The following is a 56,027-nucleotide window of genomic DNA, read 5'->3' as shown; positions in this document are numbered from 1 at the left end:
GTAGCGGGCCTGTTCGGCGCGGCGGCGCTGCCAGTGGCCATTGGCGCGACGCCAGTCGGCCAGCGCCTGCATGTCGTCCCATGCGGTCTCCAGCCCGTCCTTTGTCGCGGCAGAGACCATCAGCGCCTTGGGGAAGCCATCGGGATCCTGCGGACGTTTGCGCAGCAGGCGCAGCGCCCCGGCATAATCGGCGCAGGTGCGGGTGGCGGCCGGTTTCAGATCGCCGTCGGCCTTGTTCACCAGAATGATGTCGGCCATTTCCATGATGCCGCGTTTGACGCCCTGCAATTCGTCGCCCCCCGCCGGCGCCAGCAGCAAGAGAAACAGATCGGACATTTCCGAAACCACGGTTTCTGACTGCCCGACCCCGACGGTTTCGATCAGCACCACGTCAAAGCCCGCCGCCTCGCACAGCGCCACAGCTTCGCGCGAGCGGCGCCCAACGCCGCCCAGATGGGTCTGGCTTGGCGAGGGGCGGATAAAGGCGTTTTTTTCACGGCTGAGATGTTCCATCCGGGTCTTGTCGCCCAGAATCGATCCGCCCGAACGGGTCGAGCTGGGATCAACCGCAAGCACCGCGACCCGCAGGCCTGCCGCGATCAGCATCATGCCGAAGCTTTCGATGAAGGTGGATTTCCCCACCCCCGGCGTGCCGGACAGGCCGATGCGCAGAGCCTGACGGTTTTCGCGGGCCAGACTGTCCAGCAGGCGGGTGGTGGCCTCGCGGTGGTCGGCGCGCCCGCTTTCCACCAGCGTGATCGCTCGGGCCAGGGCGCGGCGTTCGCCATTCAGGATCCGCGCGGCCAGATCGTCGATATCCAGCGGACCCCTGCGGTCTGCCGTTGTGCCGCCTGTTCCACCGGAATTGCCTGCTGCTGCCATGGTGGCCCTCTCCCCGCTCCTAGGTTTGGGCATTGATGGCGCAGCCGGGCGGCGCTTGTCCAGTGAACATCCGTCGCAGGAGGACAAAGCCGGTGCGCTCGGCGCTGGACCACGCCCGCGCCATTGGCGATAAGGCGGCATGACCAGATTGCCCATTGATGACGCCCTGCCCGAACTGATTGCCGCCCTACAGCGCCAGAAACGCGCCGTGTTGCAGGCCCCGCCGGGGGCAGGCAAGACCACGCGGGTCCCGCTGGCGATGCTGGAAGAGCAGCTCTGCGAGGGGCGGATCATCATGCTGGAGCCGCGCAGGCTGGCAGCGCGGGCCGCGGCGGAACGTATGGCCGACACGCTGGGCCAGCCGGTCGGCGCAACCGTCGGCTACCGGATCCGCGGCGAGGCCAAGGTCAGCGCCGAGACCCGGATCGAAGTGGTGACCGAGGGGATCCTGACCCGGATGCTGCAATCGGACCCTGATCTGCCGGGTATCGGCGCGGTGATCTTTGACGAATTCCACGAACGGTCGCTCAATGCCGATTTTGGTCTGGCGCTCTGTCTGGAGGTGGCCGGAGCGCTGCGCGACGATCTGATCCTGCTGGCGATGTCTGCCACATTGGATGCCGCACCCGTCGCCGAACTGATGGCGGCGCCGCTGATCACCTCCGAGGGGCGCAGCTATCCGGTAGAGACCCGCTGGCTGGACACTCCCCTGCCCGCCGACAGCCGCAGCGGACGCGGTCCGAGGCGGCTGGATGCGCTGGTGGATCTGGTGCTGCGCGCAGAGGCGGAGACACGCCCGCCCGGATCCGGCGGCAAAGGCGGGTCCGAGGCCAAGGGTGGCGGCATTCTGGTGTTCCTCCCCGGCGAGGGCGAGATCCGCAAGGCCGCTGCCGCGCTGGCGACCCGGCTGCCGGGAGATTGCGTGGTGCGTCCGCTATATGGCGCGCTCCCCTTTGCCGAGCAGCGCGCGGCGATCCAGCCGGATCCTGTGGCGCGCAAAATCGTGCTCGCGACCTCGATCGCGGAAACCTCGCTCACCATTCAGGACATTCGCGTGGTGGTGGACATGGGGCTGGCGCGGCGCAGCCGGTTCGACCCCGGTTCCGGCATGTCGCGACTGGTGACCGAGCGGGTGACCCGTGCCGAGGCTACCCAGCGGCAGGGCCGTGCGGGCCGTGTTGCAGCTGGTGTTGGGTATCGGTTGTGGACCAAGGGCGAGGATGGCGCGTTGGCCGCGTTTCCGCCGCCGGAGATTCAGGCCGCCGACCTTACCGCGCTGGCGCTGGAACTGGCGCTCTGGGGGGCGGATCCGGGCGATCTCCCGTTTCTGACGCCACCGCCAGATGGCGCCCTGCAGGAGGCGCGCGCCTTGTTGCGGATGCTCGGGGCGCTGGACGACGAGGGGCGGATCACCCCCCATGGCAAGGCGCTGGCCCGGCTGCCGCTGCACCCGCGCCTGGGGCATATGCTGGCGCGCTTTGGCGCTGATGCGGCACCGCTGGCGGCGCTGCTGGCGGAACGCGACCCGTTGCGCGGCGCGCCGGTGGATCTGGCGCTGCGGCTGGAGGCCCTGAGGGATGCCAAGGGGTTTCAGCGTCGCCGGAGCTATCAGCTGAACCTCCCGACGCTGGAACGCATCAAGGGCGAGACCAAGCGGCTGGCCCGGCAGGCGCGCGGTGGGGCGTCCTCTGCGTCGGCAAGCGCTGCGGTGATGGCCGCCACCGCCTATCCCGACCGGATCGGCCAGCGCCGCAAGGGCGATGCGCCGCGCTATGTGCTGTCCGGTGGCAAGGGCGCGGTGCTGCCGCCCGAGGACAGTCTGGCGACGACGCCGTTTCTGGTGGGGCTCGACAGCGATGGCAACCCGCGTGAGGCGCGGCTGCGGCTGGCCGCACCGATCGCCCTGTCGGAGCTGCGCGCCGAATTTGCCGATCAGATCAAACCGCAGCTGACCTGCGCCTGGTCCAAACGCGACCGCCGGGTGGTGGCGCGTCGTCAGCAGTGTCTGGGCGCCATCGTGCTGGAGGATCACATCTGGAAGGATGTTCCGGCGGAGGCTGTGGCCACGGCGATGCTGGACGGCGTGCGCGAACTGGGCCTGCGGCTCAGCGGTGCGACGGCGCGGTTTGTGGCGCGGGTGCGATTGTTGCAGGCCGATGGCGAGGATCTGCCGGATTTCAGCGAAGAGGCTTTGCTGGCGACGCTGGAGGATTGGCTGCTGCCGATGCTGGACGGGGTGCGCAGCGCCGAGGACTGGAAACGCTTTGACCTGCTGCCTGCGCTGCGCGCGGCGCTCAGCTGGGAGCAGACGCAGCGGCTGGACCAGCTGGCGCCGCCGCATTTCACCACGCCGCTGGGGCGTCGGGTGCCGATTGATTATGCCGAGGAGATCCCGGAAATCTCCGTGCGCCTGCAAGAGATGTTCGGGGTCACCCGCCACCCTACTGTGGGTGGCGTGGCGCTGAAGGTCTCGCTGCTGTCACCGGCGCAGCGGCCGATCCAGATCACCCGCGATCTGCCCGGTTTCTGGTCCGGCTCTTATGCCGATGTGCGCAAGGATATGCGCGCCCAATACCCCAAACACCCCTGGCCCGAGGACCCCACGCAGGCGGATCCGACCCTGCGCGCGAAACCCCGGAAATAGCCAAAACTGATGCCGGAACGCGTGATTTCCCCGCGAATTCACGGAATTTTGCGCCTCTTTGGCGCAAAAACCCGCCGTTTCGCAATCTCGGCCTCTTGAATTCCGGCCCCATCATGCCAAGATTGTTCCAAAGCAAAAATGTGCCGGGCATCCAAGCGCCGGCAGCAGAAAGCTGAGCAGCAATGAAGCATATGATGTCCAGTGCCTGGGAGGAGTACCTCCGGCCAATGTTCTTCCGCCCCAAACGGCTGCAAGTCGCCGCCATGTGCTATCGCGATGGTGCCGAGGGCCGAGAAGTGCTGATGATCACCAGCCGGGGCACCGGTCGCTGGATTGTCCCCAAAGGCTGGCCGATCAAGGGCAAGAACGGCCCGCAATCCGCGCTGCAGGAGGCCTGGGAAGAGGCCGGTGTGCGTGAGGCCCGGATCGAGGGTGAGCCGGTCGGCACCTACGAATATGTGAAATTGCAGGACAATGGCACGAAGGAAACCGTGCACACGCTGGTCTATGCGGCAGAGGTCATTGAGCTGGCCAAGGATTACCCCGAACAATCCGAGCGGACCCGCAAATGGATGTCGCCGGCCGCCGCTGCGGATCTGGTGGCCGAGCCTGAATTGAGCGAATTACTGCGTCAATTGTAACAGTTCCGTGATGGAAATATGACAAACCCCTTGCATGACTGCAGAGGGGACGCTAGGCGCGTGCGCAACTTTTGAATCGGGATCGATACAATGAGCGACGCACCGCAGCGACCGCAGTGGAAGACACTGGACCGGGATCTTAACCGGATTTCTCAACTTGAACTGGCGACATCCTATGTGTCGCGCCCGCTGGTGGCCCCCGGCATCGCGCTGGTCTTTATCGCGCTGGCCGGCGTTGGCGCGGCGGTGTTCCTCGGCTCCACGCCCTCCAGCTTTGTGGTGATCGCGGCGGCGGCCTTCGGGGCTTATATGGCGCTGAACATCGGTGCCAATGATGTGGCCAACAACATGGGCCCGGCGGTGGGCGCCAACGCGCTGACCATGGGCGGCGCCATCGTGATTGCCGCCCTCGCCGAAAGCGCCGGTGCGCTGCTGGCAGGCGGCGATGTGGTCTCCACCATCTCCAAGGGCATCATTGATCCGGCAAGTGTTGCCAGCGCCGATGTGTTCATCTGGGCCATGATGGCGGCGCTGATTTCCTCGGCGCTCTGGGTGAACCTTGCGACATGGATCGGCGCGCCTGTCTCGACCACACATTCGGTTGTGGGCGGCGTCATGGGCGCTGGTATCGCAGCAGCCGGGTTCGGCGCCGTGAACTGGCCCACGATGAGCAAAATCGCTGCCAGCTGGGTGATCTCACCGGTGCTGGGCGGGCTGATTGCGGCCGGGTTCCTCGCCTTTATCAAGGCCAAGATCATCTATCAGGACGACAAGATCGCCGCTGCACGGCGCTGGGTTCCGGTACTGGTGGGCATCATGGCGGGGGCCTTTGCCTCTTATCTGGCGCTGAAGGGGCTGAAGAAGATCATCAAGATCGACCTGGAGATTGCGCTGCTGATCGGGGCCGCTGTCGGCGCGATGAGCTATGTGATCACCGCACCGCTGATCAAGCGCCAGTCGGAGGGGATGGAGAACCGCAACAAATCGCTGAAGGTGCTGTTTTCGATCCCGCTGGTGATCTCGGCTGCACTTCTGTCGTTTGCTCATGGTGCCAATGATGTGGCCAATGCGGTGGGGCCGCTGGCGGCGATCGTGCACACAACGGAATTTGGCGATATCGCCTCCAAAGTGGCGATTCCGACCTGGGTCATGGTGATCGGGGCCTTTGGCATCTCCTTTGGCCTGTTCCTCTTTGGTCCCAAGCTGATCCGCATGGTTGGCAGCCAGATCACCAAGCTCAATCCGATGCGCGCCTATTGCGTATCGCTGTCGGCCGCGATCACCGTGATCGTGGCCAGCTGGCTGGGCCTGCCGGTCTCCTCCACCCATATTGCGGTGGGGGCTGTGTTTGGCGTCGGTTTCTTCCGCGAATGGCATATGGAGCGCCGCCTGCGCAACAGCTCCGCCACCCAACCCGAAACCAAGCGGATTGCACCGGAAGAGCGCCGTCGCCGCAAACTTGTGCGCCGCAGCCATTTCATGACCATTGCTGCCGCATGGGTGATCACCGTGCCCGCCGCGGCACTGCTGTCGGGCTGCGTGTTCCTGGCGCTGACCGCGATCACAATGTGATCCCGGCCCTGGGCTAAAGTCCCGGCCCGAAGCCTCGGCCTGAAATGGAAAAACCGCCGCATCCTGGCCGGATGCGGCGGTTTTTTGTTGGCCTATTCGCAGGCTGAGGCGAGTGGTTCAGGCCCCGAGGCAATAGCGCATGATCGCCTTTTGTGCGTGCAGGCGGTTTTCAGCCTCGTCAAAGATCACCGATTGCGGACCATCCATCACGGCGGAGGTGACCTCCTCTTCGCGGTGGGCCGGCAGGCAGTGCATGAACAGCGCATCGGGTTTGGCATGGGCCATCAACGCATCGTTCACCTGATAGCTGCGCAGCATATTGTGGCGGCGCTCCTTGGACGACTGGCTGTCGTGCATCGAGACCCAGGTGTCGGCCACCACCAGATCGGCGCCCTCGACCGCTTTCTGGGCGTCGCGCTCGATGATGACCTGCGAGCCTGCGTTGCGGGCGAGGCCGATGAACTCAGGCTCCGGGTCGAGCTGGGCCGGACCGGTGAAAGTGAAATCAAAGCCGAATTGTGCGGCCGCATGCAGGAAGGAGGCGCAAACATTGTTGCCGTCGCCGCACCAGACGACTTTCTTGCCCTTGATGGGGCCGCGATGCTCCTCATAGGTCAGCACATCGGCCATGATCTGGCAGGGGTGGGTGCGGTCGGTCAGCCCGTTGATCACCGGCACCGAGGCATATTCGGCCATTTCGGTCAGCACGGTTTCATCAAAGGTGCGGATCATGATCATATCGACATAGCGGCTGAGCACGCGGGCGGTGTCGGCGATGGTTTCGCCGTGGCCGAGCTGCATGTCGCTGCCCGACAGCACCATGGTCTGCCCGCCCATCTGCCGCACGCCCACATCAAAGGAGACGCGGGTCCGGGTCGAGGGTTTTTCGAAGATCAGCGCAACCATCCGGTCCTTCAGCGGCAATTCATCGTCAAGGGCGGCCTTCGGGCGGCCCTGGCGGGCATCCTTGGTGATCCGGGCCTGGTCGATGATCCCGCGCAGATCGGCGGCATCGGTTTTGTGAATGTCGAGAAAGTGGTTCATGTCGGATATCGCTTTCGGTTGTCTTTGGAGGCGGCGGCACCGCATCCCTGGGCCGGTCAAGGCGGGGGCCAGCCCCCGCACCCCCGGAGTATTTCGGGAAAGATGACGGCTAGGCCTCGGCGCTGGCGGTCAGCGCGGTGGCGGCCTGATCGAGACGGGCGAAGGCCTCTCCAATGTCCTCATCGGTGAGGGTCAGCGGCGGCAGCAGGCGGATCACATTGTCGGCGGCCGGAACCGTGACCACCTCGGCCGCGTAGCCGGCATTGACCACGTCGATATTGGCCGCCACGCATTTCAGCCCCAGCATCAGGCCGGTGCCGCGCACCTCCTCGAAGACCTCGGGATGGGCGGCCACCAGCCCTTCGAGTTTCTGACGCAGGAGGCCTGCCTTGCGGTTGACCTCGGCCAGAAAGGCAGGGTCGGAGACGTGATCCATCAACGCGCAGCCCACCGCACAGCCCAGCGGGTTGCCGCCATAGGTGGAGCCATGGGTGCCTGCGGTCATGCCGCTCGCAGCCTCCTCCGTTGCGAGCACTGCACCCAGCGGGAAACCGCCGCCGATGCCCTTGGCCACCATCATGATGTCGGGGGTGATGCCTGCCCATTCATGGGCAAACAGCTTGCCGGTACGACCCACACCGCATTGCACCTCGTCGAGGATCAGCAGCAGGCCGTGATCGTCACAGATCTGACGCAGCGCCTTCAGCTCTGCATCCGGCACCGGGCGGATACCGCCCTCGCCCTGCACCGGTTCGATCAGGATCGCGGCGGTCTTGTCGCTGATGGCATCGGTGACCGCATCGAGATCGCCGAAGGTGAGATGGACAAAGCCGGGCAGCATCGGGCCGAAGCCCTTGGTCATTTTTTCAGAGCCCGCGGCTGAGATGCCTGCGGCGGAGCGGCCATGGAAGGCACCGGAGAAGGTGATGATCTCCACCCGCTCGGGCTGATCGTTTTCATAGAAATACTTGCGCGCCATTTTCACGGCGAGTTCGCAGGCCTCGGTGCCGGAGTTGGTGAAGAACACGGTGTCGGCAAAGCTGTGCTCCACCAGCCGGTCGGCCAGCGCCTGCTGCTGCGGGATGTGGTAGAGGTTGGAGACATGCCAGAGGTGTTCGGCCTGTTCCGTCAGCGCCTTGACCAGAGCCGGATGGGCGTGACCCAGCGCATTGACCGCAATGCCGGCGGCGAGGTCCAGAAAACGTCGCCCGTCAGCCTCGATCAGCCAGGCGCCCTCGCCCTTCACAAAGCTGAGCGGCGCGCGATTATAGGTTGGCAGAACGGAGGGGATCATCTGGATCTTCCTTTTGGGCATGATGGGCCAAGCAGTGACGCAGCCGGGCCGCAGGGTCAACGATTTTGGGCGTGATTCTTGAGGTCTTGAGGCATGCCGATGAGCTTTGATCAGGCACGCGGGATCGGGGCCGGTTACGCGCTTTGGCGTCGGCGTCGCAGCAGGGAGATATGTGCAGCGGTGATCATGACCGCGTCCATAACGGAGGTTTTGACAAAAGAAAAGACCATTTGTGAAGCCATATGCGACAAAGCGGCACCCCGGGGTGCCACAGTCGGCGCTCTTGCTCGGGGCCGGCCGCTTTGCCGGTGTTATGCGCGCCGCCAGCGGTCCAGCCGACCCATGCCGCGGGTGAAGGCCCAGGCCAGAATGCGCGGCATCCCCTTGGCTTCAAGCGCATCGACGCAGTGGGCCTGAAACTCGGCAAGGCTGGCACCGGGGTGCTGGAAGCTGCCGTTTTCATAACAGAGTGAACAATATGTCCCGCTGCGGCTGCCGTCCGCCTCGCTGCCGCCGCCCTCGGGATCCTTGCTGAGCGGCATTCCGCAGCTTTGACACTTGGGACCCATGTCACACCTCTTGATCCGGTTTCACTTCCGGATTATGCTCAAAACCATGGAGTTCAGTCAATTGTTTTCAGGGAAGCCACAGAGTGCGGATCGGTGAACTGGCGCGGCTGAGCGGTGTCAGCCGTGACACGCTGCGATTTTACGAGCGTCAAGGGCTGATCCATTCGGCGCCGGGAGCGGAACCGACCAACAGCTACCGGGATTATCCTGAGGAGGCGCTGATCACGCTGGAACAGATCGCCGATGCGCAGGCCGCGGGCATCAGCATTGCGGATCTTGCCATCCTGCTGAGCCAGCTGGAAGCGGCGGAGCCGGAGAGTTTCGATGGGGTTGCCTTTCTTGACAGCCGGATTGCCGAGGTCGAGGCCCGTATCCAGCGGGCGGAGCGGTTCCTGACCATCCTGCGCCAGGCCCGCGATGCGCTGGAGGCGGCACCGCTTCGACGCTGAGCAAACCGTTTTGGCTTGCCAAGGCGGCACCGCTGGCGCATCGCTGGCCCATGCACCGGACCATATCGCCCAATCCCGCTCTTGCCGCCGTCTTCATCCTGGTGGCCACAGTTTTCATCGCAGGCACCACCCTGATCGCAAAGGCTTTGGGGACCGAGGCATCGGGTGTGCCGCTGCATCCGCTTCAGATCAGTTTCGGGCGCTTTGCCTTTGCGTTTCTGGCGATCACGACCGTGGTCGCGCTGCGGCGACCCCGGTTCACCCGCCCGCATTGGGGGCTGCATCTCGGGCGCACCAGCTTTGGCTGGATGGGGGTGACGCTGATGTTTGCCTCGGTGGCCTATATCCCGCTGGCGGATGCCACCGCGATCACCTTTTTGAACCCGGTCTTTGCGATGCTGCTGGCGATTCCGCTGCTGGGAGAGCGGGTTGGTCCCTGGCGATGGGCGGCGGCGGCGATTGCGCTGCTGGGCGCGATGATCCTGCTACGCCCGACCCCGGCGAGTTTTCAGCCCGCCAGCCTGCTGGCGCTGGCGGCGGCTGCGGTGATGGGGCTGGAGCTGATCTTTATCAAGCGGCTGGCCGGGCGCGAGCGGCCGTTGCAGATCCTGTGGGTCAACAATCTTCTGGGCACGGTGATTGCCTGTAGCGCGGTGGTCGCGGTCTGGCAGCCTCCCTCGGCAGAGCAATGGGCGCTGATGGCGGCGCTCGGCTGTATGATGGCCTGCGCTCAGGGCTGTTTCATCAACGGGATCGCGCGGGCGGATGCGTCATTTGTGGCGCCTTTCAGCTATGCGACGCTGATCTTTGCCACGCTCTATGATCTTGCGGTGTTCGCGGTGGTCCCGGATGCGGTCACCGTGCTGGGGGCGGTGATCATTCTGGCGGGCGCGGCGCTACTGGCCTGGCGCGAGGGACGACAGCGCCCCCCGACCCTGCACGTGGATCCGGGCGTGCAGGCGGATCAGGATTTCAGCCGGTAACCGCTGCGCAGCATCAGCCAGGCCAATGTGCCGATGGCGAGGCTTGCGAGGCTGCAGACCACAAGCCCGAGCACCGGCGAACTGTCGGAGGTGCCGATCACGCCGAATCGCACGCCGTCGATCAGGTAGAACACCGGATTGAGATGCGACAGCAGCCGCAGCACTGGTGGCAGCGACTGCACCGAGTAGAACGTGCCAGAGAGAAAGGCGAGCGGCGTCACGATGAAATTGGTGATCGCTGCCATCTGGTCGAACTTCTCGGCGAAGACCCCGGCAACAATGCCAAGCCCACCGAGGAATACCGCGCCCAGCACCACAAAGAGCAGCGCCACCAAAGGGTGTTCCGGCACCACGCCAAGGACCAGCATGAGGCCGGTGCCGATGCCGAGGGCCACCAGAACGCCACGCGCGACCGCGCCGGCCAGATAGCCCAGCAGGATTTCAACCCCGGACAGCGGCGGCATCAGCGTGTCGACGATATTGCCCTGCACCTTGGTGATCACGATGGAGGAGGAGGTATTGGCAAAGGCGTTTTGGATCACCGTCATCATCATGATGCCGGGGGCCAGAAATACGATGAAGGGCACGCCCATCACATCGCCCCGCCCCGGCCCGATGGCAATGTTGAAGATCATCAGGAACAGCGCGGCAGTGACCATTGGCGCCAGCAGGGTCTGGGTCCAGACCACCAGAAACCGGGTGATCTCGCGCCGTGCCAGGGTGCGCAGGCCAAGCCAGTTCACCCGCCCGAACCGGCGTTCTCCGAGGGCGATACCCGGTGAGACAGGTGACTCTGCCTGTGCTGCGGCTCCTGCCGGGGTCTGCGGTGTATCCTGTGCCATGTCCGACCTCTTTCACTCTGTGCGGGCCAATCCCCCACCGGTCCGGCGACCTCGGGGGTGGTCACGGCCTTCGTAACCGGTCGCAGGCGCGCGTCAACCCGTGCTGCGCCCTTTGCCGGGGCTGATCGTCGAGCCTGATGGATAGGCCTGTCGCCGCAGATGGCCCGGCAGACCCCTGACAAGCGCAAGACGCTCTTGTAACTCGGGGCGCAGTGATTAGAATAGGGGCTTGTTACGGAATTCGATGGCGGCCGCAGGTTCCTGGGGCCGCTTTTAGCTTGGAAAGGCAACAGATGTCCTGGACAGACGAGCGCGTCGAACTGCTCAAGAAAATGTGGGGCGAAGGGCAATCTGCAAGCCAGATCGCCAAGGAACTCGGCGGCGTGACACGCAACGCCGTGATTGGCAAGGTGCATCGCCTGGGACTGTCCAACCGCAACAGCGGTACGGCCAAACCGGCAGCCGAGCCCAAGGAAAAGCCCGCCGCCGCGCCAAAGCCAGCGCCAGCCGCCGCTGCTGCGGCTCCGGCCAAGCCCAAGCCGCAGCCCAAGACCGAACCGGCCCGCCCGGTAACGCCAGAGCCTGCGGCCACCGGCGACGCCCGGAGCGCGACGCCTGCGCGCCGTCAGATCATCCCGGCCGGACAGCCGCTGCCGCCGCAGCCCTCGGCCAATGAGATCAGCCCAGAAGCGCTGGCCAAGGTCAATGAGATCGAGAAGAAGGCCAAGAAGCTGTCGCTGATGGAGCTGACCGAGCGGACCTGCAAATGGCCCGTAGGTGACCCCGCGACCGAAGATTTCTGGTTCTGTGGCCTGCCGGTCCAGCAGGGCAAACCCTATTGCGAAGCGCATGTTGGCGTGGCCTTCCAGCCGATGAGCGCGCGCCGCGACCGCAAACGCTGAACCGCCTGAAACCACCTGCCAGCTGGCCTTGGGTCTGAGCGGCAGGTCGTGTGATGTAAAACAGCGCCCCGGATGTCTCCGGGGCGCTGTTTTCATGCTGGGGGGAAGCGGTTCGAGGCCCGTCCCCCCGCGCCCGCAGGCGGGCGATCAGATCGGATCAGCCTTTCTCCGGCGCCGAGGATGTGAAGTTGGGGATCACGCTCTTGGAGGCATCGGCGGGTTCGATTTCGGGCCAGTTGCCCTCAGCGAGGTTGATGTTGCCGGGAATATCCGCTTCCCAGAAGCCGACGACGTTCTTGGTGATGTTGAGATAGAGTTTGTCATCCACGATGCGCCAGAGGTTCGGGTTGCCCGGAACCTTGCCGCCCTTGGAAACGCCATAGGCACAGTGGCCATCATATTGCGGCGCGTAATACTCGGGGTTGGCAGCAAATTTATCGCGGTTCTCGGCGCTGGCGAAGGCGAAGGTGGCGCCGTTATGCTCAGCCGTGAAGGCGGCATTGCCGGGCACCGCTGCGGGCTGGGCGTTGCCGACAGGGTTCTGCGCCAGATCACGATAGGCCACCACATCGTAGCCCGAAACGGCAAAGCCGGTGTTGTCGACATATTGATCCCCGGCAAAGGCTGGCAGACCAAAGGAGGCAGCGGCCAGGGCGGCAAAGAGAATGCGTTTCATAGACTATCCTTTTCAAAGGCGCGGGCCATCTGACCCGACAGAAGCGGAACGCCGACCATCCGGGCCGGGCTGTTCAGACACTAGCCAGAGATCGCAGGCGATGCGAAGGGGGGCTCACGTCCCTGTGTCCAGTGCGGAGCCGCCGTGATCTGACGCGGGGATTTGTTACAACCGGCAGGCCGCAGCCCTCCCCGGTCAAGAAAAAGTGTATGCCGCAGACCTTCCAGTCATTGGAATTTTGCGCGACCTGATTATCTGTTGCAGGATACGGCGCGGCCCCCCTCCTGGAGGACGCTGCGCCACCATCACCTGATCCATTCAAAAACCCTTTCATAACAAGGCCAACAGATGAGTGACACAACCTATACCCCACCGAAAGTCTGGACCTGGGACCAGGAGAGCGGTGGCCGCTTTGCCTCGATCAACCGCCCGATCGCCGGTGCCACCCACGACAAGGAGCTGCCGGTCGGGAAACACCCCTATCAGCTTTATTCGCTGGCCACGCCCAATGGGGTGAAGGTCACGGTGATGCTGGAGGAGCTGCTGGCCGCAGGTCACAAGGGGGCTGAATATGACGCCTGGCTGATCAATATCGGCGAAGGCGACCAGTTCGGGTCCGGCTTTGTCGAGGTGAACCCCAATTCGAAGATCCCGGCGCTGATGGATCGTAGCGGCGACACGCCGGTGCGGGTGTTTGAATCCGGCTCGATCCTGGTGCATCTGGCGGAAAAATTCGACGCCTTCCTGCCAAAGTCCGGGGCCGCGCGCGCCGAGGTGATGAACTGGCTGTTCTGGCAGATGGGCAGCGCGCCGTATCTCGGCGGCGGCTTTGGCCATTTCTACGCCTATGCACCGGAAAAATACGAATACCCGATCAATCGCTTCTCGATGGAGGCCAAGCGTCAGCTGGATGTGCTGGACCGCCAGCTGGCCGAGACCCGTTTCATCGCCGGTGAGGATTACACCATCGCCGATATGGCGATCTGGGCCTGGTATGGTCAGCTGGTGCTCGGGCGGCTTTATGAGGCAGCGGAATTCCTGGATGTGGAAAGCTATACCCATGTGCTCCGCTGGGCCAAGGAGATCGATGCGCGTCCGGCCGTGTCCCGTGGCCGCATGGTGAACCGTGCCTTTGGCGAGCTGCACACCCAGCTGCGCGAACGCCATGATGCGTCGGATTTCGACACCAAGACGCAGGACAAACTGGAACCGGCAGAAGCCGACAGCTGACCGCGGGCGGGGTCGGCCCCGCCTGCCACCACGGCTAAAGACACTGGGCATCGCGATACCTAACGGCGTCGCGATGTTTCTGTCTGAGACCTGCCGCCCTAGCTGAGCCGGGGCGGATTTTCAGGATCCCGTCCGGGGGCGGAGGGCAGTTTCGGTTCTGCCGGTTGCGGCAGATCGAACCGCAGTCCCACCTGCGCCAGCCGCGCCGCCATCGCATCGCTGCTGGCAAAGAAACCCACATCCAGCGCACCCGCCTCAACCCCGGAGAAGGTCAGCGCCTCTCCGACCGCCTTGGCCAGCGCGGGCTGCGCGGCGTCCCTGGCATCGACAAAGCCCAGCAGATGCCCCTGCCCGCCGCCGCGATAGTTCAGCCCGACCAGATAGGCGGCCTGAGCCAGCCCAACGGCGGTGGCCAGTTTGGTGTCCAGCGCGGTGACCAGCACTTCCGGCAGGCCTCTGGGGGCGGTGATCGCCTCGATTTCGGCGTCAACCTCGGCAGGCATCTGGCCGAGCGTCTCATGCAGCCAGGCCACCGCCTCGGCCGGGATCAGGATTGCCGAAGGTGCCACATCCAGGTTAACGCCAAGGCCGATGTTTGCGCCTGCGCCCTGCCCTGCCAGCATCTGCACCACAACCCGCCCCGACAGCGCGGCATAGGGCACGATGCGACCGGCGAATTCCGCGAGCCGGTCCTCACGGTCAAAAACCAGCGCAAAGGTGCCCTCCTCCGTCTCGAATAGCTCGGGCGCGATACTGTCGCCCTCTGCCTCGCGGGCCAGCATCAGGAACAGCTCGCTATCAGCCAGCCGTTCGTAGAACCGCAGGCGGGCCGCGTCATCCTGCGGCGCGGCCAGCATCGCGGCATGGCTGGTGTCCAGAGGGGTGGCTTCGGTCATGTTATCAGCTCCTGAACCCGGGCGCGCAGGACCGGCAGCAGATCGGTCTCGAACCAGGGATTGCGTTTCAGCCATGCGGTATTGCGCCAGGACGGATGTGGCAAGGGGAAGTCCTGCGGCGCGTGGTCCCGCCAGCTCTCCACCCGCGCCTGAACCGGCTGTTTGCCACCCAGGTGATAGCTGTGGGCATAGGCCCCGACCAGCACACGCAGGCCGATATTGGGCAGGTTGGTCATCACCCGGTCGTGCCAGGTATTGCGACAGATGGCAGGCGGCGGCAGGTCGGCTTTCTTCGGCGAATAACCCGGAAAACAAAAGGCCATGGGCACAATGGCCACCAGCGCCTGGTCGTAGAACTGGGCGGAGCTGAGGCCCAGCCACTCACGCAGGCGATCCCCGGAAGGATCGGTGAAGGGGCGGCCGCTGTCATGGACCCGCGCGCCGGGCGCCTGACCTGCGATCAGGATGCGGGCGGCGCTGTCGAACCAGGCGACCGGACGCGGGCTGTGTCTGGTGCTGGTGGCGGCAAAACGCGCAGCACAAAGGCGGCAGGCGCGAATCTCCTGTCGCAGCTGATCAATTGTCGTCATATCCGACCCTGCCATCCACGCCTCAGGCCCCGTTTTTCGCCCCGCGTAACCGGCGTCCAGGGCCTCTGTCATCCGGCATCGACCGCCATCTTCCGATCAAAGCCCCGTCACTTGGTTAAGGGAGCGTTGCCAAAACCCGTAACAATTGGACATAATATGGTCCAAATAGCAGCCTATGTCGTTAACACAAATCTGTTAGTGCAGTCATAAGGCCGCCGGGATCCGCCTGGCGCATGATGAGGATCAGAGACCCCGAACGGGGCCGAGAGCAGCACCGGAACCCGCGATGCTTGAGTTTGAAAACGTGAGCAAGTCCTTCTGGACCGGCACCCAGCGCAAGGTGATCCTTGACCGGGTGTCCTTTCGCGTTGAACTTGGTAAATCCATGGGGGTGCTGGCGCCGAATGGCACCGGCAAGACCACATTGATCAATATGATGGCGGGGCTGGAAAAACCCGACGAGGGCGATATCCGCCGGGGCTGCCGGATTTCCTTCCCCCTCGGCTTCATGGGTGGCGTTATCAACCGCCTCTCGGCGATGGCCAATGCCCGCTATATCGCCAATCTCTATGGGCTGGATCCCGATTATGTTGAGGCCTACTGCCGCTGGCTCTGCGGTCTGGGGGAATATTTCGACCAACCGGTCGGCACCTATTCCTCCGGGATGCGGGCGCGGTTCAGTTTTGCGCTGATGCTGGCGCTGGATTTTGATATCTTCCTCATCGACGAGGGGATGCCCAGCACCACGGATGTGGAGTTCAACAAGAAGGCCGGCGCCATCCTGCAGGAGCGGCTGGAAACCACCACCATCATCATGGTGTCGCACCAGCCCAAGACGCTGGAGAAATTCGTCCGCTCTGCGGCTGTTCTGGTTGATGGCCAATTGCATATGTTTGAAACCTTGGAAGAAGCGAAACAGCTCTATGACTACCAAACCCAAGGCGAGTAAATTCCGCGTCCGCCGGAGCGGCACCACGGCAGCGCAGCCTGCCGCCGCGCGCCCCGTGCCGCCACCGGGCGCCGCTCAGGCTGGCGCTGGCGCCCTGTCTGCGAGTGTAGCAAGCGCGGCGAGTGCGGCGAGTGCAGCAGCGGATAGCGCTACGGTAAAACCGACAGCCGCAGATGAGCCTGTCATCATCAAGGAACCCGCCGCCGCGCAATCCGGCAACGCGAAGCCCGGCAAGCCGTCCACCAATCTGGATGACATCCGCAAGGAAGGGCTGACCGGCCGTCAATTGCGACTGGCGCGCCGCATCGCCCAGAAGAACAACCTGGCCGCCACCTCTGATTTCGACGCGGTCCGCCAGCTGCGACTAAAGGGCATCGATCCGTTCCAGCGCGCCAATATGCTGGAGCTTGTGGTCCAGCCCAACAAGGCCCAGCCGACGGGCAGCCCGCCTGCCCCGGGCGGCGTGCAACTGCCGCAGACAGTCCCCGTCGACAAGATATCCCTGCCCGCCCAAGAGCTGAGCCCTGCGGAGCGGCGCAACCGGGAAATCAAGCAAATTCAGCGCGATATTGCGCGCCGCCGTCGCCGCCGGTTGCTTCTGCTGGGCGCGCGTCTGGCGTTTTTCGTCATGCTGCCCACGCTTCTTGCGGGATATTATTTCTACAGCGTCGCAACGCCGATGTATGCCGCGAAATCCGAGTTCCTCGTGCTCAAGGCTGACAGCGCAGGCAGTGGTGGCGGTCTTGGCGGGTTGCTCAGCGGCACCCAGTTTGCCACCAGCCAGGATTCGATCGCGGTCCAGAGCTATCTGCAATCGAAGGAGGCGATGCTGCGGCTGGACCGCGAGATCGGATTCAAGTCGCATTTCACCCAAGAGTGGATTGATCCGATCCAACGGCTGAACGACAACCCCACCAATGAGGAAGCCTATAAGACCTATTCGCGCCACGTGAAGATCGGTTACGACCCGACCGAAGGTGTGGTCCGCATGGAAGTCACTGCAGCGGATCCGCAGATCTCGGCGGAGTTTTCGCGCAAGCTGATCAGCTATGCGCAGGAAAAGGTGAACCAGCTGTCGGTGCAAAAACGCTCCGATCAGGTGGGGGATGCCGAAACCGCGCTGGAGATGGCCGAAGAAAAACGCCGCAATGCCCAGGAAACACTGGTGCGGCTGCAACAGCGCGGCACCGTGCTGGACCCCGAAGGCGTGATCATGTCGCTGCGTTCGCAGATCAGCACCTTTGAACTTCAGCGCCAGGAAAAGGAGCTGGAGCTGGCGGCCCTGCTGGACAATACCCGCCCAAATCAGGCCAAGGTGGATGGCGCGCGCGCCGATATCGCGCGGCTGAACAGCCTGATCCAGCGGCTAAACGATCGCATGATTGACGCCTCGGCCGGCGAAAACTCGCTTGCCAGCCTGACGGTGCAGATCCAGATGGCGCAGGCTGATCTGGCGACCCGCGATCTGATGCTGCAATCGGCGCTGCAACAGGTTGAACAGACCCGCATGGAGGCAAACCGCCAGGTGCGCTATCTCACCACGGCGGTAGAACCCGTTCCCAGCGAGGAAGCGACCTATCCCCGCCGATTTGAAAATACGATTTTGGCATTCCTGATCTTTTCCGGTATCTACCTGATGTGCTCGCTTACTGCGTCCATCCTCCGAGAACAGGTTTCGTCATAACGCCATGAAAAATATTTCCGTCGCCGATCTCAGCATCGGCAATGACCGCCCGCTGACCCTGATTGCAGGACCCTGCCAGCTGGAAAGCCTCGATCATGCCCGCATGATCGCGGGCCAGATGAAAGAGGCCTGCGCCAGATACGGCGCGCAATATGTGTTCAAGGCGTCCTACGACAAGGCCAACCGGACCTCGCTCTCCGGCAAACGCGGGCTGGGCGTCGATGAGGGGCTGAAGGTGCTTCAGACCATCGCCCGCGAATTTGATGTGCCGGTGCTGACCGATGTCCACACCGAGGCGCAATGCGCGGTGGCGGCTGAGGCCGTGGATATCCTGCAAATCCCGGCGTTTCTGTGCCGCCAGACCGACATGCTGCTGGCCGCAGGCAGGACCGGCAAGGCCGTGAACATCAAGAAGGGCCAGTTTCTGGCGCCCTGGGATATGGCCAATGTGGTCGCCAAGGTGGAAAGCACCGGCAATGAGAACATCCTTCTGACCGAGCGCGGCACCTCCTTTGGCTATAACACGCTGGTGGCTGACATGCGCTCGCTGCCGCAGATGGCGCAGGGCGGCTACCCGGTGGTGATGGACGCCACCCATTCGGTGCAACAGCCCGGTGGCAAGGGCGGCTCCACCGGTGGGCAGCGCGAATTTGCGCCGCTGATGGCGCGGGCAGCGGTATCGCTTGGCATTGCGGCGGTGTTCATCGAAACCCACGAAGACCCGGATAACGCGCCCAGCGATGGGCCCAACATGATCTACCTCGACCAGATGCCGAAGCTGATCGAGACGCTGATGCGTTTTGATGCCCTGGCCAAGGCCGATCCCATCCGCATCTGATTGACAAGAGAGCCGAGTGACATGACCAAACCCATCCCCGAGGTGCGCCCGAACACCTGGAGCTTTCTGCGCGATCCGATGATCACGCCCACCGGTTTTCGCGAATATGACGCGCGCTGGAAATACCCCGAGGAAATCAACCTGCCCGGCATGACTGCGCTGGGGCTGGGACTGGGCACGCAGATGCACAAGCGCGGCATCCCGCCGGTGATCGCCGTAGCCAATGACTATCGCGACTATTCCGTCGCCATCAAACAGGCGCTGATCATCGGCCTGATGCAGGCTGGCATCGAGGTGCGCGATATCGGCCCGGCGCTGTCGCCGATGGCGTATTTCGCGCAGTTCCATCTGGATGTGCCTGCCGTGGCCATGGTCACCGCCAGCCACAACCCCAACGGCTGGACCGGGGTCAAGATGGGCTTTGAACGCCCGCTGACCCACGGCCCGGACGAAATGGGTGAGCTGCGCGATATCGTCCTGAATGGTGAGGGCGTGGCCCGTCCCGGCGGCTCCTATCAGTTTGTGGATGGCGTAAAAGAGGCCTATCTGGACGATCTGGTCGGGGATTTCAAAATGTCTCGCCCGCTGAAGGTGGTCTGCGCCACCGGCAACGGCACCGCCTCGGCCTTTGCGCCGGAGCTGTTTGAGCGCATGGGCGTTGAGGTGGTCGATAGCCATAACAGGCTGGATTACAGCTTTCCGAACTACAATCCCAATCCTGAAGCGATGGAAATGCTGCACGATATGTCCGCCAGCGTAAAAGCCTCGGGCGCTGACATGGCGCTTGGCTTTGATGGCGACGGCGATCGCTGCGGCGTGGTGGATGATGAGGGCGAGGAGATCTTTGCCGATAAGGTCGGCGTCATCATGGCGCGTGATCTGAGCAAGATTTACCCGAATGCGACCTTTGTGGCGGATGTGAAATCCACCGGGCTGTTTGCCTCCGACCCCGAGCTGAAGGCCAATGGCGTGACCGCGGACTACTGGAAAACCGGTCACAGCCACATGAAACGCCGGGTGAAGGAGATCGGCGCGCTGGCAGGGTTCGAAAAATCCGGCCACTACTTCCTCGCCGAACCTGTGGGCCGGGGCTATGACTGCGGCATGCGGGTCGCGGTCGAGATCTGCAAGCTGATGGATCGCAACCCGGACAAGAGCATGTCGGACCTGAGGAAAGCACTGCCCAAGACCTGGGCGACGCCGACCATGTCGCCCTATTGTGCCGATACCGAGAAATATACCGTGCTGGAGCGGCTGGTGGAGAAACTGGTCGCCAAGGCCGAGGCGGGCGAGACGCTGGCAGACCGCCCCATCAAGGAAGTCGTCACCGTGAACGGTGCGCGTATGATCCTGGATAACGGCTCCTGGGGGCTGGTGCGGGCATCCTCCAATACGCCGAACCTCGTTGTGGTCTGCGAAAGCAGCGAGAGCGAGGCCGAGTTGCGCCAGATCTTTGCCGAGATTGACGCGGTCATCCGCACCGAACCGCTGGTCGGGGACTACGATCAGACCTTTTGATCATTCCGGCAACTGAGATAAAAACGCCCGCCATTGGCGGGCGTTTTTATGTTGTCGGCACTGTGGGATCTGGCCACTCGAATCTGGCGGCTGGATCAATCGCCGCCCAGAAGCCGCAACAGCTGATCCTTGGCCTCTTTCTCGATCCGGTCGCGGATGGCCTCATTGATGTCCTGCTCCGGCGCGATCTCTGTATCCAGCTCTTCGGCCAGCTTTTGGCGCAGGCGATCCTTGGCCTGTTGTTCCACCGCGTCGATTTCCGGCTCCAGCGCGCGTTTCAGATCCGGCCGAATCTTGGGATCGCTCCAGGGACCGGTGATCGCAACGGGGATCGACAGACGGGTGCTGCCGTCGCCGCGTTGCAGGCTCGGGGTGAACAGGTAGTCCAGATCCTGAGCCCCCAGCCCGATGCGGCCTTCTCCTTCGGCGCGCCACCCGCGCAGGCTCAACAGCAGATCCTGATTGAGCAGATTGCCGCCCTCGATCGTATAGCTGGCGGTCAGCCGGTCAAAGAGGGTGCTGCCGCCATTGCCGCTGCCGCTGCGCATCAGCTCTTCCAGATCGAAGCCGGTAAAGAACCCCTTGCCGACCTCCAGCCAACCTTTGCCGCTGAGCGAGGACATGATCTCTGCCACCGAATTGCCGACACCCAGATACTCAAGCTCGCCCAGCGCCTCACCATTGAGGCGGTCATAGCCCATGGTCTGCCCCAGCGCCTGTTCCAGCCGGATATCCTGAAAGCCCAGCTTACCGCCGACCGACAGCCCGTTGCGGTTGTTGACCACCAGCTGCCCCTGCAACTGACCGTCAAAGACCGTGGCGGGCTGGAATTTCAGAACCGCACGCGACCGGTCAAGGGTCAGGTCCAGCGAGCTGGGCCCAAGGCGGACAGATCCGGTCTCCACCCCCTGCACCTCCAGCGAAATCGCGGCATTGAGCGCGGCGAGCCAGCTGAAGTCCATCGGCGTGCGCGACCAGCCATCGCTGACCGGATCGTCACCATTGCCCGCAGCGGCGGCGGCCGGCAGATCGGCCTCTCCCGAGGGCAGCAGCGCCGACAGATCCAGCTGATCCCCGCTGAGCCGCGCCGTCACCATCGGCACATCGCCCAGCACCACGTCGGCAGCTCCGCGCAGCCTGTTGGCATCCGCCTCCAGCGTCAGATCCCGCAGCGCCAGCCGCCCGTCGGGGGTATAGGTGAGATCAGACCCGATGAGCCAGCTGTCCACCACCGGGGTCTCGATCCCGTCTGCCGCACCAAGCACCGCAAGGCTGCGCGCCAGATCGGTGCTCTTGCCGGTCACCCGCCCGGTGGCGGCGCCATTGATATCCGCCCGCCCGTCAAAGCGCAGCTCCGTATCGTCAGCGCTAAGCGACGCCCCGACCGAGGCCACCTGACCCGCGAGGAAGGCCTCGAACGTGCCGATTTCGGCGGCGATCTGCACCGGCGCCCCAGCCGGGCGCAGCGTCACATCGGCAATCACGGTGCCCGTGGGATCAGGCCATTGCAGCGCCAGGTCGACCTGTTTCATCTCAATCGGGGTTTCGCCATGGGGGGCGTATCGCAGGCTGGCGCCGGTGAGGGTCAGCGCCTCGATGCTGATCGGCAGGCTCTCCATCGTGCCGGAGGGGGCCGCCGGGGTCTCCACCGCGCCGGATGCGAGTGGCTCAAGCACCCAGTTGCCGGTGCCATCCGCGCGGGTGCTGAGGTTCAGCTGCGGCAGGACAGCCGACAATTCGGTGATCCTGACCTGACCGCGCAGGAGATCCGCCGCCGCAACCCCAATGGTCAGCCGTTCCGCCGTCAGCATCGGCTCAGGCCCAGCCCAGGGCGCGTTTGACAGCGCCACACGGTCTGCCTTCACTCCCAGCGTCGGCCAGAGCGTATATCCCACGCGCCCGCCAAAGGTGACCGTGCGACCGGTCTGCTTTTCGATCTGGGTTGCCGCCAGCTGGGCCAGCTTCTCCCCTGGCAGCAGTAACAACCCAGCCAGCAGCAGCACCAGCGCCACCACCAGCGCCGCAATGACCCGGATTATCAGCCTCATCACCCCACTCCTCTTGCCTTGCCCCCGTATTCCCCACGGGGTTTTGCGCAGCTTACCGCCTGCGCGCAGGGGTGCAATGCAGGAAGCCCCCGCGCAGCATCAAAGGTTTGCATGTTTGCATCAGAGGTTTATCGCAACCGGAACCGCTGGCGCAGGCCCAGACGCCCGAGGGCGACAGCACAGGTCACAGCATAAAATCGCCCGCTCTTCGCGTCTCACTTGCGCTCGGGATCACTATGGCTGTTCCGCAGGCTACGGGCCCTGGCCTGCCACCTTCAACACAGGAAGCGCGATATTGCACCGCCCCGCTGCACAGGTGGTGACGCTGAATACCCCTGTTTTCCTTGCCTCCTGCCGCAGTCCTGATATACGCGCGCGCATGACACAGACACCCGGTTCAGCCAACCCGCCCAGCCTCCGTCCCGACCTTGCCCCGGAACCGCAGTTCCGCGACAAACCCCGTGACGGCCAGCCGACCCTCGGCATGGTGTCGCTTGGCTGCCCAAAGGCGCTGGTCGACAGCGAGCGGATCCTGACCCGGCTGCGCGCCGAAGGCTACGGCATCTCGCCCGATTACGCGGGCGCGGACGCGGTGATCGTCAACACCTGCGGCTTCCTCGACAGCGCCAAGGCCGAAAGCCTGGAGGCGATCGGCGAGGCGCTGAAGGAAAACGGCAAGGTGATCGTCACCGGCTGCCTCGGCGCCGAGCCGGACTACATCCGCGAGCATCACCCGCGCATCCACGCGGTCACTGGCCCGCATCAGTATGAACAGGTGCTGGACGCGGTGCATTCCGCGGTGCCGCCCGCCCCGAACCCTTATGTAGACCTCTTGCCCGCAACCGGCGTCCGGCTCACCCCGCGCCACTTCAGCTATCTGAAGATCTCCGAGGGCTGCAACCACAAGTGCAAGTTCTGCATCATCCCGGACATGCGCGGCAAACTGGCGTCGCGCCCGGTGCACGCGGTGCTGCGCGAGGCGGAGAAGCTGGTGGAGGCCGGGGTGCGCGAACTCTTGGTGATCAGCCAGGACACTTCCGCCTATGGCCTTGACCGCAAGTATTCCGCGCATCCGTGGAAGGGCGCCGACGTGCGCAGCCATATCCTCGACCTCAGCCGCGAGCTGGGCAGGCTGGCCCCGGCAGAGGACCTCTGGGTGCGGCTGCACTATGTCTACCCCTACCCGCATGTGCGCGAGCTGATCCCGCTGATGGCGGACCCTGAGAATGCGCTCTTGCCCTATCTGGACATCCCCTTCCAGCATGCCCACCCGGATGTGCTGCGCCGCATGGCCCGGCCCGCAGCGGCGGCCAAGACGCTGGACGAGATCAACGCCTGGCGCGCCACCTGCCCGGACATCACCCTGCGCTCCACCTTCATCGTCGGCTTCCCCGGCGAGACCGAGGCGGAGTTCCAGCACCTTCTGGACTGGATGGACGAGGCGCAGCTGGACCGGGTCGGCTGCTTCAAATACGAAAACGTCGACGGCGCGCGCTCCAACGATCTGCCGGACCATGTGCCGGAAGAAGTAAAGCAGGAGCGCTGGGAGCGGTTCATGGAGAAGGCCCAGGCGATTTCCGAGGCCAAGCTCGCGGCCAAGGTCGGCCAGACGATGCAGGTCATCGTGGACGACATCGACGAAGACGGCATCGCCACCTGCCGCACCAAGGCCGACGCGCCGGAGATCGACGGCAACCTGTTCATTGATGAGGGAACGGAGCGGTTGCAGGCTGGCGATCTGGTGACGGTCGAGGTGGATGAGGCCGGGGAGTATGACCTGTGGGGAAGGACTCTATAGTTTGTAAGAACACAGTTCAGCGAGGTTCTGCTCGTCGGCGATATAGTCGCTCACAAACTGAACCCACTTGTCTGAATAGGTGTAGTCCTTGTGAGCAGAGTGATAGACACAGTAATCAGCGTTTGTATTTTCAGGCTGCGCCACCCCTGCTTTCGGCCGCACATCGAATTTCCGCCATGCTTGAGTATGATTGTGTGGAGTGAACTGTCGGCCAGATTTTTCTGAAATTTTCTTTGCGGCCACACTTGGCTTGTGTGGATAAAGCTTGTCGGAAATTTCTTTCTTTATTAGGACGTTTTTCACATCTTCCGCGACCTCGTCCGTAGGGTGAACAAACTTAATGTGTGATTTTGATTTTGTTGAATTTTCGAACGTGTAGACTACGCGAAACCTGTACTCCAAGTCGGACAGTCTATCATCCCCAAGTTCTTCCTCAAGCTTCTTATCAATAGCTTCGATTCCAGGAGGCACATCAAATTCCTGCAACTGCGTAACTTGATCAAATCCCACCTTTGCAAACTGTAGAGAAAACGTCAGCTCATTCTTCAGCGTTTTTTCCTCTCCAAATAAGTCACAGAGCACTTTATCAAAGTTCAAGCAACAAGCTTGAAATATTGACAGGAACTTCAAATCTGCCCGCCTCAAAAGCAAATGCTCTACTTGATCTCTTATCTCTTTGATCGCTTGCAGATTATCTTTCATACCTTGAGACAACGGCGCATCTTCACGCGCGATCATCTGGCTAAGAAGTAGAGACCTACCATCGACAACAATATCTTCGCCCTTTCGCTTATAGTGCTCGTGCAGGAGGTAGGTCCAAGCAATGTTGGCCAGGACAGAGAATACTTCACTCTTGAACATTAGGGCCGGACTATTGAACACTTGCACTGCGAGGATCATAGCTTCACGTGCTCGTATTAGTCTCTCGTCAGAATAAAGATTTAGACCAGTGATCGGATCGTGGTGCTTTTGCCTCTCCCGGAAAAACTGGACTTCTTCCTCGCTACTAGGTGATACAGTATCGTCCTGCTTTACCTCCGTTATTCTCGCACTATTGATGGTAGCTGATCGTCCGATATTAATCAGCGCTTGAATATCTTGGTTGCGCTCTCCTTCAGCCAATAGTGCTTTAACAAGCCTTTTCTCTTCGTTGGTCAGAGCCCCCTCAGGTTTCCTAGCAACCATCCCCACCTCAGCTTTTATTTGAATCACCCAAGAACAATACAATCCTAAGACCTTACAAGGTCAAGCACTCCCAGCGCCTGACCCTGGGTGGGTGCGAAGCGCCCTCCCGTGGGGAGGGTCGGGCGCTGAGCCCGCGCTGTGCGCGGGCCTTGGGTCCCCCCTCGCGCCAAATCCGTGCTACGTTCTCCACCAACCGCAATCAGCCCGGGAGAGCGCCCAGCCATGAACGGCACACCGCAACATCACCCCTTGCCGCGTTGTTGGTTGGACGGGGTGGACCGGGATGGATTGTGGCGCGTGGAGTTTTTGGGCTGCCTGTGACCATCTGCCCTTCGTCCGGCGGCGCGGCGCCGCTATATCGTCAGGTATCAGTGTTCAGCAAAGAGGCACCCACCATGCCGACCCCTCAGGATGACAGCACGGAGGTTCTCTACAACGGGGAATGTCCGGTGTGCAGTATCGAGATCCGCCATTATGCCAATCTGGCGGAGCGGCGGGATTTGCCGCTTAGGTTTGATGATCTGAACTCGCAGGATCTGGCGCTGTGGGGCGTGGATGCCGATAGCGCGGCGCGACGGCTGCATGTGCGCCATCGGGGCGAGGTGCTGAGTGGCATCCCGGCGTTTCTGGTGCTTTGGGCGCAGATGCCGGGATATCGCTGGGTCGCGCGGATCGTCGGGTTGCCCGGTCTGCGCCAGCTTGCATCGGCGGCATATGATCACCTGCTGGCGCCGACGCTCTATCGCTGGCACCGCCTGCGGCAGCGTCGCGGGTCGTAGCTGCGATACGTCAGTCGCGCAGCAGCATCAGCTGATCGGCATTGCGGCAGCCGGGCATCGGCGCCTGTGATCGCTCGCGGGTGGCAAGGAAGGCCTCGCAGTGCAGGGTCGCGTCGCAGCTGCGGCAGCGGGTGATCATCGCGGCCCAGTCCTCGGGAGGGATCCGGCCTGCGGCCAGCGCAGCGCTCAGCTCAACCCCCGCAGCCTGCCCCATCCGGGCCATCAGGCGCAGGTGATGGAGCGGATCGCCCAGCGGCCGCATCCTAGCGCTCCTGCTCTGTCTCCGCATCGTTCAGAAAGGCCAGCAGATCGCGGTTGCGGCAGAAATCCGGCGCGTCGGCGCCTGGGCGGCCCCCCTTCGCCAGCCAATTTCGGCAGGCACCGACGCCGCCGCAGCGGGTGCAGCGCAGCACCGCCTCGGCGATCTCGTCAAATCTCAACCGGCCCGAGATGGCTTCTTCCTGTAGGTCCAGCCCCACGGTTGTGGCCATGCTGTCGAAAAGATCGGCATGGGTCTTCAGGTTGTCCCTGCGGCTCTGATCGGTGTAGGTGGTCATCTCGGCGCCCTCGGAAATCATTCATTCTGAGGGCAGCTTAGCCATCTCCGGCGCATTGCGATTTGATGCAGGTCAAAAGGGCGCGTACCCGGCGGTCAGCTGCTCCTGGCCGGGTCGAGATAGGCGCGCACCGCGTCCTGAACCCGGCGAAACCGGTCGCCGCCCAGTTTCTTGCCGCCATACCAGCGGGTGACGATGATCAGGTGATCGCAGAGCCCCTCGCGCTCCATCATGCGCAGGATGACCAAACCGGCGCCGCTTTCGCCGTCATCGGCCTTCAGCGCGCCGGTGGGCAGCTGCGCGGCCCAGGTGTTATGGGTCGCCTTGGCATAGGAGCGGTCGGATTTCAGCGCCGCCAGCACAGCGTCGATCTGCTCGCGGCTGGTGACCCGCGCACCGCTGACCGCATAGCGCGAGCCGCGATCGGTCAGCACGACGCCCAGCTGCCTCAGCGAGGCGACGGCTTGGTCCAGATCGCTCAATTCAGGTTATATTTCTGGATCGTCTGATTGACCACGCGCACCCGGTCCGGGTTGGCCGGATGTGTGCCCAGAAAGCGATCTCCCGGATCCGGCAGCCGGTTGAAGAAGCGCACCCCGATGCTGGGACGATACCCGGCCTTATGGGTGATGATGGTACCCAGCTCATCCGCTTCCAGCTCGAAATTCTTCGAATAGGTGCGCGCGCCGACCACCGCGCCAAGATCCTGGGCGCGGGCCACATCCGCCGCGCTGGCTCCAGAGACGCTGGCACATCCCATCAACAGCAACACCCGACGCATGACATCTCCTTTGCTTTGTCTGTGCCATCTTATCGCGACAGCGGACCGAGGATCAATTGCATGAAGCTCCGGCGGCTGCAATCTGCTGCAAGATCACGTGATGCGACAAAGCCTTGTCAGCGGGGGCGGCCCGGTGGCAAGCTGGGGACATGTTTACCATTGAGCATGAATTCGACGCCACCGTCGTTACGCTCGTCGATGACGAGGCCACCCCGCTGATGGAAGATGTCTCCATCAATATTTTCACAGAATGCGTCACGGTCGAACAGCTGGACCCGCGCACCGACCGGGTTCAGACAATCACCCTGTCGCACAATCAGGTCCGCGATCTTGCAGCGGCGCTGGATCTGCCTGAGGGGGTCTATCGCTTTGCCCGCGATGATGAACCCGAGGCAAAGGGCTGAGATCCATCAGGAGCTGGTGAGGGCGGGCCCCATGGTTGGCGGCGCAGGCCCGGACCCGGAGACCTCAGCGGCGGTAGGCAAAGACCTTCTCCCGAGAGGTCGCGCCGCGCAGCAGTGTCAGCTGCGAGGGGGCAATACCCATCGCGCGGGCCAGCAGCAGCTGCACCGCAGCCGTGGCCTTGCCGTTCTCGGGCGCTGCCGTCACCGTGATCTTGAGCACACCTGCCTGCCCGCAGCTCTCCGCCCCGGCAGGGATAACGGCGTTGCGCGACGCTTTTGGCGTGACGCGGACGGCAATCTCTGCACCGGCGATGGCCAGATGGCTGAGATCGGGGAGGTCTTTCTGCTTTGGCTTGCCCATAGCGGGGTGATCGCGCGGATTGCGGGCAAAATCCATAGACTTTGGCGCTACGACCGGGATATTTCCTGCCTCACACCTCATGTTTGGATCCGGCTGCGGTCCGTGCCTGTCCCCGCTCCGGGCAGGCCAGCTTTGCCAAATTCTCGGATCCCCCTTGAAATCCCGCGCCGCCCTGCCGACATCGGGCGATAGATGTAAAAAGGTTTCACATATGCCCCCTCGCAATGATGCTGCCCTGGCGTTTCTGTTGTCGCGCCGTTCCCGCCCGGCCAAGACGCTGGTGGCCCCGGCCCCAAGCCGCGAGGCGCTGATGCCGCTGTTGACCGCAGCCGCACGCACGCCCGATCACGGCAAGCTGGAGCCCTGGCGTTTCATCGTGATCGAGAAACCCGCGATGGAGCGGCTGGCAGAGCTGACCGGCAAGGCAGGCGAACGACTGGGCAAATCGGCCGAGGATATTGCCAAGGGCCGCAGCCAGTTTGAACTGGGGCAACTGGCGGTCGCCGTGGTGGAGATCCAGAAGGCGAGCCCGAAGATCCCGCCCATCGAGCAGACCTACTCCGCCGGGGCCGTCTGCCTGGCGCTGTTGAACGCGGCTCTTGCGGCCGGCTGGGGCGCCAACTGGCTGTCAGGCTGGGCCAGCCATGATCCCGAGTTCTGCGCCGAAGCCTTTGGCCTGCAGTCGCATGAGCGGATTGCGGGCCTGATCCATATCGCCACCGAAACCAACACACCGCCGGACCGCCCCCGCCCTGATCTGGCGACGCTGACCACCTGGATGGACCAATGATTCTGACAGATTTCTCAAAGGCGCTGAGCCAGATCGGCGATCCCCGCTTTCGCCGGGTCCTGTTTCTGGGCATTGGCCTGACCGTCGCGCTGCTGGTGCTGGCCTATGCGGCGTTTCTGGCATTGATCCAATGGCTGGTCGGTCCGGATGCGACGCTACCGCTGATCGGCCCGGTCACCTGGGTCGATGATCTTCTTTCGATCACCTCGCTGCTGCTGATGCTGGTGCTGTCGGCGTTCCTGATGGTGCCCGTGGCCTCGGCGATTACCTCGATGTTTCTGGATGAGGTCGCACAGGCGGTAGAAGATCGCCACTATCCCGGTCTGCCACCGGCGACCAAGACACCGTTCTGGGATGGCGTGCGCGATACCATCAATTTTCTCGGCGTTCTTGTCGTCGCCAATGTGCTGGCGCTGGTGCTTTACGTGATGCTTGCCCCCTTTGCGCTGTTTATCTTCTGGGGGCTGAACGGGTTCCTTCTGGGGCGGGAGTATTTCACCCTCGCCGCGGCGCGGCGCATTGGCCTGCCGGAAGCCAAACGGCTGCGGCGCAAGCATCTGGGCGCGGTCTGGATCGCCGGTGTGCTGATGGCCATGCCGCTGTCGATTCCGCTGGTGAACCTGCTTATCCCGATCATCGGGGCGGCGACCTTCACCCATCTCTTCCATCGGCTGACCCGGCACGAACTGTCGGCAGGCTGAGCCGCGCGGAGCAAACCGGGGCGGCAAACCGGAGGACAAACATAAAACAGGCGGACCCCTGCCCGCCTGTTGTGATGCCAAAGATATGCTGCGCCGGGTTATTCGGGATCCGGCAGCCGGTCGAACCAGTCAAAATCATTCACCGTGATCCAGCCGCTAAGGATGATCGTTGCAACGATCGCCCAGATGACGGCAGCGGCAATGGTGGTGATCACGGCCTTCTGCTTCAGATAGTGATGCTCGGGCGCACCGGCGTGGGTGCCGGGCACGATCTCGCCTAGGTCGCCCTGCGTCTGAATGCGGATCGGGATCACGATCAGGAACGTCATGAACCAGATCACCGCATAGAGAACCAAACCGGATGTCACACCCATGATAACTGTCCTTCTGAGACCCCCGCCCCACTGCGGAGGGTTAGGGGGCAGATAGCGTCAAACCTGTTCCAATTCCACCAGGCAGCCGTTGAAATCCTTCGGATGCAGGAAAAGAACCGGTTTGCCATGGGCGCCGATCTTGGGTTCGCCCGATCCAAGCACCCGCGCGCCTTCGGCCTTGAGCCGGTCGCGGGCCGCCAGGATATCATCCACCTCGTAGCAGATGTGGTGAATGCCCCCGGCCGGGTTCTTTTCCAGAAACCCCGCAATGGGAGAAGTGTCGCCCAGAGGGTAGAGCAGCTCGATCTTGGTATTGGGCAGTTCGATGAACACGACGGTGACGCCGTGATCGGGCTCATCCTGGGGTGCGCCGACCTTGGCGCCGAGGGTGTTGCGATACTGTGCCGAGGCGGCATCAAGGTCCGGTACGGCAATTGCGACGTGGTTGAGGCGGCCAATCATGGTGCGGTCTCCTGAGTGAACTGATTGCCAAGACTTATCAAAGAGCCATGGCCTGCGGACAAGTGCGCCAATCCGCGCGGCAGAATATTTCCTGCAATAACGCTTCGTTGCGTCGATTTTTGCGCGGTAATTCCATTCAACCTTAGGCTGCGACCTGGATGTTAACCAGCTGTTAGCCCCGTTTCCCTAGCGTTGAGTCGTATCCAGTCAGGAGCCTTAGTCATGGACGATTCGGAACTGTTTGCTGCTGCCCACCGCCTGCCCACCACCAAACGACCTTTGTTGGGGCTGACCATTCTTGTGGTGGAAGACAGTCGATACGCCTGCGAGGCGATGCGTCTGCTGTGCCTGCGCAGCGGTGCGCGGATCCGCCGGGCCGATTGTCTGAAATCCGCCCACCGGCATCTGAAGGTCTACCGCCCCTCGGTCGTTATTGCCGATCTCGGCCTGCCCGATGGGTCGGGCGCCGATCTGATCCGCTCCATGGCGGAGGCCTCGCCGCGTGTCGGCGTGATCCTCGGGATCTCCGGTGATGAAGCAGGTGAGGCGATGGCGATGGACGCCGGGGCCGATGGGTTTCTGGCAAAACCGATCACATCGCTCGCCGCATTCCAATCCGCGATCCTGTCGCGCCTGCCCGCCGAACGCCAGCTCTCCGGCCCCAACCAGCTGACCGATGAGGTGATCGAGCCGGATCTCCTCGCCTTTCAGGATGACATGTCCCATGCCGCAGAGGTGCTGAACGAAGCTGAGGAAGGGCAGACATTGGACTATGTTGCGCAGTTCCTTGGTGGTGTGGCCCGCAGCGTTGGCGACTCACATCTGGCAGGAGCCGCCGCAGATCTGGCCGATGCCCGCAGCAGCGGACGCCCCGTTGCCGCCATTGCCGCCCGTGTCGCCGGGCTGGTTCAGGAACGTCTGAAACAGAAAGTCGCCATCTGAGATGATCGAAATCGTTCTCATCGCCTCAACCACTTTGGGCATTGTCCTATATCTTCAGGCGCGGTTCTCGGCCCGTGAAATCCGCCGTAACCGCGACCGGACATTGGGATCGCTGGTCATCCTTGATCGCAGCGACCGCTGATCTGCCGCGCCACGGGATCACCTGATCCTGGCTGACAGGTCACCCCGTTCGCACCCTTGCTGACAGATCGTTGGGCGAGCATCCTTGCTGACAGGTAGCCCGGTCAGTCTATTGGATGACAGATCGCACGGTCGGTATCGCGGTCGGCAAATGCGCAGCACCCACATAGCGGCGCAAGGCGACAGATCGCGCGAGCCGACACACTCTCGGCCCCTCTCCCATTAACCGCTGACTGGCGGCCCAGTGGCGGAGCCGCAAGCCGCCGCAGCGGTCAGCGCATCCCCGTCAGCGCCGCAGCACCCCCGGCTCAGCGCCCAGCTCGACGCCGGGAAAAACCACATCTGCAATCTGCTGGGCGTCGGTGCCGATCATACCGCGCATGATCCAGCCCATATGGGCCCGCACATCGCCGGTGGGCATCAGATCACGGCGATCAAACAGCGCCGCCTCCTCAAGACCCGGCCACAACCCGTGGACCCGGCCACCCCGGATCGCGCCACCGGCCAGCACCATCGCACCGCCGGTTCCGTGATCGGTGCCGCTGGTCCCGTTCTCGCGCACGGTGCGGCCAAATTCGGTCATCGCCACCACTGCGGTTTTGTCCCAGATCCCCGGCCCAAGATCGCGGTGCAATGTCAGTATGGTATCGGACAGGCGCCCCAGCGCCCGTGTGAGCGCGCCGGTCTGACGGTTGTGCGTATCCCAGCCGTTGATCGAGAAAGCCGCAATCCGGCTGTCACCGCGCAGCTGCTGGGCCGCATAGCTGGCAATCCGCTGATGCGGTCGGGATCGTGCCTTGGCCTGACCTATGCTTCCCGTTGCCTCTGCGCTCCCGGCGCCGCCCGCGTCCATGGGTGCGCTGTCGGCAAGGTCGAGCGCCTCTGCCAGAGCGGCATGAAACAGCGGATCCTGCTCCATCATCAGACCGGCCAGACGTTCGGCCTGCGGGCTGAGAGCCATTTCCGCATCCGGCGACCAGTCGGACACCGGGGCCGCGCCCTGCAACAGTTTCATTTCCCCCTGCCCGATGGCAAAGGCGGTGCGCGCCTCGACACCGGGCGTGATCTGCAACAGCCGGTTCAGCCATCCGTCGCGGCGCTGGTGCAGGCCCGGCGTCCCGGCTTCCAGCAGGTCCTGACCGTCGAAATGGCTGCGCTTGTCGCGATAAGGCGTTGATACCGCGTGAATAAACCCGAGCTGCTCCGCCCGCCACAACGGCATCAAGGGGGCAAGTCCCGGATGCAGGGAAAAATAGCCATCCAGATCGAGCCCGCCATTTTGCGGCCCTCCCCTGAGGCTCGACCGCAGGCCGGCATAGGCCGGATCACCATAGGGCTGGACCACATCGATGGCATCCATGCCGCCGCGCAGGATGATCACCACCAGCCGGCTGTCCCAGGGGGCCGCAGCAAAGCTCACGGGGGCCAGCAGCGGGCTTGCCGCCAGCGAACAGCCAATCAGACCGGAGCGGGCGAGGAAACCGCGCCGGGTCAGGCCCGAGGGGCGGGATGGGCCAGTGAACCCATGACGCGGTGTCTTGGTCATCTCGATCTCCCTCTCAACGCCGCTGAAAGGCGGGTGAGGCCAGGATCAGTCCTATCGCCTCCCGCTCGGTTTCGGCAGCTGTTGCGACGAACCGCAGCTGCGCGGTTTCCCGGCCGCCAAGGGCGCTTCGCAGCAGCTGAAGCGGCGCGGGCAATGGTCCTGCCCCCTGCACCATCACCTGTGTCGGCACCGACATGCACCAGCGCAGCCGCTCCGCCAGAGCCTGCGGCGTGATCCAGGTTGCATCGGCCTCGGGCCAGCCGTCGGGACCGTTGGAGACCTCCCAGCGCTGGCCCATGCGCTGCATCGGACGCAGGAAGAACCGGTTGACCTGCGCCCGGCTCAGCCCGGTCAGCGCGGCAGCTGGCAACGCCAGCGCCCGACAGGCCGAGGCGAGATAGGCAAAGGGCGGTTTGACGTTTTCGAGGTCAGGTTGCCAGGCCGCCGGATGTTCCAGCAGCGCCGCATAGACCTGCGTCAGATCCCCCGATGTCGCCCGGTAGCGGGCCGCCAGATGGGCGACCAGTGCCGGGTCCGGCGTGTCACGGGTGAAATGCACCGCCAGTTTATGCGCCAGATGATCCGCCGTGGCCGGGTGGCGCGCCAGATCCCGCAGCGCCTGTTTGATCGCAGCCAGACCGGTGACCTCGGCATCGTAGCGCTTTCCCAATAGGGTCTCGGCCCCCGGCTCGGCCCATCCCGGCGCAAATTTGAAGCCTTCGGTGGTGTCGTAGATCATGCCGGTGAACAGCTCGGCCAGCTGGCGCACGTCCTGTTGCGTATAAGGCCCGCCAACGCCGAGCGTGTGCAGCTCCAGCACTTCGCGCGCCAGATTCTCATTGAGCCCGACCACCCGCCCCTGACGCTGCGCGACCCGTTTGGCGCGGCGGCTGTTGGGGCCGGTGGACCGGTGCTGGTCCAGGTAATGCAGCATCAGCGGGCTGGTCACAGCCGCAATCAGCAGATCCTCGAACCGCGCGGCAATATGCGGGCGGATCGACGTCTCGACATAGGGGGTGGCAGCGTAGCGCAGCGCGGCAATCTTGCCCTGCGCGGTGAAGTGATCCGCCCAGAACAGGGCAAGCCGTTCGCGAAACCCATGCGGCGTTGTCACGCAGCGCAGCAGCCGTCGAACGAACCAATCCGCCTGATGGTCCCGCATCAGGGCGCGCTGGTGTTTCAGATCCCTGTCGCGCATCTCGAAATCCGGGCTGCCAGCGGCCGCCTTGCGGGCGCGGCGGGCGGCGGAATAGGCCCGAGCATCCGCCAGCGCAGCGTCAAACCCTGGGATCGGCCAGGTCTGCGCCGCATGATCCGGGGCCTGAAGGTCAGCAAGCAGCCGCTCCGGCCCAGCGGCTGGGGCATGCAGCGGCGACAGGCCGCAGCCGAAACGGATCTCCGCCAATTCCCCGTCAAAGCGCATCGCTTTCCCCGCTCATGAGCTGTTGCAACCCGACAAGAGTAGGATATCGCAGCGCCGACACCAGCTGAATTTCTTCAGGCACGCAACTCTCTGCTCATGGGCGCACTGCGGGCCGCCAAGATCGCGCCACAACTCGACGGAGCTGCGGTGCCCGCCGAATCAAAACAGGCCCGGACATCTGTCCGGGCCTGTTTCAGACTGACCTCCAGAGGTTACTGGTCCTGTGGAATCACCCGCAGCCCCAGCTCCATCAGCTGCTCGCTCAGCGGTTCCGACGGGGCCGACATCATCAGATCTTCGGCGCGCTGGTTCATCGGGAACATGATGACCTCGCGGATGTTGGCCTCGTCGGCCAAGAGCATTACCATGCGGTCGATACCGGCCGCGCAGCCGCCGTGCGGCGGGGCGCCGTACTGGAAGGCGTTGACCATGCCGCCAAAGCGTTTTTCGACCTCTTCCTTGCCGTAGCCGGCGATTTCAAAGGCCTTGAACATGATCTCCGGCTTGTGGTTCCGGATCGCGCCGGACACCAGCTCGTAGCCGTTGCAGGCGAGGTCATACTGGTAGCCCTTCACGGCCAGCGGATCGGACAGCAGCGCGTCCATACCGCCCTGCGGCATCGAGAACGGGTTGTGCTCAAAGTCGATCTTGCCGGTTTCCTCGTCCTTCTCGTAGATCGGGAAATCGACGATCCAGGCAAAGGCAAAGCGGTCCTTGTCGATCAGGCCCAGCTCCTCGCCGATGACGGTGCGGGCCTTGCCCGCGACGCCTTCAAACGCCTTCGGCTTGCCGCCGAGGAAGAAGGCCGCGTCACCAACGCCCAGGCCCAGCTGCTGGCGGATCGCCTCGGTGCGCTCAGGGCCGATGTTCTTGGCCAGCGGGCCAGCCGCTTCCATCCCGTTGTCGCCGTCGCGCCAGAAAATATAGCCCATGCCCGGCAGGCCTTCGCCCTGGGCAAACTTGTTCATCCGGTCGCAGAACTTGCGGGAGCCGCCGGTCGGTGCCGGGATCGCGCGCACTTCTGTGCCTTCGTTTTCCAGCAGGTTTGCAAAGATCGCGAACCCAGACCCGCGGAAATGCTCGGAACAGTCCTGCATCTTGATCGGGTTTCTGAGGTCCGGCTTGTCGGTGCCGTACCATTTGGCGGCATCCTTGTAGGAGATCTGCGGCCAGTCGTGCGCCGGGTCCACCTTGCGGCCGCCGCCGAATTCCTCGAACACGCCCGCCATCACCGGCGCGATGGTGTCGAACACATCCTGCTGGGTGACAAAGGACATTTCCATGTCGAGCTGATAAAAATCCGCAGGCGAGCGGTCGGCGCGCGGGTCCTCGTCGCGGAAGCAGGGCGCGATCTGGAAATACTTGTCAAAGCCCGACACCATCATCAGCTGCTTGAACTGCTGCGGCGCCTGCGGCAGCGCATAGAATTTGCCCGGATGCAGGCGCGACGGCACCAGGAAGTCGCGCGCGCCCTCGGGGGAGGAGGCGGTGATGATCGGGGTCTGGTATTCGTTGAAGCCGATGTCCCACATGCGGTTGCGGATCGAACGGATCATGTTGGAGCGCAGCACCATGTTGCGCTGCATCTTCTCGCGGCGCAGGTCCAGATAGCGATAGCGCAGGCGGGTTTCCTCGGGGTATTCCTGTTCGCCGAACACCATCAGCGGCAGTTCCTCGGATTTGCCCAGCACCTCGATATCGCGGATAAAGACTTCGATCTCGCCGGTAGAGATTTTCGGGTTCACCAGGCTCTCATCACGGGCCATGACATTGCCGTCGATGCGGATACACCATTCGGAGCGGACCTTCTCGATCTCGGCAAAGACCGGGCTGTCCGGGTCGGCCATGACCTGGGTCACACCGTAATGGTCGCGCAGGTCGATGAACAACAACCCGCCATGGTCGCGGACGCGGTGGACCCAGCCCGACAGGCGGACGGTTTCACCGACGTTGGATTTGTTCAGTTCTGCGCAGGTATGGCTGCGATAGTCGTGCATGGGGTGACCTTTCATTATACCGGTCTCATGTCCGGGAGGGCCGTCAATCGGGAAATGCGCCAGAACGGCGCGGAATTCGTCCGGGGTGGTACACTAGGTTGCGACGCCGTTGTCAAGCAAACTGGGCGGATTCGACAGCCGCGAGCCACCAATAGTGCCTGTTGCGCGCCCGAGCGAGGGCCTCCCGCCCTCTACGGTCTCATCGCGGACGCGCTGAGACCTCCGACGTTGGGCCGGGCGCCGTGCCTCTGGCACGGCGTCGGTTGCGTTCTGCGGAACCGCAGCGCACCCAATGGTGCGCTGCCACGCCCAAAGGGCAAGGGTCCGCTGGCGTCAGCCAGAAGGGCGGCTTGTCCGCGGGAGCGCCCCCGTCACACCAGACGTGCCGGGATCAGCCCGCGCAGGGAATTGCCCATATGGATGGCCTTGGCACACCTCAGGTCCTCAAGACGCAGCACCGCCTCCTTGCATTCCTCCCGCTCCAGCATCACCTGCCGCAGGATACCCGGCAGCAGGCCGCAGCTGAGCGGCGGCGTGATCACCTGCCCGTCCGGGCGGGTTACAAAGATATTGGTGATGGTGCCCTCACAAACCTCGCCCTGCTCGTTCAGGAACAGGAGTTCATCCACGCCTTCCGGCAGCGTGGCCCGCGCCGCATCGTAGACCGCGCGGCGGGTTGTCTTGTGCTGAAGCCACATGTCGTCCGCTTCCAGCCGGGTCTCCGCGACCCCCAGCCGCGATTCAGAAGGCGTGCCGCCCAGCGGAGCCGTGGTCAGCGCCAGTTGGCCAGCCGCGTCCAGCGTCAGGCGGCAGCGCAGCGGCACCGTATCGGTGGCTTCCGCCAGAACCGCCTCCGCCCGCTTTGGATCGAAAGCGATCCCGAACAGGGCCGCGCTGCGCGCCATCCGGGCCAGATGCAGCCGCAGGTGACGAAATCCCTGCCCCGGATGCCAGCCCAGCGTCTCGATCAGGCCGAAAGCGGGATCGTTCTGGAGGGTGTCACGCGGGCAAAGCGGGCTTTCCATAGGGCTTCCTCATATTCTGCATCTGCGGTGCTGTCCCAGACCACGCCACCGCCCACATTGAGCGTCGCGCGGCCCGCGTCCAGCATCAGCGTGCGGATTGCCACATTGAATTCTGCCCGGCCGTCCGGCGCCGCCCAGCCGATGGTGCCGCAATAGATGTCGCGCGCCCAGGGTTCCAGTTCCGCGAGGATTTCCATCGCGCGAATCTTGGGGGCGCCGGTGATGGAACCGCAGGGAAACAGCGCGGCAAAGATCTCCGCAAGCCCCGCGTCGGGCCGCAATCTGGCGCGGACGGTGGAGACCATCTGATGAACCGTGGCGTAGCTCTCGACCGCAAACAGCTCCGGTACATGCACAGACCCGGTCTCGGCGACGCGTGAGATATCGTTGCGCAAGAGGTCCACGATCATCAGGTTTTCGGCGCGGTTCTTCTCATCCTGGCGCAGAAAGTCGCGGCGGCGGGCATCCTCCAACGGATCGTCGCTGCGCGGCTGGGTGCCCTTCATCGGGCGGGTCTCGATGCCCTCTTCTGCATCCGTGCGGAAAAACAGCTCCGGCGAGCGTGACAACAGGTCCGGCAGCCCCTCCTGTTGGACCAAGGCACCGTGGCCGACGGCCTGTCTGGCCTGAAGCGCGGCATAGATGTCTTCGGATGTCCCATAAGCGTCGGCATCAATCGGGAAGGTCAGGTTGGCCTGATAGATATCGCCCTGGCCAATGTTGCGGTTCACCTCTGCGAAGGCTTCGGCGTAGCGGTCAAAAGTCCAGCGGGGGGTAATTCCTTCAAGACCAGCTTCGCTTTCCGCCTGCGGTCGGGTCCGGCCCCCAATGTTCTGCGCTCGCGGTTCCGCATAGACCCCAAAACAAATGAGCGGCAGCCGCCGCCCCGCAGGCATCCGGCCCGCCAGTTTTGGCTCCAGCGCATAGCCCAGCTCATAGGACGCATAGCCCGCCAGCCAATGGCCGGCGTCGCGCGCCGCATCCAGCGCCGCCAGCGCGGCAGGCACGTCTTCGGCCCGCTCTGCGCGGATCATGCGCAGCGGCGTTTCAAAACATGTCCCGGCCCCCATCGGCCCCTGATCAAAGCGAATCCGCACGTCAGCCTGCTCCGTCGTTATGACCTCTCCACATATATCCGTTCGCTATGCGAACAAAACCCACGGATGCGGCATTTCCAATTCGGTTTCCGATCCCCCTTGAACCTTTCGGTGCGGTCCCTATAACGCAGGACAATTTGGGCGCACGGGGGTGCCCATGACTCGCGCAAATCAGAGGGATTCAGGCCATGCCGAAAAGAACCGATATCCAATCGATCATGATCATTGGTGCGGGGCCGATCATCATCGGCCAAGCCTGTGAGTTTGACTACTCCGGCGCGCAGGCCTGCAAGGCGCTTCGTGAAGAGGGCTACCGGGTCATTCTGGTGAACTCCAACCCGGCAACGATCATGACCGATCCGGGTCTGGCGGATGCCACCTACATCGAGCCGATCACCCCGGAGGTGGTCGCCAAGATCATCGAAAAGGAACGTCCCGATGCGCTGCTGCCGACCATGGGGGGACAGACCGGTCTGAACACCGCACTGGCGCTGGAAGAGATGGGTGTGCTGGCGAAATTCAACGTCGAGATGATCGGCGCCAAGCGCGAAGCCATTGAAATGGCAGAAGACCGCAAGCTGTTCCGCGAAGCGATGGACCGGCTTGGACTGGAAAACCCCCGCGCCACAATCATCACCGCCCCGAAGAAAGCTAACGGCAGCGCGGACCTGGATGCAGGCGTGCAAATGGCGCTGGACGAGCTGGAAGACATCGGCCTGCCCGCGATCATCCGCCCGGCCTTTACCCTTGGTGGCACCGGCGGTGGCGTCGCCTATAACCGCGAAGATTACATCCATTTCTGCCGCTCCGGCATGGATGCCTCGCCGGTCAATCAGATCCTCGTGGACGAGAGCCTGCTGGGCTGGAAAGAATATGAAATGGAGGTGGTGCGCGACACCGCCGACAACGCGATTATCGTCTGCTCGATCGAGAATATCGACCCGATGGGCGTGCACACCGGTGATTCGATCACCGTGGCCCCGGCGCTGACGCTGACCGACAAAGAATACCAGATGATGCGCTCTGCCTCGATTGCGGTGCTGCGCGAAATCGGCGTGGAAACCGGCGGCTCCAACGTCCAATGGGCGGTGAACCCTGAGGATGGCCGCATGGTGGTGATCGAGATGAACCCGCGTGTGTCGCGGTCCTCGGCGCTGGCGTCCAAGGCAACCGGCTTCCCGATTGCCAAGATTGCGGCCAAGCTGGCGGTTGGCTTTACGCTGGATGAGCTAGACAATGATATCACCGGCGTGACACCGGCGTCGTTTGAGCCGACGATCGACTATGTCGTGACCAAGATCCCGCGCTTTGCCTTCGAGAAATTCGCAGGCTCCGAGCCCTATCTGACCACGGCGATGAAATCCGTGGGTGAGACCATGGCCATTGGCCGCACGATCCACGAGAGCCTGCAAAAGGCGCTGGCGTCCATGGAGACCGGTCTGACCGGCTTTGACGAGGTTGCCATTCCCGGCGCCGAGGATGGCACCGATGGCAAGGCTGCGGTGATCAAGGCCATCAGCAAGCAGACCCCCGACCGGATGCGGACCATTGCCCAGGCGATGCGGCACGGGTTGTCGGATGATGAAATCCAGGCCGTCACCAAGTTCGATCCCTGGTTCCTGGCCCGGATCCGCGAAATCGTGGAGGCCGAGGCCGAGATCCGCGCCGAGGGCCTGCCAAAGGATGAGCATGGGTTGCGCCGGGTCAAGATGCTGGGCTTTACCGATGCCCGCCTTGCGAAACTCACCGACAAGAGCGAGACCGACGTGCGCCGCGCCCGCCGTGATCTGGGCGTCAAGGCCGTCTTCAAGCGGATCGACACCTGCGCCGCCGAATTCGAGGCCCAGACGCCTTATATGTATTCCACCTATGAGGCCCCGGCCTTTGGCGATGTGGAATGCGAGGCCCGGCCGAGCGACCGCAAGAAGGTTGTCATTCTGGGCGGTGGCCCAAACCGGATCGGCCAGGGGATCGAGTTCGATTACTGCTGCTGCCATGCCTGTTTCGCGCTGACCGACGCGGGCTTCGAGACCATCATGATCAACTGCAACCCGGAAACGGTGTCGACCGACTATGACACCTCGGACCGGCTGTATTTTGAACCGCTGACCTTTGAGCATGTGATGGAAATCCTCACCAAGGAGCAGGAAAACGGCACACTGCACGGGGTGATCGTGCAGTTCGGCGGTCAGACCCCGCTGAAGCTGGCCAATGCGCTGGAAGAGGAAGGCATCCCGATCCTTGGCACCTCGCCCGACGCCATCGACCTGGCCGAGGACCGCGAGCGGTTCCAGGCGCTGGTCAACCAGCTGGGGCTCAAGCAGCCGCATAACGGCATTGCCTCGACCGACGCGCAGGCGATTGAAATCGCGGCTGAAATCGGCTTCCCGCTGGTGATCCGCCCGTCCTATGTTCTGGGTGGCCGCGCGATGGAGATCGTGCGCGATATGGACCAGCTCAAGCGCTACATCGCCGAGGCGGTCGTGGTCTCCGGCGACAGCCCGGTTCTGCTCGACAGCTATCTCTCGGGCGCGGTTGAGCTGGATGTGGATGCGATTTGTGATGGCACCGACGTGCATGTCGCAGGCATCATGCAGCATATCGAAGAGGCCGGGGTTCACTCTGGGGACAGCGCCTGCTCGCTGCCGCCTTACTCGCTGTCCAAAGAGGTGATCGCCGAGGTCAAGACCCAGACCAACGCATTGGCCAAGGCGCTGAATGTGGTTGGCCTGATGAACATCCAGTTCGCGGTCAAACCTGACGCCGACGGCAATGACGTGATCTACCTGATCGAGGTCAACCCGCGGGCCTCGCGCACCGTGCCCTTTGTGGCGAAATCCACCGACAGCGCCATCGCCTCCATCGCGGCGCGTGTCATGGCGGGTGAGCCGCTGTCGAACTTCCCCAAGCGCCCGCCCTATGAGCCGGACGCAGGCTATGACGTCAACGTGCCGATGGCGGATCCGATGACCCTGGCCGACCCGGACATGCCGTGGTTCTCGGTCAAGGAGGCGGTGCTTCCCTTTGCCCGCTTCCCCGGCGTCGACACCATCCTCGGCCCCGAGATGCGCTCCACCGGCGAAGTCATGGGCTGGGACCGCAGCTTTGCCCGCGCCTTCCTGAAGGCGCAGATGGGGGCTGGCATGGTGCTGCCATCCTCGGGCCGGGCCTTTATCTCGATCAAGGATGCCGACAAGGGCACTTTGATGCTGGACGCCGCAAAAATCCTCGTGGAACAGGGCTTTACCCTGGTTGCCACACGCGGCACCCAGAGCTGGCTGGATGAGCACGGCGTGCCCTGCGAACTGGTCAACAAGGTCTATGAGGGGCGCCCTCATGTGGTGGATATGCTGAAGGACGGCAACGTCCAGCTGCTGATGAACACCACCGAAGGCGCGCAGGCGGTTGAAGACAGCAAGGAGATGCGGTCCGTCGCGCTCTATGACAAGATCCCCTATTTCACCACCGCAGCCGGTGCCAATGCCGCCGCCCGCGCGATCAAGGCGCAGGCAGAAGGTGACGTTGAAGTGAAGAGCTTGCAGGGCTGATCTGCCGAGGCTGGCAGAGATCGAACCTATTGGAAGGCCCCGGACACCTGCGTCGGGGCCTTTTCTTTTGCCCTCGCCGCAACAGGCGGCCTGCTGGGAGGGCTGGGCAAAGGTTCGGACATAGGAAAACCCCGGAGCCGAGGCTCCGGGGTTTTTGGCTGATCAGGGATGGCCCGCCTCCTACAAACGCTTTTGTGGGAAACGGAGCGGAGGCCGGACAGCCCGTGCTCAGCCCGCGCGGCGCATCAGCGCACGCAGCGATCCATCAAATGGGGTGGCCAGCGAAACCCGTTTGCGACCCATCTGCGCCTTGGCAGAGATCACCGATACCAGCCGCGGGGTGCCGCCCGGACGCATCTGCAACACCGGCGAGCCGGAGGCGCCATATTCGACACGGCAGGAGGTCACCAGCGTCGCGCTGCGGGTGGACAGGATCTGGCAGTCTTTTTCGCGGGCCGGTCGGGTGGCCTGGTTCACGGTATAGGACAGTACATCCACGCTTTCCCCCGGTGTCGGCGCAGCGGCAAGCACGAAGGGGCGGATCTCGCTGCCGGAGATCGGGCGGTCCAGACGCAGCACCGCAATATCGCTGCCCGCTGCGCTGTTGCTGGACCAGCTGTGACGATAGCCGGGATGAACAACAGCCTTCACCACACGGCGTGACGCCTTGGCCCGGCGGCCATTGAGACCGGCCTCGAACTTGATATTGCGCGGGTTTACCGCCTGCCCGGTCTGCGGATTATAGAGACAATGTGCGGCGGTCAGCACCAGATTTGGCGCGATGAGGCTGCCGGTACACATATTGCGCCCGCCAATATTAAGCCGTCCGACAGCTTCCCAGCCCTCGACGGCGCGCACGCCTGCGGATTGCGCCTCGGCAGGGAGGCTAAAGGTTGTACTCGAAATAAAGGCGGCGGCGATAAGTCCGATAATGCGTTTCATGGTCCACTCCAGTTTTTCCCACATCGCCATCATCAGGGTCTGCTGGGGCTGGAATGCGGCTTGGAGTTGTAGGGAGCTGTCAGAAAGAGGTGCAGAATGTGACGTGATTAACGTCCGGTTAACGCGGCCGATATTTGCGGCCATCACTGCGCCACATCTCTATATTTTCCTTAACCTTCCTGAACACTTTTAGAATAATTCCACTTAAACACATGAATAATTGTAACTTTTCCAGCAAGGATTTTGGTGCGTTTTTTCCTGTGTCTGCTGATGTCGCATCGGAATTTGGAAAGGAATCATCGGGATTGAGGCGGAATTAGGTCGGCCATTTCCCCAATTGAGGCGTCACCGGACGACTCGCTCAATGCGCGAAACTCTTAAGGCAGATGTCTGCCCTCCGCCTCTGCCTTGCCCCTGCCCTGACGGGCTGCGGGGGCCGCGATAGCGGGGTTCTCCCGTGATGCCTGACGCCACTGCACGCATCATGCGGACGACACGCTATCAGCCGCACAGGGTCGCGCACAACCTGAGCGAGATCATTCGCATAGAAAAAGCCCCGGTTCTGCAACCGGGGCTTTTTCAGAGTTCAGCGGGGCGGGATCAGGCTGCGGCAGCCTGTTCGCGCTTTTCATCGCGGGCAAAGAAGATCAGGTAGAACACCGGCGCGGCCACCAGCGTGAGGATGGTGGCAAAGGCCAGCCCCCCCATGATGGTGATCGCCATCGACACGAAAAACGCGTCGGTCAGCAGCGGCACCATGCCAAGGATGGTTGTCACCGCCGCCAGCATCACCGGGCGCAGACGCGACACCGATGCCTCGACGATGGCCTCCCGCAGGGGTTTGCCCTCGGCCCGGACCAGATCGATTTCCTCAACCAGCACGATGCCGTTCTTGATCAGCATGCCAGAGAGGCTGAGCAGACCCAGAAGCGCCGTGAAGGTAAAGGGCATACCGGTGCCAAGCAGACCAATCACCACCCCGTTGACCGACATCGGCACCAGCAGCCAGATGATAATCGGCTGACGGATCGCGTTGAACAGCAGTACCGAGATAAGAACCATGATCAGGATCGTCACCGGAAGCTGCTTGCCGAGGCTGGCATTGGCATCGGCTGAGTTCTCATGCTCGCCACCCCACTCCATGGTATAGCCGGTCGGCAGCGACATCGCCTCGATGCTGTCCTTCACCTGGGCAAAGACGGTGGCTGCGGTCAGATCCGCCCGGATATCGGCACCAACGGTCAAGGTCGGCACCCGGTCCCGACGATGCACGAGGGTGTTCTCCACCACCACATCGACCCCGTCGACCATCTGCTCAAGCGGGATGAATTTGCCCGCCGCCTCTGAGAACACCAGCTGGTCCATCAGATTATAGGAGCTGTCGGCAGGTCGGCGCAGGACGATGGGGATCAGGCGGTCCCGCTCCCGGAACACGCCGGTGCGCAGACCGTCGGTCGAGAATTGCAGCGCATCAGCGATGGCATCGCGCGACACACCGGCTGTCTGTGCCCGATCGGTGGCATAGATCGGCTTCAGCGTGATCTCCTGCTCGCGCCAGTCCTGACGCACACTCAGGATGTCCTGCGACGCCTCTTGCAGCCGTTGCATGGCCTCGTCGCCCAGCTGGCGCAGCACGCGCGGATCAGGGCCGGCGAAACGGACCTCGATAGGCGCCCCCCCACCGGGGCCAAAGACCAGCCGCTTGGTGCGGAATTCGCCTTCGGGGAAGCGTCCCTGACCGAAGTCCTCCAGATCCGCCTGCAGAGCCGGGATGCCCTCAAGGCTCGTTGCGCGGATGATCAGATGGCCATAGCTGGGGTTCGGGTCTTCGGAATCATAGGTCAGCATGAAGCGCGTGGCCCCCTGCCCGACAAAGGTCGCGACCGTCTCTACATCGTCCCGTTCGGCCAGCCAGTCCTCAAACACACGCATATGCTCGGAGGTTGTTGCAATCGACGTACCCTGCGGCAGCTTGTAATGCACAAAGAACAGCGGCGTGTTGGAGTTGGGGAAGAACTGCTGTTTCACCTGACCAAAACCGATGAAGCACAGCACCGTGATCGCAAACAGACCCGGCACCACAAGCCAGCGCAGCCGCAGGGACAGGCGCAGGATATTGCCATAGGTGCGGAACAAGAGGCCGGAATAGGCATCCTGATCGTCGCCGGTACCCTGTTTGAAAAAGTAATGCCCCAGCAGCGGCGTCGCGGTCAGCGCCAGCAGCCAGCTGAGCAACAGCGAAATCCCGATCACCGCAAAGAGCGAGAACATGAATTCACCGGTTGAATCCGGGCTGAGACCAATCCCCGCAAAGGCCATGATCCCGATCACCGTCGCGCCCAGCAGCGGGATCTGGGTTTTCGATGCAGCCTCATGCGCGGCCTCGCGTGAGGTCCGGCCCCGGGCCATGGAGATCTGCATCCCCTCGGCCACGACGATGGCATTGTCCACCAGCATCCCCATCGCAATGATCAGCGCCCCGAGCGAGATCCGTTCCATTTCGATGGCGAAGATATTCATGAACATCAATGTGCCAACAACCGTCAGCAGCAGGGTGGCGCCGACAACAACAGCCGCGCGCCACCCCATGAAGACCGCCAGCACGATGACAACGATACTGACCGACATCGCGAGGTTCACAAGAAAGGCATTGGAGGCCTCGTCTACGACCACATGCTGCTGATAGATTGGCTTCAGCTCCACACCATAGGGGATGTGTGTGCTCAGCTCCGCCAGCCGTGCATCAACCCGCTGGCCGACCTCAACGATGTTTTCAGTCGCAAGGCCCGCAACCCCCATGGTAAAGGCCTCGACGCCGTCAAAACGAATGATCTGCGAGGGATCATCGAGGCGGCCGCGATGCACATCCGCCATATCAATGATATTGATGACCTCCCCCTGAGAGCCAATCGTCAGCCCGGCGATTTCCGTCACCGAGTCCGAGCCTTCCGGCGCGCTGATGCGTGTCTGGGCAGGCCCGTTGTCGACCTGACCGGCAGAGCGGACGGAATTGGCGGTGGCCAATGCGTTCGAAACCGCGCCAATCGGGATATTCTGGTTGACGGTAATCGCCATCTTCGGCTCGACAAAGATCGCCTCTTCCGGCAGGCCCGCGATTTCGACGTCGGCGACGCCATCAACGGCAAGAAGCTCTCGGCGCAGGAATGTCGCCAGCTGGTGGCGTTCGGCATCCGTGAAGCCTTCGGCGGTAACGGCGTAGAAGACCCCGAACACATCACCGAAACCATCGTTCACAAAAGGGTCGCTGACGCCGTCGGGCAGGTTCCGCGCCGCGTCTTCGACCTCTTTGCGCAGCTTGGTCCAGAGGCCCGGCAGTTCGGTGCCGTCAAAGGTGTCCTGCATTTCGACATCGATGCGCGACAGGCCCGGCTGGTTCATCGAGGTGATCTGCTTCACCTCCCCCATCTTCTGGATCGCTGATTCCAGTGGCTCTGACACTTCCAGCGCCACCTGCTCGGCGCTGGCGCCGGGGTATTGGGTAATGACCACAGCCTGTTTGATGGTGAAGGCCGGATCTTCGAGCCGCCCGAGGTTCAGGAACCCCCAGATACCGCCAAACAGGGCGGCCAGCATGATGATCCAGGTATAAAGCGGCCGATTGATCGACCCGCGTGCAATGTCCATCTGATCCGCCCTCAGTTGGTGAAGCCGGTGAAGCGACGCACGGCCGCCCCGTCAGCAAGCGCGCTGCCACCGGTCAGCACGATTTCTTCGCCACCGTTCAGGCCCGAGACGATCTCGATCTGGCCACCGTCGGTGGCCGAGGTTTCGACCCTGGTCCAGGTGACGGTGCCCTCATCCGCGCCCTTGGGTGTAAATAGCATCACCCCGGTGTCGCCGTTGGCGGCGGGCACGATGGCGGTTGGCGGGACCACAATCGCAGACATGCCGGTATCTACGGTCACCCGCACAGAGGTCGAGGCCCCGGGGAAAATCTGGCGGTCCTCGGGCGGGTCAAGACGGAAGGTCACGCGATAGGTCTGGCCAACGCTGCTGGCCTCGGCGTCGAACTCAAGGATTTCCAGCGGGTAGGTCTTGTCGCTGCCGGGGAAGCTTGCCGTGATGGTCAGCGCGTCATTGTCCTCGCCTTGCTGGAACAGAACCTCGGGCACATCGACCTCGATATGCAGCTCCGACATGTCGTGCAGGCGCACAATCGGGCTGCCGGCGCTGACGGTGCTGAACAGGGCGACCTCACGGCTGGACACCAGGGCATCAAATGGCGCGTTCAGCGTTGCATGTTCCAGCGCATAATCGGCATCCCTTAGCGCAATGCGGGCCAGTCCGGCCTGGGTTTCGGCATCGTCGATGGAGACCTGGCTGACCGTGCCGGTCAGCTTTTCCAGCCGCGTGACGGTTCGGTCCGCCTGCTCTTTTTGCAGCTGGGCCTGTCCCAGTTTCAGCTCGAACGGCTCCAGATCCAACTCCGCGACCAGAGCCCCCTTTGGCAGGAAAGCCCCCTCAGTGACAGGGAATTTCACAACCTGTCCGCCGACCTGAAACGCCAGATCCACCGTCTCTTTTGCCGCGACCTGACCGAAGAACTCGCGCTGGATCGGCACCGCGCCTGAGCGTGTTTCCATCAGTTTCACGGGTTTCAGGACGTTCTGTGCCAGTGTTGGTGTGGCCACCAGTAGCAACGCGGCGACCCCGGCGATGACTCTCGAACTCAGCTGCATGGGTTACTCCTTCCGACGCGGCTTCGCGTCCGCTTTAATGACTGTGTCATGAATCTTGGCCGACAAGGCCGCAAATTGTTTGATTTCCTCCGGGTCCAAACCGGAAATACGTTGGAACAGATCCGTCATCGCCTCGACCAGATACTGGCGTTTGGCGGCGCCGTCGGGGGTAAGCGACAACAACCAGGCGCGCCTGTCCTGCGGATCCCTGCTGCGGCGGATCAGACCCTGCCGTTCCAGCCGGTCGGCGGCCGTGGTCACCGACGAAGGCACCGTCTGCAACATCCGCGCCAGCTCTCCCATCCGGCAGGGCGTGCCCAGACGCACCAGCACATGGCATTCCATCCGGCTCAGGTCTGGCAGGTCAACGGTGTCTTCGATGCAGGAGTCGATGCGCCAATAGAGCGCAAAGACACCCAGCATGGCGCAGACCTCCGGGCAGGTCTCAGCCTGATTGCCGTCCGTCGCGGTTTCGCCGTCAGTTTGGGTGTCGCTGTCGTTGCCGGTTTGTCGAATCATACCACCATCGCCTTCATCGCGCATATACTTCAAATTTCGAACCATTCAAGGAGGGAAGCATTTTATTCATATCAACAATGCTCCGGGACGCCCTGATCAGGTTGACGTAGGGGCTGCGCCCGTAACGCCAAGGGCCTTGCCCTTGACCTCACTGGGGGAAGATGCCCAGATATGCAGCACTTTTGAAAACCACCCGAAGGTCCAGCTCATGTATACACCCGCCATCACCGGCACGGGCGTCTTTACGCCGTCACAGACGATCACAAACGCCGAGCTGGTCACAGCCTTCAATGCCTATGCCGATAAGGTCAATGCCGAGAACGCAGAGGCGATTGCAGCGGGTGAGATGGATCCTCTGGCGCATTCCTCCGAAGACTTCATCCTGAAGGCCTCCGGTATCGAACAGCGCTACGTGATGGACAAGAGCGGTATTCTTGATCCTGAGGTGATGCACCCGCTGCTGCGTCAGCGCAACGATGACGAGCCATCCATCATGGCCGAAATGGCACTGGATGCCGCCAAGAAAGCACTGAAACAGGCCGGCAAGACTGCGGCGGATGTCGACGCCGTCATCTGTGCGGCCTCGAATATGGAACGCGCCTATCCGGCGCTGGCAATCGAAATTCAGGATCTTCTTGGCATCGAAGGCTTTGCCTTTGACATGAATGTCGCCTGTTCCTCCGCCACCTTTGGGATTCAGGCGGCTGCCGATATGGTGCGCTCCGGCTCCATTCGGTCGGCGCTGGTGGTCAATCCCGAGATCTGCTCCGGCCATCTTGAGTGGCGCGACCGCGATTGCCATTTCATCTTTGGCGATGTGGCAACGGCCACCCTGATCGAGCGCAGCGAAGACGCCAGCGGCCCGCATTTCGAAATCCTGTCGACCCGCTGCGCCACCAGCTTTTCCAACAATATCCGCAACAACAATGGCTATCTGCGCCGGTCGCGCCCGGATGGGGTCGCAGATCGTCGGGACATGCAGTTCATGCAGAACGGGCGCAAGGTCTTCAAGGAAGTGCTGCCGATGGTCAGCCAGCATATTGCGGATCACATGGAGGCCGAGGGCGTCAGCAACACCGAGCTGAAGCGGCTCTGGCTGCATCAGGCCAATAAGACGATGAACGATTTCATTGGCAAAAAGGTCCTCGGCCGCACGCCAGAGGCCGGTGAACAGCCCAATATCCTGCAGGATTACGCCAATACATCCTCGGCAGGGTCGATCATCGCCTTCTCCAAATATTCGGATGATCTGGCCGAGGGCGATCTGGGGCTGATCTGCTCTTTCGGTGCCGGTTATTCGGTGGGATCGGTGATCCTGCGCCGCGCGGCCTGAGCCTGCCGGACCAGTTACCAAACGAATTCGGGCCTGCCGATCCTGGCAGGCCCTTTTTCAGTCTCGCCTTCAGCTCGGGTCCGGCGCTATTTCTGCGACACCCGCTGGTGCACGGCCTCGGCGTCCTCAACCCGCTCTGAGTAGCGGTCGACCAGGTAGTCCTTGCGACCGCGAGTCAGCCAGGTGAATTTCACCAGCTCTTCCATCACATCGACAACGCGGCGATAGAACGGGCCTTCGGGCAGCCGGTCCCCCTCGGCAAATTCCAGCCACGCCTTGGGAATCGAGGATTGGTTGGGGATGGTCAGCATCCGCATCCAGCGGCCCAGAATACGCATCTGGTTGACAGCGTTGAAAGATTGCGACCCGCCGGAGACCTGCATCACCGCCAGCGTCTTGCCCTGCGTGGTGCGAACACCGCCTTTCAGCGACAGCGGCAGCCAGTCGATCTGTGTCTTCATGATGCCCGTCATAGCGCCATGCCGTTCCGGGCTGGACCAGACCATTCCATCGCACCAGACCGCAAGATCGCGCAGTTCGCTCACCTTGGGGTGATCTTCGCTGCCGGTGTCATCGGGCAATGGCAGCCCGCTCGGATCGAAAATCCGCGCCTCGCAGCCCAGCGCGCGCAGGATCCGGGCTGCCTCCTCGGCAACCTTGCGTGAGTAGCTGACGGCCCGCAGGGAGCCATAGAGCAGCAGGATCCGGGGCGGATGCTGCGGGTCATCTGTCGCTGCCAGGCGGGCGATATCAATCTGCGGCAAGGCCTCGGCGATGAGCGCCGGCAGATCCTCCGCCACACGCCCGTCAGCCGAAACAGCAGGCCCCGTCGTCAGTGTCTCAGCCACTTTCTTCTTCCAGATGCAGTTTCATATCCAGAAGCACCTGCTGCAGCATCACCGTTTCGCGCAGCAACCGCTTGGCCTCATTGATGGTGATGATCCCATCGGCCATGGCCTCCTGATATTCGCTCATCAATGTGGCAAAGCGCTGGCTGAGCGCAATCACATCCGCATTGACGCCACCGCGGCGCGCCTCTGAGGCCGGGCTGGCCTGACAGTAGGACAAGGTGATGTTCTTCAGATCCGCCAGACCGGAAGTCACATGCGGGAAGGAGGCCGCAGCTTCCAGTTTGGCAACGGCGTCGACGGGCATGAACCGATCGACATGTTCGGCATTATCCGAGTAATACCGCCCCAACGTCGCCTTGGATTTTCCTGTGATCTGGCAGGCTGCCTCGATCCCCACATCCTTGACCAGAGCCTCGGTGTGCTTTTTTAGATAAGTACCTATGTCTGCCATATAAAATCTACCTGCATATGACCGCGACCCCATCGGGGAAGAAACGCGTTAATTTCCCATTCACGACACTTAAAGGAAATGCAAAGCTATTTCTATCCCTAAGGTTTTTAAGGGACTTACCGCGCTGTTCCGGGTCGCGAGACAGGGAAACGCGCTGGGGGCGAAGGCGTGTTTCGTGGGCCTTCGCTGGTGGGCAATTTCCGTCCAGTTGGCGCCCTGCCGCAGGTGTCATGTGGTTCGTTTCTCGGGTTGTTTCGCCGCGAACCGGCATCCGCGCGCAGGGCGTTTTATCCTCAGACCGAAAATGCCGTCGGCTCATCGGGCAATCGGTGAAGAATTGGTGAAGAAAACCGTTTCCTCCGACCGGCTCTGCGGCTAAATCAGCGCCATGGCCAAGCTTTACTTCCACTACTCCACCATGAATGCCGGCAAATCGACGGTGCTCTTGCAAGCCTCGCATAACTACCGCGAGAACGATATGGACACCTATCTGCTGACCGCAGCGCTGGACAACCGCGCCGGTCAGGGGCGGATCGCCTCCCGCATCGGGATCGGTGCCGAGGCTGACATCTTCCGGCCCGGTGAGAACCTGTTCGACAAAGTGACAGAGCGACTGGCAAGGGGCAGTGTTGCCAGCATCTTTGTCGATGAGGCGCAGTTTCTGTCGCCGGATCAGGTCTGGGATCTGGCGCGGGTGGTCGACGATCTGCGGGTGCCGGTTTTGTGCTACGGGCTGCGGGTCGATTTTCAGGGCAAACTGTTTCCCGGCTCCGCCACCCTGCTGGCGCTGGCCGATGAAATGCGCGAAGTCCGCACCATCTGCCACTGCGGTAAAAAGGCAACCATGGTGATCCGGCAGGATGAGAACGGCCAGACCATCACCGAAGGCGCGCAGGTGCAGATCGGCGGCAATGAAACCTATGTATCGCTCTGCCGTCGTCACTGGCGCGAGGCCACCGGCGATCAGCCCACCTCTGCTGCGGGCTGATCTGAAACGGCCTGCACCGAGCGGAGGCCGGGCGCATCTGACGCCGCGCGGGGCGTTAGACGCCCCGACGCGATACGCTGGCGGTTACACAGACAGTTACACGGGCGAAATCAACGGCCGACCAGCAAGGAAGGCGGCGACATTGTCCAGCGCCAGATGTCCCATGGCGCTGCGCACCTCCTCGGTGGCGGTGCCCAGATGCGGCAGCAGCGTGACCTGCTCCATCTGCCGCAGGGCCTCCGGCACCTCCGGCTCGAATTCATAGACATCCAGACCTGCCCCGCCGAGCGCGCCCGCCTGAAGGGCGGCGATCAGCGCCGCCTCATCCACCACCTCACCGCGCGAGATATTGATCAGCAGGGCATGAGGGCGCATCGCCGCCAGAACCTCCGCGCTGATCAAATGCCGCGTCTCCGCACCGCCGGGCACTGCAAGCACCAGCACATCCACCTGAGCCGCCAGAGCGGTCAGGCTTTCCGCGCGTGACACCGGGAAGCCGGGTGATTTGTCGCTGCGCGCCAGATAGCTGACCGACATGCCAAAGCCGAAGTGACAGCGCCGCGCGATGGCCTCACCGATGCGGCCAAAGCCGACGATGCCCACATGTTTGCCTGTCAGATGCATCCCCAGCATCTGGGTGGGATGCCAGCCCTGCCAATCGCCGGAGCGGACCAGACGTTCGCCCTCGCCGGCACGGCGGGCGGTCATCAGCATCAACGTCAGCGCAATATCAGCGGTCGCATCGGTAACGGCGCCGGGGGTGTTGCTGACCACGATCCCGGCCCGGCGCGCGGCCGCCACGTCGATATGATTGAAGCCAACGCCGAAATTGGCCAGCAACCTGCACCGTGGCTGCGGCACGGCGGCAAAACTGCCTGCGTCGAACTGGTCCCCCAGGGTCGGCAGGACGATGTCGAAATCACGCAGCGCACGCTGGCGCTCATCGGCGTTCAAAGGGCTGGTCTGCTGGCGGATCTCGACATCGAATTCCGCCCGCGCACGCGCCTCAACCGCGGCTGTCATTGGCCGGGTAATCCAGAGTTTGCCGCTCAATGCATCCGCCCTCCCAATGGGACCGGTCCATCCGGACCAATCAGAACAATCTCTCCGGTGGCATCCGGCAGCCCCAGCACCAGCACTTCGGACATGAACTTGCCAATCTGGCGGGGCGGGAAATTCACCACGGCCATCACCTGTTTGCCCAGCAGCGTTTCCGCCGTGTAATGGGCCGTCACCTGCGCCGAGGTTTTCTTGATGCCGATGTCATCGCCGAAATCCACCCACATCTTGATCGCGGGTTTGCGAGCCTCGGGGTAGTCCTCGGCGCGCACCACCTCGCCCACGCGCACATCGACCTTGAGAAATTCGTCAAAACTGATGTCAGCCACGGGACAGCTCCCTCGACCGGTTGGTGGCTGCCGCCACGGCGCGGCGCAGCAACGGCGGAAAGCCGTCGGTCTCATCCATCAGCACCTCCAGCGCGGCCTGGGTCGTGCCATTGGGGCTGGTGACATTGACCCGCAGCTGCGCTGGCGTTTCCTCGGAGGCTTCTGCCAGGGCACCGGCCCCTGCGACGGTGGCCTTGGCCAGCTGCATCGCCAGATCGGCAGGCAGCCCCTCAGCCTCGCCAGCGGCGGCAAGGGTTTCGATCAGATGGAAAACATAGGCCGGGCCGGAGCCGCTGACGCCGGTGACAGCATCCATCTGCGCCTCGCTCTGCAATCGGACGGTCTGGCCGATGGCCTGCAACAGCGTATCGGCGCGATTTATATCCGCCTCGGTCGCGCGCATGTTGCCGATGAGCGCGGTAATGCCACGCCCGACGGCGGCAGGTGTATTCGGCATGGCGCGCACGATCGGCGTCTGCGCCCCCAGAAGCGATTCATAGGTAGCGATCGAGGTTCCGGCAGCAACCGAGATAAACAGCGTCTCGCCATTGCCCAGCTGTTGCAGCTGCGGCAGCGCCTCTCCCATCATCTGGGGTTTGACAGCAATCAGCACGATCCCCGGCGCCCGGTCACCGGCCTCGGGCAAGGGCGCATTGAGATGCACACCAGTCTGGCGCAGCCAGTCGGAAGGATTGGGATCAATCACCCAGACGGTATCCGGGTCAACACCCCGGTCAAGCCAACCGGCCAGCATTGCCGACCCCATCTTGCCGCAGCCCAAGAGCGCGATGCCCCGCGCTGCGATCTGTGATACCTGCATCTTTCCCCTCCCCTGATCGGATCTCCGGCACCATGCAGCGCCGGTTCGGGGAAAGGTTTACGCGCGCCCGTAAGCCTCTGCAATGGCGACCTGAAGCGCGTCGCGCGGCGATTGTCCGCCCCAGACCATCAGCTGGATTGCCGGATAGTAGCGCTCGCAATTTGCGACAGCGGAGTTGATCAGCGTGTCGATCTGCTCAGGGCTTGCCACCTGTCCGCCGGTCAATACCAGCCCATAGCGATACAGCATCAGCTTGTGATCGGGCCAGAAGGTAAAGCCACCGGCCCAGCACTGATCATTCATCTCGTTGATCAGCTCGTAGAGCCGCGGCAGCTGTTCCTTCGGCGGCTCCATCTCAAAGCTGCATACCATCCGCAGGGTTTCTTCATAGCCGGACCACGCCAATGTCAGCGAATAGGTGCGCCACTGGCCTTCCACCGCCATGGCGATCTGATCGTCGCCTATGCGGTCAAAGTCCCAATCGTGGTCCGAGGCCAAGTGTTCGACGATGTCGATAGGGTGAATTTCGTCTTCCAGAAAATGTTCGGAAAGAGCCATGTTGCCACCTCTCTGATCTCTAGCAAAAGAGATGCGGGGCACCCCCAATTGCTAGCGGCCTGCTCAATAAGGAGAGGGATTTACCCGTCCTCCTACCAGATATGGTGGAGGCACCAAGGCCGTCTGGCAACCCTTTATTTGGGGATAACTGCAATAAGTTGTGGACGAAAGGCGATGACCCTCAAAATATCGTGACAGTGCTGTGAAGAGAGGCAGCTGCGGGATCCTGCTGCGCCGGGTGGGAGTCTGCGACGCGGGCTCGGTCGCAAAAATGGCGCGCCACCCGGACCGGGCCGCACGCCAGCAAATGTTGCAGATCGGATATTTCAGCGCCGGGCGGCGGGCTGTGCCTGCCGCTCAGCCCCGGAACCGGATCACGCGGATTTATCCGCTTCCAGCGCGTCGAGCCGGGCCTTCAGCGCTTCGTTTTCTTCACGCGCCTTCTGGGCCATGGCGCGCACGGCGTCGAACTCCTCGCGGGTCACGAAATCGCGATCGGCCAGCCAACGGTCGATCAGCCCCTTCATGGCGGTCTCCGCCTCTTCCCGCGCGCCATGGGCCACACCCATCGCGTTGGTCATCAGCTGGGAAATATCATCCATGATCTTGTTGCGCGTCTGCATTGTCTTCTCCATGTCTGCCTTGACCCCTATATGGTCATCAACACCGGCGGCGGCAAGCCGTTGACACCGCAGCCCCCGCAAAGGCATTGACGGCACATGCACGCATTCATCCTCCAATTCCCCGATCTGACCCCGGAAATCTTCACAATTGAGCTGTTCGGCAGCCAATTCGCGCTGCGCTGGTACGCGCTGGCCTATATCGTCGGGATTGTCATCGCCTGGCGGCTGGCGGTCGCGGCGCTGCGGCGCCCCGCGCTCTGGCCCCACGCACAGCCCCCGATGAAACCGCAACAGGTCGAAGATCTGCTCACCTGGATCATCCTCGGCGTCATTCTGGGCGGACGGCTTGGCTATGTGCTGTTCTATCAGCCCGGCTACTACCTTCAGAACCCGGCCGAGATCCTGCGCATCTGGCAGGGGGGCATGGCCTTTCACGGCGGTCTCCTGGGGGTGATCATTGCCACCTGGATTTATGCGCTGCGCCACCGGATCCCGCGCCTTCAGATCGCTGATCTGGTGGCACATACGGTGCCACCGGGCCTCTTGCTGGGCCGACTTGCCAACTTCAACAACGCCGAGCTCTGGGGGCGGGCAACCGATCTGCCCTGGGGGGTCGCCTTTCCCGGGCGCGCGGCGCAGTCCTGCGGGCAGGCACTGGGGGAGATCTGTGCGCGCCACCCGTCCCAGCTCTA

General features: G+C 63.0%; 54 protein-coding genes and 1 pseudogene (2 of these 55 running past the window's edge). 22 read left to right on the top strand and 33 right to left on the bottom strand.

The genetic code is table 11. From position 1 onward, the window contains the following. On the bottom strand, nt 1–882 hold the 5' portion of the coding sequence (meaB, locus tag VWZ81_RS01990) for a methylmalonyl Co-A mutase-associated GTPase MeaB (protein ID WP_416541918.1). Its footprint begins 156 nt before the window's first position; only the first 882 of its 1,038 coding nucleotides appear in the window; its start codon is at nt 880–882; its stop codon lies beyond the left edge, outside the window. Between the two features lie 139 nt (nt 883–1,021). Here meaB and hrpB point away from each other — a divergent pair, with 139 nt between their 5' ends. From hrpB to VWZ81_RS01975, 3 genes are all read left to right on the top strand, one after another. Beyond that, nucleotides 1,022–3,526: an ATP-dependent helicase HrpB gene (gene hrpB, locus VWZ81_RS01985; protein ID WP_416541917.1), complete on the top strand. Its 2,505-nt coding sequence runs from the start codon at nt 1,022–1,024 to the stop codon at nt 3,524–3,526. A 182-nt stretch (nt 3,527–3,708) separates the two neighbouring features. After that, entirely contained in the window at nt 3,709–4,167 is a 459-nt protein-coding gene (locus VWZ81_RS01980; protein WP_340546169.1) for an NUDIX hydrolase, read from the top strand. A gap of 90 nt (nt 4,168–4,257) precedes the next feature. Continuing rightward, entirely contained in the window at nt 4,258–5,739 is a 1,482-nt protein-coding gene (locus VWZ81_RS01975; protein ID WP_416535030.1) for an inorganic phosphate transporter, read from the top strand. A gap of 117 nt (nt 5,740–5,856) precedes the next feature. Here the strand turns inward: VWZ81_RS01975 and argF are convergent, their stop codons facing one another. From argF to VWZ81_RS01960, 3 genes are all read right to left on the bottom strand, one after another. Continuing rightward, on the bottom strand, nt 5,857–6,783 hold the full coding sequence (gene argF, locus VWZ81_RS01970; RefSeq protein ID WP_340546171.1) for an ornithine carbamoyltransferase: 927 nt from the start codon (nt 6,781–6,783) through the stop codon (nt 5,857–5,859). A gap of 109 nt (nt 6,784–6,892) precedes the next feature. After that, on the bottom strand, nt 6,893–8,077 hold the full coding sequence (locus VWZ81_RS01965; protein WP_416541916.1) for an aspartate aminotransferase family protein: 1,185 nt from the start codon (nt 8,075–8,077) through the stop codon (nt 6,893–6,895). A gap of 311 nt (nt 8,078–8,388) precedes the next feature. Then, nucleotides 8,389–8,646 carry a zinc ribbon domain-containing protein gene (locus tag VWZ81_RS01960; protein ID WP_416541915.1) on the bottom strand — a complete coding sequence of 86 codons (258 nt, stop codon included), beginning with the start codon at nt 8,644–8,646 and terminating at the stop codon, nt 8,389–8,391. A gap of 83 nt (nt 8,647–8,729) precedes the next feature. Here VWZ81_RS01960 and VWZ81_RS01955 point away from each other — a divergent pair, with 83 nt between their 5' ends. Next, nucleotides 8,730–9,095 (top strand): MerR family transcriptional regulator, encoded by a 366-nt coding sequence (locus VWZ81_RS01955; RefSeq protein ID WP_416541914.1) that lies wholly within the window; start codon nt 8,730–8,732, stop codon nt 9,093–9,095. Between the two features lie 50 nt (nt 9,096–9,145). Next, a complete protein-coding gene (locus tag VWZ81_RS01950; RefSeq protein WP_416541913.1) occupies nt 9,146–10,078 on the top strand; it encodes a DMT family transporter in 933 nt (310 codons plus the stop codon). Here the strand turns inward: VWZ81_RS01950 and VWZ81_RS01945 are convergent. Then, on the bottom strand, nt 10,060–10,920 hold the full coding sequence (locus VWZ81_RS01945; protein ID WP_416541281.1) for an ABC transporter permease: 861 nt from the start codon (nt 10,918–10,920) through the stop codon (nt 10,060–10,062). The two genes, VWZ81_RS01950 and VWZ81_RS01945, sit on opposite strands and share 19 nt — an antisense overlap. Nucleotides 10,921–11,213: 293 nt before the next feature. On the opposite strand from VWZ81_RS01945, the gene VWZ81_RS01940 reads away from it, so the two are divergent. Continuing rightward, complete coding sequence (locus tag VWZ81_RS01940; protein ID WP_340546177.1) at nt 11,214–11,822, top strand: GcrA family cell cycle regulator; 609 nt, start codon at nt 11,214–11,216, stop codon at nt 11,820–11,822. Between the two features lie 157 nt (nt 11,823–11,979). On the opposite strand, the gene VWZ81_RS01935 is transcribed toward VWZ81_RS01940, so the two are convergent. Beyond that, nucleotides 11,980–12,498, bottom strand: coding sequence for a YHS domain-containing (seleno)protein (locus tag VWZ81_RS01935; RefSeq protein ID WP_416541912.1), 519 nt, complete (start codon nt 12,496–12,498; stop codon nt 11,980–11,982). Between the two features lie 348 nt (nt 12,499–12,846). Between VWZ81_RS01935 and yghU the strand changes: the two genes are divergently transcribed. Next, nucleotides 12,847–13,728, top strand: coding sequence for a glutathione-dependent disulfide-bond oxidoreductase (gene yghU / locus VWZ81_RS01930; RefSeq protein ID WP_340546179.1), 882 nt, complete (start codon nt 12,847–12,849; stop codon nt 13,726–13,728). A gap of 98 nt (nt 13,729–13,826) precedes the next feature. On the opposite strand, the gene VWZ81_RS01925 is transcribed toward yghU, so the two are convergent. Both VWZ81_RS01925 and VWZ81_RS01920 read right to left on the bottom strand, forming a co-directional pair. Next, nucleotides 13,827–14,624, bottom strand: a complete 798-nt coding sequence (locus tag VWZ81_RS01925) for an SseB family protein (RefSeq protein WP_416541911.1) — start codon at nt 14,622–14,624, stop codon at nt 13,827–13,829. Then, the gene (locus VWZ81_RS01920) at nt 14,621–15,214 is read right to left on the bottom strand and encodes a uracil-DNA glycosylase family protein (RefSeq protein WP_416541283.1); all 594 of its coding nucleotides are present in this window, start codon (nt 15,212–15,214) and stop codon (nt 14,621–14,623) included. Before VWZ81_RS01920 ends, VWZ81_RS01925 begins: the two co-directional genes overlap by 4 nt. A 286-nt stretch (nt 15,215–15,500) precedes the next feature. Here VWZ81_RS01920 and VWZ81_RS01915 point away from each other — a divergent pair, with 286 nt between their 5' ends. From VWZ81_RS01915 to VWZ81_RS01900, 4 genes are read left to right on the top strand one after another with little or no spacing between them, the layout of a single operon-like run. After that, the gene (locus VWZ81_RS01915; protein WP_340546182.1) at nt 15,501–16,163 is read left to right on the top strand and encodes an ABC transporter ATP-binding protein; all 663 of its coding nucleotides are present in this window, start codon (nt 15,501–15,503) and stop codon (nt 16,161–16,163) included. Next, nucleotides 16,138–17,847 (top strand): capsule biosynthesis protein, encoded by a 1,710-nt coding sequence (locus VWZ81_RS01910; RefSeq protein ID WP_416541910.1) that lies wholly within the window; start codon nt 16,138–16,140, stop codon nt 17,845–17,847. Before VWZ81_RS01915 ends, VWZ81_RS01910 begins: the two co-directional genes overlap by 26 nt. Nucleotides 17,848–17,851: 4 nt before the next feature. After that, nucleotides 17,852–18,685 carry a 3-deoxy-8-phosphooctulonate synthase gene (gene kdsA, locus VWZ81_RS01905; protein WP_340546184.1) on the top strand — a complete coding sequence of 278 codons (834 nt, stop codon included), beginning with the start codon at nt 17,852–17,854 and terminating at the stop codon, nt 18,683–18,685. A gap of 21 nt (nt 18,686–18,706) precedes the next feature. Then, complete coding sequence (locus VWZ81_RS01900; RefSeq protein ID WP_416541909.1) at nt 18,707–20,203, top strand: phosphomannomutase/phosphoglucomutase; 1,497 nt, start codon at nt 18,707–18,709, stop codon at nt 20,201–20,203. Nucleotides 20,204–20,298: 95 nt separating this feature from the next. Here the strand turns inward: VWZ81_RS01900 and VWZ81_RS01895 are convergent, their stop codons facing one another. Beyond that, complete coding sequence (locus tag VWZ81_RS01895) at nt 20,299–22,251, bottom strand: AsmA family protein (protein WP_416541908.1); 1,953 nt, start codon at nt 22,249–22,251, stop codon at nt 20,299–20,301. Between the two features lie 379 nt (nt 22,252–22,630). On the opposite strand from VWZ81_RS01895, the gene rimO reads away from it, so the two are divergent. Continuing rightward, a complete protein-coding gene (gene rimO / locus VWZ81_RS01890; RefSeq protein ID WP_416541907.1) occupies nt 22,631–24,049 on the top strand; it encodes a 30S ribosomal protein S12 methylthiotransferase RimO in 1,419 nt (472 codons plus the stop codon). On the opposite strand, the gene VWZ81_RS01885 is transcribed toward rimO, so the two are convergent. Beyond that, nucleotides 24,044–25,276: a DUF3644 domain-containing protein gene (locus VWZ81_RS01885; protein WP_416541906.1), complete on the bottom strand. Its 1,233-nt coding sequence runs from the start codon at nt 25,274–25,276 to the stop codon at nt 24,044–24,046. The genes rimO and VWZ81_RS01885 overlap by 6 nt on opposite strands. Nucleotides 25,277–25,629: 353 nt before the next feature. On the opposite strand from VWZ81_RS01885, the gene VWZ81_RS01880 reads away from it, so the two are divergent. Further along, nucleotides 25,630–26,013: a thiol-disulfide oxidoreductase DCC family protein gene (locus VWZ81_RS01880; RefSeq protein ID WP_340546189.1), complete on the top strand. Its 384-nt coding sequence runs from the start codon at nt 25,630–25,632 to the stop codon at nt 26,011–26,013. 10 nt (nt 26,014–26,023) lie between these two features. On the opposite strand, the gene VWZ81_RS01875 is transcribed toward VWZ81_RS01880, so the two are convergent. The 4 genes and pseudogenes from VWZ81_RS01875 to VWZ81_RS01860 form a co-directional block, all read right to left on the bottom strand. Beyond that, the gene (locus VWZ81_RS01875; protein WP_416541905.1) at nt 26,024–26,275 is read right to left on the bottom strand and encodes a DUF6455 family protein; all 252 of its coding nucleotides are present in this window, start codon (nt 26,273–26,275) and stop codon (nt 26,024–26,026) included. A 1-nt stretch (nt 26,276) separates the two neighbouring features. After that, entirely contained in the window at nt 26,277–26,570 is a 294-nt protein-coding gene (locus VWZ81_RS01870) for a DUF6455 family protein (protein ID WP_340546191.1), read from the bottom strand. 95 nt (nt 26,571–26,665) lie between these two features. Continuing rightward, nucleotides 26,666–27,052 (bottom strand): YigZ family protein, encoded by a 387-nt coding sequence (locus VWZ81_RS01865; RefSeq protein ID WP_416541904.1) that lies wholly within the window; start codon nt 27,050–27,052, stop codon nt 26,666–26,668. After that, nucleotides 27,049–27,318, bottom strand: a pseudogene (locus VWZ81_RS01860) (M48 family metalloprotease); the annotation flags it as partial. The pseudogene VWZ81_RS01860 and the gene VWZ81_RS01865, both read right to left, overlap by 4 nt. A gap of 182 nt (nt 27,319–27,500) precedes the next feature. On the opposite strand from VWZ81_RS01860, the gene VWZ81_RS01855 reads away from it, so the two are divergent. Next, a complete protein-coding gene (locus VWZ81_RS01855; protein WP_340546194.1) occupies nt 27,501–27,755 on the top strand; it encodes a hypothetical protein in 255 nt (84 codons plus the stop codon). A gap of 64 nt (nt 27,756–27,819) precedes the next feature. On the opposite strand, the gene VWZ81_RS01850 is transcribed toward VWZ81_RS01855, so the two are convergent. Continuing rightward, nucleotides 27,820–28,116 carry a DUF167 domain-containing protein gene (locus VWZ81_RS01850; protein ID WP_416542442.1) on the bottom strand — a complete coding sequence of 99 codons (297 nt, stop codon included), beginning with the start codon at nt 28,114–28,116 and terminating at the stop codon, nt 27,820–27,822. 211 nt (nt 28,117–28,327) lie between these two features. On the opposite strand from VWZ81_RS01850, the gene VWZ81_RS01845 reads away from it, so the two are divergent. Both VWZ81_RS01845 and VWZ81_RS01840 read left to right on the top strand, forming a co-directional pair. After that, nucleotides 28,328–28,906 carry a nitroreductase family protein gene (locus VWZ81_RS01845; protein WP_416541903.1) on the top strand — a complete coding sequence of 193 codons (579 nt, stop codon included), beginning with the start codon at nt 28,328–28,330 and terminating at the stop codon, nt 28,904–28,906. Further along, nucleotides 28,903–29,607: an EI24 domain-containing protein gene (locus VWZ81_RS01840; protein WP_340546196.1), complete on the top strand. Its 705-nt coding sequence runs from the start codon at nt 28,903–28,905 to the stop codon at nt 29,605–29,607. Before VWZ81_RS01845 ends, VWZ81_RS01840 begins: the two co-directional genes overlap by 4 nt. Before the next feature lie 98 nt (nt 29,608–29,705). Here VWZ81_RS01840 and VWZ81_RS01835 read toward each other — a convergent pair whose 3' ends face one another. Both VWZ81_RS01835 and mce read right to left on the bottom strand, forming a co-directional pair. Next, complete coding sequence (locus VWZ81_RS01835) at nt 29,706–29,981, bottom strand: DUF1467 family protein (RefSeq protein ID WP_340546197.1); 276 nt, start codon at nt 29,979–29,981, stop codon at nt 29,706–29,708. Between the two features lie 57 nt (nt 29,982–30,038). Further along, nucleotides 30,039–30,443, bottom strand: coding sequence for a methylmalonyl-CoA epimerase (gene mce, locus VWZ81_RS01830; protein WP_340546198.1), 405 nt, complete (start codon nt 30,441–30,443; stop codon nt 30,039–30,041). Between the two features lie 222 nt (nt 30,444–30,665). Between mce and VWZ81_RS01825 the strand changes: the two genes are divergently transcribed. Together VWZ81_RS01825 and VWZ81_RS01820 are read left to right on the top strand one after the other, a co-directional pair. After that, nucleotides 30,666–31,385 (top strand): response regulator, encoded by a 720-nt coding sequence (locus tag VWZ81_RS01825; RefSeq protein WP_340546199.1) that lies wholly within the window; start codon nt 30,666–30,668, stop codon nt 31,383–31,385. 1 nt (nt 31,386) lies between these two features. Further along, nucleotides 31,387–31,527 carry a hypothetical protein gene (locus VWZ81_RS01820; RefSeq protein WP_340546200.1) on the top strand — a complete coding sequence of 47 codons (141 nt, stop codon included), beginning with the start codon at nt 31,387–31,389 and terminating at the stop codon, nt 31,525–31,527. A 285-nt stretch (nt 31,528–31,812) separates the two neighbouring features. Here the strand turns inward: VWZ81_RS01820 and VWZ81_RS01815 are convergent, their stop codons facing one another. The 5 genes from VWZ81_RS01815 to VWZ81_RS01795 all read right to left on the bottom strand — a co-directional run bounded on the left by VWZ81_RS01815 (nt 31,813) and on the right by VWZ81_RS01795 (nt 38,614). Further along, nucleotides 31,813–33,072, bottom strand: a complete 1,260-nt coding sequence (locus tag VWZ81_RS01815; protein WP_416541902.1) for a DUF1501 domain-containing protein — start codon at nt 33,070–33,072, stop codon at nt 31,813–31,815. A 13-nt stretch (nt 33,073–33,085) separates the two neighbouring features. After that, on the bottom strand, nt 33,086–34,495 hold the full coding sequence (locus tag VWZ81_RS01810; protein ID WP_416541901.1) for a DUF1800 domain-containing protein: 1,410 nt from the start codon (nt 34,493–34,495) through the stop codon (nt 33,086–33,088). A 212-nt stretch (nt 34,496–34,707) separates the two neighbouring features. Then, on the bottom strand, nt 34,708–36,492 hold the full coding sequence (gene aspS, locus VWZ81_RS01805; RefSeq protein ID WP_340546345.1) for an aspartate--tRNA ligase: 1,785 nt from the start codon (nt 36,490–36,492) through the stop codon (nt 34,708–34,710). A 371-nt stretch (nt 36,493–36,863) separates the two neighbouring features. Next, nucleotides 36,864–37,517, bottom strand: coding sequence for an aminotransferase class IV family protein (locus VWZ81_RS01800; protein ID WP_416541900.1), 654 nt, complete (start codon nt 37,515–37,517; stop codon nt 36,864–36,866). Further along, nucleotides 37,460–38,614, bottom strand: a complete 1,155-nt coding sequence (locus tag VWZ81_RS01795; protein WP_416541899.1) for an aminodeoxychorismate synthase component I — start codon at nt 38,612–38,614, stop codon at nt 37,460–37,462. Before VWZ81_RS01795 ends, VWZ81_RS01800 begins: the two co-directional genes overlap by 58 nt. 188 nt (nt 38,615–38,802) lie before the next feature. Here VWZ81_RS01795 and carB point away from each other — a divergent pair, with 188 nt between their 5' ends. Continuing rightward, complete coding sequence (carB, locus tag VWZ81_RS01790; RefSeq protein ID WP_416541898.1) at nt 38,803–42,162, top strand: carbamoyl-phosphate synthase large subunit; 3,360 nt, start codon at nt 38,803–38,805, stop codon at nt 42,160–42,162. A 228-nt stretch (nt 42,163–42,390) separates the two neighbouring features. Here the strand turns inward: carB and VWZ81_RS01785 are convergent, their stop codons facing one another. From VWZ81_RS01785 to VWZ81_RS01770, 4 genes are all read right to left on the bottom strand, one after another. Further along, nucleotides 42,391–43,104, bottom strand: coding sequence for a trypsin-like serine peptidase (locus VWZ81_RS01785; protein ID WP_340546206.1), 714 nt, complete (start codon nt 43,102–43,104; stop codon nt 42,391–42,393). 600 nt (nt 43,105–43,704) lie between these two features. Further along, the gene (locus VWZ81_RS01780; RefSeq protein WP_416541897.1) at nt 43,705–46,749 is read right to left on the bottom strand and encodes an efflux RND transporter permease subunit; all 3,045 of its coding nucleotides are present in this window, start codon (nt 46,747–46,749) and stop codon (nt 43,705–43,707) included. Between the two features lie 11 nt (nt 46,750–46,760). Next, the gene (locus VWZ81_RS01775) at nt 46,761–47,804 is read right to left on the bottom strand and encodes an efflux RND transporter periplasmic adaptor subunit (protein WP_340546208.1); all 1,044 of its coding nucleotides are present in this window, start codon (nt 47,802–47,804) and stop codon (nt 46,761–46,763) included. A gap of 3 nt (nt 47,805–47,807) precedes the next feature. Next, complete coding sequence (locus VWZ81_RS01770; RefSeq protein WP_416541896.1) at nt 47,808–48,323, bottom strand: MarR family winged helix-turn-helix transcriptional regulator; 516 nt, start codon at nt 48,321–48,323, stop codon at nt 47,808–47,810. Between the two features lie 208 nt (nt 48,324–48,531). Between VWZ81_RS01770 and VWZ81_RS01765 the strand changes: the two genes are divergently transcribed. Next, complete coding sequence (locus VWZ81_RS01765) at nt 48,532–49,656, top strand: beta-ketoacyl-ACP synthase III (protein ID WP_416539128.1); 1,125 nt, start codon at nt 48,532–48,534, stop codon at nt 49,654–49,656. Between the two features lie 86 nt (nt 49,657–49,742). Here the strand turns inward: VWZ81_RS01765 and arsH are convergent, their stop codons facing one another. Together arsH and VWZ81_RS01755 are read right to left on the bottom strand one after the other, a co-directional pair. Next, nucleotides 49,743–50,444 carry an arsenical resistance protein ArsH gene (arsH, locus tag VWZ81_RS01760; RefSeq protein ID WP_416542441.1) on the bottom strand — a complete coding sequence of 234 codons (702 nt, stop codon included), beginning with the start codon at nt 50,442–50,444 and terminating at the stop codon, nt 49,743–49,745. A 52-nt stretch (nt 50,445–50,496) separates the two neighbouring features. After that, a complete protein-coding gene (locus VWZ81_RS01755) occupies nt 50,497–50,958 on the bottom strand; it encodes a hypothetical protein (protein ID WP_340546211.1) in 462 nt (153 codons plus the stop codon). A 388-nt stretch (nt 50,959–51,346) separates the two neighbouring features. On the opposite strand from VWZ81_RS01755, the gene VWZ81_RS01750 reads away from it, so the two are divergent. Continuing rightward, on the top strand, nt 51,347–51,946 hold the full coding sequence (locus VWZ81_RS01750) for a thymidine kinase (RefSeq protein WP_340546212.1): 600 nt from the start codon (nt 51,347–51,349) through the stop codon (nt 51,944–51,946). Nucleotides 51,947–52,042: 96 nt separating this feature from the next. On the opposite strand, the gene VWZ81_RS01745 is transcribed toward VWZ81_RS01750, so the two are convergent. The 5 genes from VWZ81_RS01745 to VWZ81_RS01725 form a co-directional block, all read right to left on the bottom strand. Next, nucleotides 52,043–52,969 carry a 2-hydroxyacid dehydrogenase gene (locus VWZ81_RS01745; protein ID WP_416541323.1) on the bottom strand — a complete coding sequence of 309 codons (927 nt, stop codon included), beginning with the start codon at nt 52,967–52,969 and terminating at the stop codon, nt 52,043–52,045. Between the two features lie 26 nt (nt 52,970–52,995). Continuing rightward, a complete protein-coding gene (locus tag VWZ81_RS01740) occupies nt 52,996–53,334 on the bottom strand; it encodes a tRNA-binding protein (RefSeq protein WP_340546213.1) in 339 nt (112 codons plus the stop codon). Further along, nucleotides 53,327–54,154 (bottom strand): pyrroline-5-carboxylate reductase, encoded by an 828-nt coding sequence (gene proC / locus VWZ81_RS01735; protein ID WP_416541895.1) that lies wholly within the window; start codon nt 54,152–54,154, stop codon nt 53,327–53,329. Before proC ends, VWZ81_RS01740 begins: the two co-directional genes overlap by 8 nt. A 57-nt stretch (nt 54,155–54,211) precedes the next feature. Beyond that, nucleotides 54,212–54,712 carry a YbjN domain-containing protein gene (locus VWZ81_RS01730; RefSeq protein WP_340546215.1) on the bottom strand — a complete coding sequence of 167 codons (501 nt, stop codon included), beginning with the start codon at nt 54,710–54,712 and terminating at the stop codon, nt 54,212–54,214. A 374-nt stretch (nt 54,713–55,086) separates the two neighbouring features. Beyond that, nucleotides 55,087–55,335 (bottom strand): accessory factor UbiK family protein, encoded by a 249-nt coding sequence (locus VWZ81_RS01725; protein WP_340546216.1) that lies wholly within the window; start codon nt 55,333–55,335, stop codon nt 55,087–55,089. A 96-nt stretch (nt 55,336–55,431) separates the two neighbouring features. Between VWZ81_RS01725 and lgt the strand changes: the two genes are divergently transcribed. Next, nucleotides 55,432–56,027: the 5' portion of a prolipoprotein diacylglyceryl transferase gene (lgt, locus tag VWZ81_RS01720; protein ID WP_416541894.1), read on the top strand. It continues 307 nt past the right edge of the window; the window shows 596 of its 903 coding nt (coding positions 1–596); the start codon lies at nt 55,432–55,434; its stop codon lies beyond the right edge, outside the window.

The sequence above is a fragment of the Phaeobacter sp. JH20_34 genome (assembly GCF_048056095.1).
GTDB classification, from domain to species: Bacteria; Pseudomonadota; Alphaproteobacteria; order Rhodobacterales; family Rhodobacteraceae; genus Phaeobacter; species Phaeobacter bryozoorum.
The sequence above is the reverse complement of the archived record's forward strand: the minus strand, read 5'-3'. Positions and strand labels throughout refer to the sequence as shown.

Coding starts and splice junctions, on each gene's coding strand:
- hrpB (WP_416541917.1), top strand. CDS start 1,022: ATGACCAGATTGCCCATTGATGACGCCCTGCCCGAACTGATTGCCGCC.
- VWZ81_RS01980 (WP_340546169.1), top strand. CDS start 3,709: ATGAAGCATATGATGTCCAGTGCCTGGGAGGAGTACCTCCGGCCAATG.
- VWZ81_RS01975 (WP_416535030.1), top strand. CDS start 4,258: ATGAGCGACGCACCGCAGCGACCGCAGTGGAAGACACTGGACCGGGAT.
- argF (WP_340546171.1), bottom strand. CDS start 6,783: ATGAACCACTTTCTCGACATTCACAAAACCGATGCCGCCGATCTGCGC.
- VWZ81_RS01965 (WP_416541916.1), bottom strand. CDS start 8,077: ATGATCCCCTCCGTTCTGCCAACCTATAATCGCGCGCCGCTCAGCTTT.
- VWZ81_RS01960 (WP_416541915.1), bottom strand. CDS start 8,646: ATGGGTCCCAAGTGTCAAAGCTGCGGAATGCCGCTCAGCAAGGATCCC.
- VWZ81_RS01950 (WP_416541913.1), top strand. CDS start 9,146: ATGCACCGGACCATATCGCCCAATCCCGCTCTTGCCGCCGTCTTCATC.
- VWZ81_RS01945 (WP_416541281.1), bottom strand. CDS start 10,920: ATGGCACAGGATACACCGCAGACCCCGGCAGGAGCCGCAGCACAGGCA.
- VWZ81_RS01940 (WP_340546177.1), top strand. CDS start 11,214: ATGTCCTGGACAGACGAGCGCGTCGAACTGCTCAAGAAAATGTGGGGC.
- VWZ81_RS01935 (WP_416541912.1), bottom strand. CDS start 12,498: ATGAAACGCATTCTCTTTGCCGCCCTGGCCGCTGCCTCCTTTGGTCTG.
- yghU (WP_340546179.1), top strand. CDS start 12,847: ATGAGTGACACAACCTATACCCCACCGAAAGTCTGGACCTGGGACCAG.
- VWZ81_RS01925 (WP_416541911.1), bottom strand. CDS start 14,624: ATGACCGAAGCCACCCCTCTGGACACCAGCCATGCCGCGATGCTGGCC.
- VWZ81_RS01920 (WP_416541283.1), bottom strand. CDS start 15,214: ATGACGACAATTGATCAGCTGCGACAGGAGATTCGCGCCTGCCGCCTT.
- VWZ81_RS01915 (WP_340546182.1), top strand. CDS start 15,501: ATGCTTGAGTTTGAAAACGTGAGCAAGTCCTTCTGGACCGGCACCCAG.
- VWZ81_RS01910 (WP_416541910.1), top strand. CDS start 16,138: ATGACTACCAAACCCAAGGCGAGTAAATTCCGCGTCCGCCGGAGCGGC.
- kdsA (WP_340546184.1), top strand. CDS start 17,852: ATGAAAAATATTTCCGTCGCCGATCTCAGCATCGGCAATGACCGCCCG.
- VWZ81_RS01900 (WP_416541909.1), top strand. CDS start 18,707: ATGACCAAACCCATCCCCGAGGTGCGCCCGAACACCTGGAGCTTTCTG.
- VWZ81_RS01895 (WP_416541908.1), bottom strand. CDS start 22,251: ATGAGGCTGATAATCCGGGTCATTGCGGCGCTGGTGGTGGCGCTGGTG.
- rimO (WP_416541907.1), top strand. CDS start 22,631: ATGACACAGACACCCGGTTCAGCCAACCCGCCCAGCCTCCGTCCCGAC.
- VWZ81_RS01880 (WP_340546189.1), top strand. CDS start 25,630: ATGCCGACCCCTCAGGATGACAGCACGGAGGTTCTCTACAACGGGGAA.
- VWZ81_RS01875 (WP_416541905.1), bottom strand. CDS start 26,275: ATGCGGCCGCTGGGCGATCCGCTCCATCACCTGCGCCTGATGGCCCGG.
- VWZ81_RS01870 (WP_340546191.1), bottom strand. CDS start 26,570: ATGACCACCTACACCGATCAGAGCCGCAGGGACAACCTGAAGACCCAT.
- VWZ81_RS01855 (WP_340546194.1), top strand. CDS start 27,501: ATGTTTACCATTGAGCATGAATTCGACGCCACCGTCGTTACGCTCGTC.
- VWZ81_RS01850 (WP_416542442.1), bottom strand. CDS start 28,116: ATGGGCAAGCCAAAGCAGAAAGACCTCCCCGATCTCAGCCATCTGGCC.
- VWZ81_RS01845 (WP_416541903.1), top strand. CDS start 28,328: ATGCCCCCTCGCAATGATGCTGCCCTGGCGTTTCTGTTGTCGCGCCGT.
- VWZ81_RS01840 (WP_340546196.1), top strand. CDS start 28,903: ATGATTCTGACAGATTTCTCAAAGGCGCTGAGCCAGATCGGCGATCCC.
- VWZ81_RS01835 (WP_340546197.1), bottom strand. CDS start 29,981: ATGGGTGTGACATCCGGTTTGGTTCTCTATGCGGTGATCTGGTTCATG.
- mce (WP_340546198.1), bottom strand. CDS start 30,443: ATGATTGGCCGCCTCAACCACGTCGCAATTGCCGTACCGGACCTTGAT.
- VWZ81_RS01825 (WP_340546199.1), top strand. CDS start 30,666: ATGGACGATTCGGAACTGTTTGCTGCTGCCCACCGCCTGCCCACCACC.
- VWZ81_RS01820 (WP_340546200.1), top strand. CDS start 31,387: ATGATCGAAATCGTTCTCATCGCCTCAACCACTTTGGGCATTGTCCTA.
- VWZ81_RS01815 (WP_416541902.1), bottom strand. CDS start 33,072: ATGACCAAGACACCGCGTCATGGGTTCACTGGCCCATCCCGCCCCTCG.
- VWZ81_RS01810 (WP_416541901.1), bottom strand. CDS start 34,495: ATGCGCTTTGACGGGGAATTGGCGGAGATCCGTTTCGGCTGCGGCCTG.
- aspS (WP_340546345.1), bottom strand. CDS start 36,492: ATGCACGACTATCGCAGCCATACCTGCGCAGAACTGAACAAATCCAAC.
- VWZ81_RS01800 (WP_416541900.1), bottom strand. CDS start 37,517: ATGGAAAGCCCGCTTTGCCCGCGTGACACCCTCCAGAACGATCCCGCT.
- carB (WP_416541898.1), top strand. CDS start 38,803: ATGCCGAAAAGAACCGATATCCAATCGATCATGATCATTGGTGCGGGG.
- VWZ81_RS01785 (WP_340546206.1), bottom strand. CDS start 43,104: ATGAAACGCATTATCGGACTTATCGCCGCCGCCTTTATTTCGAGTACA.
- VWZ81_RS01780 (WP_416541897.1), bottom strand. CDS start 46,749: ATGGACATTGCACGCGGGTCGATCAATCGGCCGCTTTATACCTGGATC.
- VWZ81_RS01775 (WP_340546208.1), bottom strand. CDS start 47,804: ATGCAGCTGAGTTCGAGAGTCATCGCCGGGGTCGCCGCGTTGCTACTG.
- VWZ81_RS01770 (WP_416541896.1), bottom strand. CDS start 48,323: ATGATTCGACAAACCGGCAACGACAGCGACACCCAAACTGACGGCGAA.
- VWZ81_RS01765 (WP_416539128.1), top strand. CDS start 48,532: ATGTATACACCCGCCATCACCGGCACGGGCGTCTTTACGCCGTCACAG.
- VWZ81_RS01755 (WP_340546211.1), bottom strand. CDS start 50,958: ATGGCAGACATAGGTACTTATCTAAAAAAGCACACCGAGGCTCTGGTC.
- VWZ81_RS01750 (WP_340546212.1), top strand. CDS start 51,347: ATGGCCAAGCTTTACTTCCACTACTCCACCATGAATGCCGGCAAATCG.
- VWZ81_RS01745 (WP_416541323.1), bottom strand. CDS start 52,969: ATGACAGCCGCGGTTGAGGCGCGTGCGCGGGCGGAATTCGATGTCGAG.
- proC (WP_416541895.1), bottom strand. CDS start 54,154: ATGCAGGTATCACAGATCGCAGCGCGGGGCATCGCGCTCTTGGGCTGC.
- VWZ81_RS01730 (WP_340546215.1), bottom strand. CDS start 54,712: ATGGCTCTTTCCGAACATTTTCTGGAAGACGAAATTCACCCTATCGAC.
- VWZ81_RS01725 (WP_340546216.1), bottom strand. CDS start 55,335: ATGCAGACGCGCAACAAGATCATGGATGATATTTCCCAGCTGATGACC.